The 56,905-nt window shown below is 55.4% G+C and carries 56 protein-coding genes and 1 other RNA gene (1 of these 57 cut by a window edge); 14 read left to right on the top strand and 43 right to left on the bottom strand.

The genetic code is table 11. The annotated features are described in order from the left end of the window. The 3 genes from rsfS to ENI00_RS00995 all read right to left on the bottom strand — a co-directional run. On the bottom strand, window positions 1–227 hold the 5' portion of the coding sequence (gene rsfS / locus ENI00_RS01005) for a ribosome silencing factor (RefSeq protein WP_304097531.1). Its footprint begins 130 nt before the window's first position; only the first 227 of its 357 coding nucleotides appear in the window; the start codon lies at window positions 225–227; the stop codon falls past the left edge of the window. A gap of 70 nt (window positions 228–297) precedes the next feature. Further along, the gene (nadD, locus tag ENI00_RS01000) at window positions 298–945 is read right to left on the bottom strand and encodes a nicotinate-nucleotide adenylyltransferase (RefSeq protein WP_304097499.1); all 648 of its coding nucleotides are present in this window, start codon (window positions 943–945) and stop codon (window positions 298–300) included. Window positions 946–950: 5 nt separating this feature from the next. Next, complete coding sequence (locus ENI00_RS00995) at window positions 951–2,207, bottom strand: glutamate-5-semialdehyde dehydrogenase (protein ID WP_304097496.1); 1,257 nt, start codon at window positions 2,205–2,207, stop codon at window positions 951–953. Window positions 2,208–2,339: 132 nt separating this feature from the next. Here ENI00_RS00995 and ENI00_RS00990 point away from each other — a divergent pair, with 132 nt between their 5' ends. From ENI00_RS00990 to ENI00_RS00980, 3 genes are read left to right on the top strand one after another with little or no spacing between them, the layout of a single operon-like run. Beyond that, entirely contained in the window at window positions 2,340–3,353 is a 1,014-nt protein-coding gene (locus tag ENI00_RS00990) for a GGDEF domain-containing protein (protein ID WP_304097493.1), read from the top strand. Beyond that, the gene (locus ENI00_RS00985; RefSeq protein WP_304097491.1) at window positions 3,350–4,348 is read left to right on the top strand and encodes a GGDEF domain-containing protein; all 999 of its coding nucleotides are present in this window, start codon (window positions 3,350–3,352) and stop codon (window positions 4,346–4,348) included. Before ENI00_RS00990 ends, ENI00_RS00985 begins: the two co-directional genes overlap by 4 nt. Further along, a complete protein-coding gene (locus ENI00_RS00980) occupies window positions 4,345–5,796 on the top strand; it encodes a bifunctional DedA family/phosphatase PAP2 family protein (RefSeq protein WP_304097490.1) in 1,452 nt (483 codons plus the stop codon). Before ENI00_RS00985 ends, ENI00_RS00980 begins: the two co-directional genes overlap by 4 nt. 5 nt (window positions 5,797–5,801) lie before the next feature. Here ENI00_RS00980 and ENI00_RS00975 read toward each other — a convergent pair whose 3' ends face one another. The 3 genes from ENI00_RS00975 to ENI00_RS00965 form a co-directional block, all read right to left on the bottom strand. Continuing rightward, a complete protein-coding gene (locus ENI00_RS00975; RefSeq protein WP_304097486.1) occupies window positions 5,802–6,380 on the bottom strand; it encodes an LON peptidase substrate-binding domain-containing protein in 579 nt (192 codons plus the stop codon). Continuing rightward, on the bottom strand, window positions 6,377–7,633 hold the full coding sequence (locus tag ENI00_RS00970; protein WP_304097483.1) for an HDOD domain-containing protein: 1,257 nt from the start codon (window positions 7,631–7,633) through the stop codon (window positions 6,377–6,379). Before ENI00_RS00970 ends, ENI00_RS00975 begins: the two co-directional genes overlap by 4 nt. Window positions 7,634–7,727: 94 nt before the next feature. Next, window positions 7,728–8,807, bottom strand: a complete 1,080-nt coding sequence (locus ENI00_RS00965) for an AI-2E family transporter (RefSeq protein ID WP_304097480.1) — start codon at window positions 8,805–8,807, stop codon at window positions 7,728–7,730. Window positions 8,808–8,921: 114 nt separating this feature from the next. Between ENI00_RS00965 and ENI00_RS00960 the strand changes: the two genes are divergently transcribed. Together ENI00_RS00960 and ENI00_RS00955 are read left to right on the top strand one after the other, a co-directional pair. Next, window positions 8,922–9,275, top strand: coding sequence for a hypothetical protein (locus tag ENI00_RS00960; protein WP_304097529.1), 354 nt, complete (start codon window positions 8,922–8,924; stop codon window positions 9,273–9,275). Window positions 9,276–9,420: 145 nt separating this feature from the next. Further along, a complete protein-coding gene (locus ENI00_RS00955) occupies window positions 9,421–10,320 on the top strand; it encodes a haloalkane dehalogenase (protein WP_304097477.1) in 900 nt (299 codons plus the stop codon). 35 nt (window positions 10,321–10,355) lie between these two features. Here the strand turns inward: ENI00_RS00955 and ENI00_RS00950 are convergent, their stop codons facing one another. Then, window positions 10,356–11,144, bottom strand: a complete 789-nt coding sequence (locus ENI00_RS00950) for an acyl-CoA thioesterase (protein ID WP_304097475.1) — start codon at window positions 11,142–11,144, stop codon at window positions 10,356–10,358. Between the two features lie 197 nt (window positions 11,145–11,341). Between ENI00_RS00950 and ENI00_RS00945 the strand changes: the two genes are divergently transcribed. Beyond that, a complete protein-coding gene (locus tag ENI00_RS00945) occupies window positions 11,342–12,871 on the top strand; it encodes a DEAD/DEAH box helicase (protein WP_304097470.1) in 1,530 nt (509 codons plus the stop codon). On the opposite strand, the gene ENI00_RS00940 is transcribed toward ENI00_RS00945, so the two are convergent. Genes ENI00_RS00940 through ENI00_RS00925 form a run of 4 tightly spaced genes read right to left on the bottom strand, consistent with a single transcriptional unit; the run spans window position 12,850 to window position 15,844 of the window. Further along, entirely contained in the window at window positions 12,850–13,365 is a 516-nt protein-coding gene (locus tag ENI00_RS00940) for a dihydrofolate reductase (RefSeq protein WP_304097467.1), read from the bottom strand. The genes ENI00_RS00945 and ENI00_RS00940 overlap by 22 nt on opposite strands. Before the next feature lie 46 nt (window positions 13,366–13,411). Then, window positions 13,412–14,251 carry a thymidylate synthase gene (locus tag ENI00_RS00935; RefSeq protein WP_304097465.1) on the bottom strand — a complete coding sequence of 280 codons (840 nt, stop codon included), beginning with the start codon at window positions 14,249–14,251 and terminating at the stop codon, window positions 13,412–13,414. Continuing rightward, window positions 14,248–15,036 (bottom strand): prolipoprotein diacylglyceryl transferase, encoded by a 789-nt coding sequence (gene lgt, locus ENI00_RS00930; protein WP_304097462.1) that lies wholly within the window; start codon window positions 15,034–15,036, stop codon window positions 14,248–14,250. The genes ENI00_RS00935 and lgt overlap by 4 nt, the downstream gene beginning before the upstream one ends. A 10-nt stretch (window positions 15,037–15,046) precedes the next feature. Then, a complete protein-coding gene (locus ENI00_RS00925) occupies window positions 15,047–15,844 on the bottom strand; it encodes a sulfite exporter TauE/SafE family protein (protein WP_304097458.1) in 798 nt (265 codons plus the stop codon). A 122-nt stretch (window positions 15,845–15,966) separates the two neighbouring features. On the opposite strand from ENI00_RS00925, the gene ENI00_RS00920 reads away from it, so the two are divergent. From ENI00_RS00920 to dxs, 4 genes are all read left to right on the top strand, one after another. Beyond that, window positions 15,967–16,740 (top strand): NRDE family protein, encoded by a 774-nt coding sequence (locus ENI00_RS00920; protein WP_304097526.1) that lies wholly within the window; start codon window positions 15,967–15,969, stop codon window positions 16,738–16,740. 55 nt (window positions 16,741–16,795) lie between these two features. Then, a complete protein-coding gene (locus ENI00_RS00915; RefSeq protein WP_304097455.1) occupies window positions 16,796–17,050 on the top strand; it encodes an exodeoxyribonuclease VII small subunit in 255 nt (84 codons plus the stop codon). Beyond that, the gene (locus ENI00_RS00910) at window positions 17,050–17,946 is read left to right on the top strand and encodes a polyprenyl synthetase family protein (RefSeq protein ID WP_304097452.1); all 897 of its coding nucleotides are present in this window, start codon (window positions 17,050–17,052) and stop codon (window positions 17,944–17,946) included. The genes ENI00_RS00915 and ENI00_RS00910 overlap by 1 nt, the downstream gene beginning before the upstream one ends. 92 nt (window positions 17,947–18,038) lie before the next feature. Further along, entirely contained in the window at window positions 18,039–19,970 is a 1,932-nt protein-coding gene (gene dxs / locus ENI00_RS00905) for a 1-deoxy-D-xylulose-5-phosphate synthase (RefSeq protein WP_304097446.1), read from the top strand. Between the two features lie 33 nt (window positions 19,971–20,003). On the opposite strand, the gene ribA is transcribed toward dxs, so the two are convergent. From ribA to ENI00_RS00875, 6 genes are all read right to left on the bottom strand, one after another. Beyond that, window positions 20,004–20,618 (bottom strand): GTP cyclohydrolase II, encoded by a 615-nt coding sequence (gene ribA, locus ENI00_RS00900; protein WP_304097443.1) that lies wholly within the window; start codon window positions 20,616–20,618, stop codon window positions 20,004–20,006. Window positions 20,619–20,739: 121 nt separating this feature from the next. Next, window positions 20,740–21,243: a cyclic pyranopterin monophosphate synthase MoaC gene (gene moaC, locus ENI00_RS00895; protein ID WP_304097439.1), complete on the bottom strand. Its 504-nt coding sequence runs from the start codon at window positions 21,241–21,243 to the stop codon at window positions 20,740–20,742. A 74-nt stretch (window positions 21,244–21,317) separates the two neighbouring features. Further along, a complete protein-coding gene (locus tag ENI00_RS00890; protein ID WP_304097437.1) occupies window positions 21,318–22,313 on the bottom strand; it encodes a Nudix family hydrolase in 996 nt (331 codons plus the stop codon). Window positions 22,314–22,315: 2 nt separating this feature from the next. Beyond that, complete coding sequence (gene argJ, locus ENI00_RS00885) at window positions 22,316–23,533, bottom strand: bifunctional glutamate N-acetyltransferase/amino-acid acetyltransferase ArgJ (RefSeq protein WP_304097434.1); 1,218 nt, start codon at window positions 23,531–23,533, stop codon at window positions 22,316–22,318. Between the two features lie 109 nt (window positions 23,534–23,642). Further along, on the bottom strand, window positions 23,643–26,393 hold the full coding sequence (gene secA, locus ENI00_RS00880) for a preprotein translocase subunit SecA (RefSeq protein ID WP_304097432.1): 2,751 nt from the start codon (window positions 26,391–26,393) through the stop codon (window positions 23,643–23,645). A gap of 215 nt (window positions 26,394–26,608) precedes the next feature. After that, window positions 26,609–27,562 (bottom strand): M23 family metallopeptidase, encoded by a 954-nt coding sequence (locus ENI00_RS00875; protein WP_304097429.1) that lies wholly within the window; start codon window positions 27,560–27,562, stop codon window positions 26,609–26,611. 211 nt (window positions 27,563–27,773) lie between these two features. Here ENI00_RS00875 and ENI00_RS00870 point away from each other — a divergent pair, with 211 nt between their 5' ends. Further along, window positions 27,774–28,220: a DciA family protein gene (locus ENI00_RS00870; RefSeq protein WP_304097427.1), complete on the top strand. Its 447-nt coding sequence runs from the start codon at window positions 27,774–27,776 to the stop codon at window positions 28,218–28,220. A gap of 11 nt (window positions 28,221–28,231) precedes the next feature. On the opposite strand, the gene lpxC is transcribed toward ENI00_RS00870, so the two are convergent. The 18 genes from lpxC to rsmI form a co-directional block, all read right to left on the bottom strand. Continuing rightward, on the bottom strand, window positions 28,232–29,149 hold the full coding sequence (gene lpxC / locus ENI00_RS00865) for a UDP-3-O-acyl-N-acetylglucosamine deacetylase (RefSeq protein ID WP_304097425.1): 918 nt from the start codon (window positions 29,147–29,149) through the stop codon (window positions 28,232–28,234). A 207-nt stretch (window positions 29,150–29,356) separates the two neighbouring features. Then, window positions 29,357–30,514, bottom strand: a complete 1,158-nt coding sequence (gene ftsZ, locus ENI00_RS00860; RefSeq protein ID WP_304097422.1) for a cell division protein FtsZ — start codon at window positions 30,512–30,514, stop codon at window positions 29,357–29,359. A gap of 95 nt (window positions 30,515–30,609) precedes the next feature. Continuing rightward, entirely contained in the window at window positions 30,610–31,845 is a 1,236-nt protein-coding gene (gene ftsA / locus ENI00_RS00855; protein ID WP_304097420.1) for a cell division protein FtsA, read from the bottom strand. Between the two features lie 36 nt (window positions 31,846–31,881). Continuing rightward, window positions 31,882–32,721 (bottom strand): cell division protein FtsQ/DivIB, encoded by an 840-nt coding sequence (locus ENI00_RS00850; RefSeq protein ID WP_304097417.1) that lies wholly within the window; start codon window positions 32,719–32,721, stop codon window positions 31,882–31,884. Continuing rightward, the gene (locus tag ENI00_RS00845; RefSeq protein WP_304097414.1) at window positions 32,714–33,688 is read right to left on the bottom strand and encodes a D-alanine--D-alanine ligase; all 975 of its coding nucleotides are present in this window, start codon (window positions 33,686–33,688) and stop codon (window positions 32,714–32,716) included. Before ENI00_RS00845 ends, ENI00_RS00850 begins: the two co-directional genes overlap by 8 nt. Then, window positions 33,681–35,126, bottom strand: a complete 1,446-nt coding sequence (gene murC / locus ENI00_RS00840; RefSeq protein ID WP_304097410.1) for a UDP-N-acetylmuramate--L-alanine ligase — start codon at window positions 35,124–35,126, stop codon at window positions 33,681–33,683. The genes ENI00_RS00845 and murC overlap by 8 nt, the downstream gene beginning before the upstream one ends. Beyond that, window positions 35,119–36,225: an undecaprenyldiphospho-muramoylpentapeptide beta-N-acetylglucosaminyltransferase gene (murG, locus tag ENI00_RS00835; protein WP_304097408.1), complete on the bottom strand. Its 1,107-nt coding sequence runs from the start codon at window positions 36,223–36,225 to the stop codon at window positions 35,119–35,121. The genes murC and murG overlap by 8 nt, the downstream gene beginning before the upstream one ends. Further along, window positions 36,218–37,417: a putative lipid II flippase FtsW gene (gene ftsW / locus ENI00_RS00830; RefSeq protein WP_304097406.1), complete on the bottom strand. Its 1,200-nt coding sequence runs from the start codon at window positions 37,415–37,417 to the stop codon at window positions 36,218–36,220. The genes murG and ftsW overlap by 8 nt, the downstream gene beginning before the upstream one ends. Continuing rightward, window positions 37,417–38,772, bottom strand: coding sequence for a UDP-N-acetylmuramoyl-L-alanine--D-glutamate ligase (gene murD, locus ENI00_RS00825; RefSeq protein WP_304097403.1), 1,356 nt, complete (start codon window positions 38,770–38,772; stop codon window positions 37,417–37,419). Before murD ends, ftsW begins: the two co-directional genes overlap by 1 nt. A gap of 15 nt (window positions 38,773–38,787) precedes the next feature. After that, the gene (gene mraY / locus ENI00_RS00820; protein WP_304097401.1) at window positions 38,788–39,873 is read right to left on the bottom strand and encodes a phospho-N-acetylmuramoyl-pentapeptide-transferase; all 1,086 of its coding nucleotides are present in this window, start codon (window positions 39,871–39,873) and stop codon (window positions 38,788–38,790) included. Then, window positions 39,858–41,261 carry a UDP-N-acetylmuramoyl-tripeptide--D-alanyl-D-alanine ligase gene (locus ENI00_RS00815; protein ID WP_304097399.1) on the bottom strand — a complete coding sequence of 468 codons (1,404 nt, stop codon included), beginning with the start codon at window positions 41,259–41,261 and terminating at the stop codon, window positions 39,858–39,860. The genes mraY and ENI00_RS00815 overlap by 16 nt, the downstream gene beginning before the upstream one ends. After that, entirely contained in the window at window positions 41,258–42,742 is a 1,485-nt protein-coding gene (locus tag ENI00_RS00810; RefSeq protein WP_304097394.1) for a UDP-N-acetylmuramoyl-L-alanyl-D-glutamate--2,6-diaminopimelate ligase, read from the bottom strand. The genes ENI00_RS00815 and ENI00_RS00810 overlap by 4 nt, the downstream gene beginning before the upstream one ends. A gap of 4 nt (window positions 42,743–42,746) precedes the next feature. Further along, complete coding sequence (locus tag ENI00_RS00805; RefSeq protein WP_304097391.1) at window positions 42,747–44,486, bottom strand: peptidoglycan D,D-transpeptidase FtsI family protein; 1,740 nt, start codon at window positions 44,484–44,486, stop codon at window positions 42,747–42,749. A gap of 32 nt (window positions 44,487–44,518) precedes the next feature. Continuing rightward, the gene (gene ftsL / locus ENI00_RS00800; protein WP_304097389.1) at window positions 44,519–44,923 is read right to left on the bottom strand and encodes a cell division protein FtsL; all 405 of its coding nucleotides are present in this window, start codon (window positions 44,921–44,923) and stop codon (window positions 44,519–44,521) included. A 2-nt stretch (window positions 44,924–44,925) separates the two neighbouring features. After that, window positions 44,926–45,909: a 16S rRNA (cytosine(1402)-N(4))-methyltransferase RsmH gene (gene rsmH, locus ENI00_RS00795; RefSeq protein ID WP_304097387.1), complete on the bottom strand. Its 984-nt coding sequence runs from the start codon at window positions 45,907–45,909 to the stop codon at window positions 44,926–44,928. After that, entirely contained in the window at window positions 45,906–46,358 is a 453-nt protein-coding gene (mraZ, locus tag ENI00_RS00790; protein ID WP_304097384.1) for a division/cell wall cluster transcriptional repressor MraZ, read from the bottom strand. The genes rsmH and mraZ overlap by 4 nt, the downstream gene beginning before the upstream one ends. A gap of 305 nt (window positions 46,359–46,663) precedes the next feature. Beyond that, an RNA gene (gene rnpB, locus ENI00_RS00785) (RNase P RNA component class A) lies at window positions 46,664–47,026 on the bottom strand. Window positions 47,027–47,083: 57 nt separating this feature from the next. Next, a complete protein-coding gene (gene rsmI / locus ENI00_RS00780; RefSeq protein WP_304097382.1) occupies window positions 47,084–47,953 on the bottom strand; it encodes a 16S rRNA (cytidine(1402)-2'-O)-methyltransferase in 870 nt (289 codons plus the stop codon). Window positions 47,954–48,014: 61 nt separating this feature from the next. Here rsmI and ENI00_RS00775 point away from each other — a divergent pair, with 61 nt between their 5' ends. The 3 genes from ENI00_RS00775 to ENI00_RS00765 are packed head-to-tail and all read left to right on the top strand — an operon-like array spanning window position 48,015 to window position 50,976. Then, window positions 48,015–49,979 (top strand): penicillin-binding protein activator, encoded by a 1,965-nt coding sequence (locus ENI00_RS00775; RefSeq protein ID WP_304097380.1) that lies wholly within the window; start codon window positions 48,015–48,017, stop codon window positions 49,977–49,979. Between the two features lie 31 nt (window positions 49,980–50,010). Beyond that, entirely contained in the window at window positions 50,011–50,379 is a 369-nt protein-coding gene (locus ENI00_RS00770; RefSeq protein WP_304097377.1) for a YraN family protein, read from the top strand. A gap of 6 nt (window positions 50,380–50,385) precedes the next feature. Next, window positions 50,386–50,976: an SIS domain-containing protein gene (locus tag ENI00_RS00765; protein WP_304097375.1), complete on the top strand. Its 591-nt coding sequence runs from the start codon at window positions 50,386–50,388 to the stop codon at window positions 50,974–50,976. 53 nt (window positions 50,977–51,029) lie between these two features. On the opposite strand, the gene ENI00_RS00760 is transcribed toward ENI00_RS00765, so the two are convergent. The 8 genes from ENI00_RS00760 to ENI00_RS00725 all read right to left on the bottom strand — a co-directional run. Then, window positions 51,030–51,443, bottom strand: coding sequence for a ClpXP protease specificity-enhancing factor (locus tag ENI00_RS00760; RefSeq protein WP_304097524.1), 414 nt, complete (start codon window positions 51,441–51,443; stop codon window positions 51,030–51,032). Between the two features lie 59 nt (window positions 51,444–51,502). Then, the gene (locus ENI00_RS00755) at window positions 51,503–52,132 is read right to left on the bottom strand and encodes a glutathione S-transferase N-terminal domain-containing protein (RefSeq protein WP_304097373.1); all 630 of its coding nucleotides are present in this window, start codon (window positions 52,130–52,132) and stop codon (window positions 51,503–51,505) included. Between the two features lie 109 nt (window positions 52,133–52,241). Then, window positions 52,242–52,997: a cytochrome c1 gene (locus tag ENI00_RS00750; protein WP_304097370.1), complete on the bottom strand. Its 756-nt coding sequence runs from the start codon at window positions 52,995–52,997 to the stop codon at window positions 52,242–52,244. Further along, window positions 52,997–54,229, bottom strand: a complete 1,233-nt coding sequence (locus ENI00_RS00745) for a cytochrome b (protein ID WP_304097367.1) — start codon at window positions 54,227–54,229, stop codon at window positions 52,997–52,999. Before ENI00_RS00745 ends, ENI00_RS00750 begins: the two co-directional genes overlap by 1 nt. Next, a complete protein-coding gene (petA, locus tag ENI00_RS00740) occupies window positions 54,229–54,822 on the bottom strand; it encodes a ubiquinol-cytochrome c reductase iron-sulfur subunit (protein ID WP_304097364.1) in 594 nt (197 codons plus the stop codon). The genes ENI00_RS00745 and petA overlap by 1 nt, the downstream gene beginning before the upstream one ends. A gap of 247 nt (window positions 54,823–55,069) precedes the next feature. Next, the gene (gene rpsI / locus ENI00_RS00735; RefSeq protein WP_304097361.1) at window positions 55,070–55,462 is read right to left on the bottom strand and encodes a 30S ribosomal protein S9; all 393 of its coding nucleotides are present in this window, start codon (window positions 55,460–55,462) and stop codon (window positions 55,070–55,072) included. A gap of 12 nt (window positions 55,463–55,474) precedes the next feature. Beyond that, a complete protein-coding gene (gene rplM / locus ENI00_RS00730; RefSeq protein ID WP_304097358.1) occupies window positions 55,475–55,903 on the bottom strand; it encodes a 50S ribosomal protein L13 in 429 nt (142 codons plus the stop codon). Between the two features lie 208 nt (window positions 55,904–56,111). Continuing rightward, window positions 56,112–56,905, bottom strand: a 794-nt coding sequence (locus ENI00_RS00725) for a TatD family hydrolase (RefSeq protein WP_349740296.1), incomplete at its 5' end; no start/stop codon positions are given.

Below are 56,905 nucleotides of genomic sequence, written 5' to 3'. Positions count from 1 at the left end.
TCGCTGCCGCCGCCACCTTCCACGCTGCCGATACTTACGCCCTGCTCTTTCGCGTCCACAACAACGGAATCCGCAAGGGATTTAATGTGGCGACTGGACGTTCCGGATGCCAGAACCATGAAATCGGTAACGCTGGTTCGATCCCGTACATCAACAACGCTGATGTCTTTTGCCTTTACATCTTCAAGTGCATTCACTATCAGATCTTTGAGTTGCTCTGCCTGCATAATCACCCTGTTGTCCGGGTGCCGGCCGGAATGGCCACCCGAAAAGTCATAATCGAGCGCGATTGTAACACTAAAAGTTCTTCACAGGGCATGCTCCATAGAGCCCCAAACGCCGAATTTCCTCCCAAACGTTATCAGGAACCAGATAACGGGGTGACCGGCCACGGCCGATACGCTCGCGAACGCCGGTGGCGGAAATATCCAACCAGGGCGGATCCAGCTCGATAACTCGCCCCGAGGCCCTGGCACTCGCGTCAACTGCTTCGCCGCCACGTTCTGTCAGTAACCGGGCGGGTTCGCCCTCTGGATCCAGAAGCGTGCCCGGGCGACGTACCACAACAATATGGGCCAGATCGGGGATCTGTTGCCACTCCTTCCAGAGATCAAAGCCGGCAAACGCATCGGTGCCCAGAACCATCACCAGTGGCACATCAGGTCCCAACTCGTTGCGCAGTTGGCGCAGCGTATCCGCCGTATAGGAAGCACCTTCCCTGCGCAGTTCGCGGTCATCAATACGCAGGCGAGGTTCACCGTCTATCGCCAGCTCCAGCAAACGAAGACGCTGCGCCGCCGTCGCTCCGGTCTCACCCCGATGAGGCGGGATATAACAGGGCACGAGATGAACAGGTACATTTCCAAACCGCTCGCTCACCTCAAGCGCAAGGCGCAGGTGGCCGTGGTGCACTGGGTCGAACGTACCGCCATATAGGATATGCATCGGCATCATGCCCGAATGTGGCCGTCGCCAAAAACCACATATTTCTGCGAGGTCAGCCCCTCAAGTCCAACCGGACCACGGGCGTGTATTTTATCCGTTGAGATACCGATCTCAGCGCCAAGCCCATACTCAAATCCATCCGCAAAGCGGGTGGATGCGTTAACCATCACAGAGCTTGAATCAACTTCGGTGATGAAGCGCCGGGCACGAGTATAGTTCTCTGTAATGATGCTGTCGGTGTGCTGGGAGCTGTAACGGTTGATGTGTGCAATGGCGCCGTCCAGCCCGTCCACTACGCGGACGGCCAGCACGGGCGCCAGGTATTCTTCCTCCCAATCTGCCTCCGTGGCAGCTTTTATGTCCGCAAGAATTTCCCGAGTCTGCTCGCACCCGCGCAGCTCAACACCTTTCTCGATAAAAGCCGGGCCCAACAGCGAAAGCATATCGGCGGCAATTTCCTTGTCGACTAACAAGGTCTCCATGGTGTTGCAGGTGCCATAGCGGTGGGTTTTGGAATTTATGGCAACGTTCAAGGCTTTTTCCGGATCGGCGTGGCTGTCGATATAAACATGACACACGCCATCCAGATGCTTGATAACGGGCACGCGGGCGTCGCGGCTGATCCGCTCGATCAGCCCCTTGCCGCCTCTGGGCACGATCACATCCACGTAGTCAGGCATGGTAATGAGTTCACCGACCGCAGCCCGGTCGATGGTTTTAATCACTTGCACGGCCGATTCCGGCAGGCCTGCCGCCGCAAGTCCGCGTGCGAGGCACAGCGCGATCGCCTGATTGGAATGAATGGATTCAGAACCACCGCGTAAAATGGTGGCGTTGCCAGATTTCAGGCACAGGCTCGCAGCTTCAACTGTCACATTAGGGCGGGATTCGTAAATAATGCCGATAACGCCCAAGGGCACGCGCATTTTGCCCACCTGTATGCCGGAGGGGCGATAGGTCATGTCGGTAATTGCACCAATAGGATCAGGTAAAGCGGCAACCTGGCGAAGCCCCTCAATCATGGCGTCGACTCGCGCGGGAGTCAGCTCCAGTCGATCCAGCATGGCAGCATCCAGACCGCTTTCCTTCCCGCCCGCAAGATCGCGGGCATTTGCGCTGGCCAGTTCGTCGCGGGCGGCATCCAGCGCTTCAGCAGTGGCCAAAAGCGCACGGTTTCGCACCTCGGTCGTAGAACGCGCAATGTGTGTTGCCGCTGCACGTGCCTTTTGCCCGACGTCGGCCATATAAACTGCAATATCCATCCCTTTACCTTAAGTATTTTTGCCAGAATTCACGATTAAGGCCCTAACTTTACCTTTCCCGTTTCAAGTACGCACCTCAAACAGATATTATACCGTTGCGCTACAACGGGAATCCCGAAAAAGGACGATTACATGGCCCAAACGGCCGACAAATTTTTGCTGAACCGACTATCACGCGCCAGTCTCGTGGTGTTTGTGGCCGTTTCAGTTTTGTGTGCATTTCTTGGCGAACCGCTCACCGCAGCCAGCGCCGCAGCGGTTGCAGGCATCATCATCAGCGGGCCCGGCTTTCATCCGGGACGCGAGATCAGCCCATGGCCGGCCATTCAACAGCTGTTTTTCGCAGCTTTGATATTACTGCTGATAACCAGTTTCTGGACCGGTCCTTGGGCGCTCAGTCACTGGCTGTACGGGCTGGTACTGGTTGCGTTTGCACTGGTCCCCCGTGGAATCGCAACGCTGATAACCATAGTGATGGCCGCTCTTGCAATGGCCGCCGCCCACTGGGCCGAGGGCATCGCTGATCGTCACCAAATGATCAGCGCGTTCTTGCTGACCATTCTGCTTTCTGCGGTGGTCGTCTTTCTGCGTAACTATAAAGCCCGCCAGTTGGCACCTCTGAGGCGCACCGACGAACTCACTCAGGCTGCCAGCCGAGAATACCTTTCTGCAGATTTGCATAAGGAAATACAGCGTAGCGAGCGCGAAGGAACAGACATGTCCATCATTGTGATCGGCCTGGACGCCCACGCCAGCGATAGCGATCCGGAGCAAGACATACGCTCAATTCTTCCCAGAATCGGCCGGTTCCTTCACTCGCAGATAAGGGATTTTGACACCTACTACCGGGCGGCAGACCTTCAGTTTCTCGTGATTTTACCGGGCATAGCGACCCACGAGGCCATTCTTCGGGCTGAAGCTATCCGCAAGGGCCTTGGCACCCTTCTCGAAACCCATGGCTTGAATCTTACCACCAGTACCGGTATCGCCGGGCTGAACATAGGCGATGATGCAGACAGCCTGCAACAGAGCGCAGCCAACGCACTGCGCCGCGCACAGCAACAGGGCGGCAACCGAACTCAGGCCTACAGCGCCTGGACACCCACCACCCCGGCCCAAAAACGGGCGGAAGGAACTGCGCCATGACTGAAACCCGGCTCAGAACCTGGACACACAGCGTTGGCTACAGCCTTGCTACCTTGTTTATTTTTACTCTGGCCCTGCAGAACCTGCGCTATGGCTTTTACGAGCTTTTCTACCTTGCTGCCGGTATGGCCGCCCTGACGCTTGCGGGCGTTGCCTATACGTTCCTGTGTAGAAGGCACCAGCTCTCCGCGCCCGGTCATCTTGCCATTCTCTCTGGCCTGAACAGCGGCCTTTTAGCGGCTATGTTAACCATGAACAGCACCGGCATTACCCATTGGGCCATGCCCCTACTGGTGCTCAATCTGCTGATTCTGCCCTTGCGTCAAGCGCTTACGTTGTCGCTGCTTCTGATCATCCCCATGGCGATTCTGCTCTTTACACAACAACCGCTCGCCGACGCCCTCACCGCGGTCAGTGGCCTGCTCATTGTGCTTACGGTCACAGCACTTTATATATGGCATTACGATCACATGGCACAGTCTGCGGAAGATCTTGCGATTACCGATCCCGTGACAGGCGCCCACAATGCTCGATTTCTTGACGAAACACTTCAGAAAGAAATCAGCCGGGCAATTTCCACCGGTCATAGCCTCTCAGTGATCAACCTGACCATAGATTACGCCGACGAAGCCGCAGACCTGCACGGCAAACCCGGCATGCAGGGGCTGTTTTGCAACATGACCCAACATCTGTTCGGAGTGATTCGCGCTGGTGACACTCTGTATACGTTGAACGACTCGGAGTTCTTTCTCATTTTGCCTTTCACTCCGGAAGAAGGCGTGCGGGTGATTTCTGAACGTATAAGACGTACGATCGCCGAAAGCCAATGGCCGATGATCGGAAAGGCTACGGTAAGTCTTGGCTGCACGACCCGGGGTAACAACGACACTCGCACTGACACGCTGCGCAAGCGCGCCCACCAAGCCATGCTTGAAGCCCGCCGACGCGGCGCAGACTCCGCCTGGTTCACCCCGGGAGAGACACTGCGCACATGAGCAGCGTCTGGCTTACGGACTTGATTGCGTGGCTGAGCGCCAACCCTGAATGGTTGTCCCTGGCGCTGTTCAGCACTGCTTTTATTGAGTCGCTGGCGATTGCAGGTATTGTTGTGCCGGGTGTGGCAATTCTGTTCGCCGTCGCGGCAATAGCGGCGCAGATAGGCATGCCCCTGCTGACCGCGTTTGTCTGGGCCGGATTAGGGGCAATCGCCGGAGACGTCGTAAGCTTTGCAATTGGCAGGCGCCTTCAAGGCCGATTGACCAGCGTGTGGCCATTGAGCCGCTATCCTGAACTGATTCAAAAAGGCGAACACTTCTTCCGCAATCACGGTGGTAAAAGTGTGATTATCGGCCGCTTCGTTGGCCCAGTAAGACCGGTAATTCCGTTGGTTGCCGGCGCTCTTCTGATGCCTTGGCGCCGCTTTCTGGCCTTTAATGTGGGCTCTGCCATTGGCTGGGCTCCGGTTTATATCCTGCCGGGATTTCTGGTAGGCAGCGCGCTGACCAGCAATGTTCAGCTCCCGGCGCATGTCTATCTGGTTACCAGCATTAGCCTCGGAACTCTTGCGATCATTTACGCGGTTATTTTTCGTTTCCAACTCGGGCTTGGCGAAGACAGCCGCCTTTATCTCTGGCTTCGGAGACACATGGCGCAGTACGAAAACACCCATCGCTTCTGGCGCCTTTACACCAATGAGCGACCTGCGCGCGAGGGCGAGTTCCCGCTGGCCTCAATAATGCTGGCCCTTGGCACCCTTGCGCTTTTTATACTCTGGAGCCAACTGGCAACCATGACGGATGTGATCAAGCCGTTCGATCAACTGGTGATGCAGTGGTTCCACGATTTGCGCCAGCCGTTGCTTGATGCGCCTGCCATTGCCGCTACGCTTATGGGTGACCCGCCCGTACTCACGGCCGCAGCGATACTGGCCTGCCTCGCGCTGGCATTTCGCGGTCACTACGCCGCAGCTGCTCACATCCTGCTGGCTGGCATCGTAACCGCTGTGCTGGTTTGGGGTCTGAAATCCACTTTTGGCATCGTGCGTCCGGATCAGGTTGCAAATCCGCCCTCATCCGGTTCTTTTCCCAGTGGCCATGCCACAGGTATAACCGTATTTTTTACGATGTTGGCCAGTTTTGTGGCAGCGGAAGTCCACAAACGCAAGCGCTGGCAGACATACATAATGCTCTCGTTGCCACTGGTTCCCGTTGCCCTCAGCCGGCTTTATCTGGGCGTACACTGGTTCAGCGATATTGTAGGGGGGCTCTTACTGGGGCTGGCGATTACCGGCACCACAAGGGCCAGCTTCAGCCGTTATGATCGGGTTCCTATTGCTGCCGATATATCGTTCATCCTGGCAACGTTAGCGTGGCTGGCGTTTTGCGGGGGCTATCTCTGGCTCATGTGGTCAGATGCCGTACAGAATTACACGCCAGCTTCATGATCTGCTCAGCTTTCTTCAAGGGCCTCAAGTAGGCCCTGGAGACGGCTCAGGCGCGCCAACGGGTCTTGCATCTCCATGAGATACTGCTTTTCCTGTTTATCCAGAGGCAGCAGCTCAGTCAGCCGCCAACCGACATCCCGGGCATCCTCATAGTTCACGCTCATACCCAGTTCCTGGATGACCGGGTGCCGGAAGAGCGCGCGCAGCACCGACGGCAGCTCATAAAAAGCGGAGGGAATGTTTCCCGAAGCCTCTTCCTGCAGAAGCGCCATCTCGCACAGATTTAAGCCATCCTCCTGCTGCCATGTGCGGGTAATGGACACCTTGGCCTCACCCTCCACGGTAATACCCAGCAATCCGTTCTCCAGTTGCTGAAAATCTATAATTCGAACGTGAGTCCCTGTCTCATAAAAAGACGCTGCGCGCCCGGCCTCCTCGCCGTCGCGCAACAGCGTTATCACAAAACCCTGATCGGTCTTGAGACAACGAGTCAGCATGTCAATATAACGAGGCTCAAACAGCTGTAACGGAATTCTGCCACCCGGCAAAACCACTGAGTTGAGAGGAAAAACAGGCACTTTCATCGGATGGACAGCAACTGTTGAACCTCGTCTACCCGAGCCCGCGCTTCTGTGAGGAGCTCCAGGCTGCGGGAGGCGTTCAGTTGAAGATCGCCGAGCCTGCGGTACGCTGGCACCTGATCGAATGAAGGCAAACCTTCATTCTGGGCGGAACCAATCATCGCGTGAAGCTGCGCCACAATGACAACATCCACCAGCTGTGGATCCGCTTGTCGGCTCTCATAACTCCAGTCTTCTGCGTGCCGCACGGCATCAACGAAAGCCGGCGGGAACGACCAGCTTTCCAGAACGGCGGTGCCAACGTCTGCCCGCAGCTCACTTATGGCATTTTGCAGATTGGCGTCGTCGGCAAACAGCTTTACATGGTGTTCCGCTTGCACCAGAACCGGAACAACGCCTATGTCGTGAAGCAACCCCGCCAACAAGGCTTCTTCCGGGTTCAGTCGGGTAGCATGGTCCGCCAGCACCCAGCACAGTGCGGCTACTTCGCGGGAATGTCGCCACAGCTTTTCCATCTCTTTTTGTAACGATGGCTGACGGCTTTTAAACACCTCACGCATGGAGAACACCGTGACAAGCTGGCGCGTGGTTCTCATGCCCAGCCGAATAACCGACTCCCGCACATTGCGCACATCGCTGAACCCCCGGTAAAGCGGGCTGTTGCATGCCCGCACCAGCTTGGCCGCCATCGCCGGATCCGCAGACACAGCGCTTGCCACCTGATCGGCGGTTGTATCGTCCCGGTCGACCATGCGTCGCACTTTCCAGGCCACATCAGGAACACTGGGCAATTTGAGCTGATTGGAGCGGAGCTCGGCGTAAAACTCCATCAGCAGGTGATGCTCCTCGCTCTCTCCGCCATCATGGCCTTCACCCGAGTCCATCTCGACCTGAGCAACCGGGGCCGACCGAAGAAGTTGGTTGAGCACATCCTGCTCTACCACAAGAAACTCGCATGGTTTTACCGCAGTCACTTCGTACATTCGGGGCTGAAGTCTGGCAATGGGATTCAGGGCTTTCTCGGTTTCGGCTTCAATAACCGATTTACGGCCATCAACCGATTCCAGCTCGACTTTTCCGGTTACCAGAAAATAATCCAGACCATCGCGCACACCACGCTCCAGTACCCGTTGGCCCGGGCTGTGAGATCTGCGTTCCGCACGATGGGCTAGCAATACCAATTGATCATCAGTCAGCCGGTTCAGCGGCTGAAACGCTTTAAGGCGGCGTAGCGGCAGGTTTTCCTGGCTAGCCATAGGCAACCTCCTTAGTGAGATCAACGCAGGGAGTTAATAGGTTATATCTGTAAATCATTGTAACCATGGCGCCGCAAAACAGCCACGCGCTTCTTTAGGGTCGCGTGGCGTCATGATCTTCCGCTCTTTGGGACTCTTCACTGAACTCTCGAATGAAGATTCCCCAGAACGCCATGAATAACGCAGCAACCAGCGGGCCCATCACAAAACCGTTAATGCCGAACATTGCCAGGCCGCCCAGCGTGGAAAGTAACACAATGTAGTCAGGGAGCTTGGTGTCCCTCCCAACAAAAATGGGGCGTAAAACGTTGTCAGCAAGCCCTATCACTACCACGCCGAATACCGTGAGCACCACCGCAGAAACAGTATCACCCACTGCGGCCAGATAAATCGCGGCGGGCACCCAAACCAATGCCGCTCCGACCGCAGGCATGAGTGAAAAGATAGCCATAACGACGCCCCACAACAAAGCGCCGCTGATACCCAGAATCCAGAAAATAATGCTGCCAAGCGCGCCCTGAATAATGGCGATCAACAGGTTGCCTTTGACCGTTGCCCGCGTTACCTCGGCAAATTTGGCAAATAGCAGACGCTCACGCTCATCACCCAAAGGAAGCGCACGGATCAGCAAGTCCACAAGTTTGTTGCCGTCACGCAGCAAAAAGAACGCCAAATACACCATCAGCGCCAGCCCAAGCAGGAACTGAAACGTATTCTGACCAACGCTCAGAGCCTGCTTGGCAAGAAACTGACTGCCGCCCAGAAACAGGCTGACAACCCGATCACGGATTTCACTGAAACTGACATCAAACTGGGCCAGAAGTGACTGGAAAGCCGGGAAGGACTCGTTCACCTGATCAATGTACTCGCCCGGCCTTATCTGACCGTCCTGAATCTGTTGATAAAGCCCCAGCCCCTCTGCCACCAGAGACGTCACCAGAACGAGAACTGGAATAACCACGATTAACATACACACGGTTAACGTAATCAGCGCATTCACGTTTGGCCGCTCACCCAGCCGGCGCGTAAGGAAATTCTGGAAGGGATGAAAAATCAATGCGATGGCGACCGCCCAAAATATAGGCCCAAAAAAAGGCTTCATGAGAAATACGAAGGCAAGAGATACTCCGACCAGCAAGGCAAGAAAAGTTCGTGTCTCTAGTTTTGCGTACATAATTCCGTTTATCCCAGTCAGGTTCAGGCACGCATTAGCCTAACATGACCGCATGGTCACTGGCGCACGCTTCAGGTTATAGTGAGACGTTGTTGATCCGCTATTAAACAGGTCATAGCGTTGGAACTGGAAACTTTTACCACGGAAACTGCGCTGGATGCTGCGGCGGAACTGCGCCGGGTGCTGGCTGCCCGAACCCATCGCCGGAAGGTTCTGGGCCAGGAAGTTCTGGTGCCGGGGCAACTGGGCGAAGCCCTCCATCTGCCGCGAATTATTAACCGTCTGCAAAGCAAGCAACAGCGTTTTCGCGACCAGGGGCTGGACGATTTCCAGGAGCTCTGGCCAACGCTGTCAGTCGCAACGCGCGCGAAAGTACTCAGCGCGATCGGCTGGTACAACCCGAAACAGCTGAACTGGGAAGACAAACGCTCAAACCGGCGTCCGAAAGCGGATCCGGACAGCGCCTGATTCAAAGCCGCAACGCACTGTTACGCAACTCAAACACATGAAATCGCTAACTGACTTATCCTTACCGGCAAAGATTGCTATGGCGGCTCCGGCAACGGGCTGCCCGTAACAATCACGCAACCAATCAGTCAGGACAGTCGATGGCATGCGTATTCTGAGAACCGATGAAAAGCGTTTTGTAACTCTTCCGGATTACCCTTTTCTCCCCCATTACCTGAACGTTGAACCCGGCCTCAGGATGCATTATGTCGATGAAGGCCCAGCCGGTGCATCGCCCGTTCTCATGCTTCACGGTGAACCTTCCTGGTCGTACCTTTACCGCCACATGATTCCAATAGTAGCGGATGCCGGCCATCGAGTGCTGGCACCAGATCTTGTCGGTTTCGGCAAGTCTGACAAGCCGGCCTCGATAGCCGATTACAGCTACGACCGCCACATTGCATGGCTTACCCGATGGCTTGAAGAATTGGATCTCAGGAACATAACGCTGGTTTGTCAGAACTGGGGTTCGCTCCTGGGCTTGCGACTTGCGGCAGAACTACCCGACAGGTTCCAACGGATCATTGTTGGCAATGGCATGCTGCCAACCGGCGAAACTCGCGCGCCTGCGGCGTTCGTCGCATGGAAAGCGTTTGCGGCTCACAGCCCATGGTTTCCGATCAGCAGGATAGTGCAACTCGGCACCGAGCGGACACTGAGCAAACAGGAACTGGCAGCCTATGAGGCGCCCTTCCCGACCACAGAATACAAAGCGGGTGCGCGAGCCTTCCCAAAACTGGTACCCGTGTCGCCAGACGATCCGGCAAGCAACGCCAACAAGGCGGCGTGGAAAGTGCTGGAAAGCTGGCGCAAGCCTTTTATCACCTGCTTCAGCAGCGGTGACCCTATCACTCGCGGCGGCGATCGCCACATGCAGAGGCGCATTCCGGGCGCACTCGGACAACCCCACATCACCCTGCGCGGCGGGCACTTCCTGCAGGAAGACTCCCCCGAAGACTTTGCACGGATCATCATTGACGCGCTGAAATCCGAAATGGCGGCCTGAGCCGCCAGGCATCCAGGCACCCAGGCACCCAGGCGTTAACCGAAAACGGTCGCGGTCTGGCGGCTGATTGCCAACAACTCCCCTCTCGGTGTCCAGACTCGGGCACTGAAATGACAGTAGCCATCACCCGCCTGATCAATCGTGGCCTTGTACAAAAGCCAGTCATCAGCCTCCAAAGCAGGCCTTGGATGAATGATATCGAACGCCCAGGACAGCGAACTGGCTGGCACACGGGATTTGAAATGCTGAAGGATCGGAGCGGGCCATGCATCAATCAACGCGACAATGTGGGCATCCGTCAGAACCTCTGGCACGTTCCGAAATCGCATCCAGCCACCCATTTCGCGCCCACTTCCTCCGGTAAACGGCATGCTGCCGTAGGCCCAGCGCATCTCAATATAATTGATAAATCCGGGCATCATCCCTTCGATATAGGGCAGCTCCTGGCATTGGCCTACCGGTTTTGCCTCTGGAGCTGGCACCCCGTCAATCCGCACAGAAGATTCCCGGTCGCCCGCAAAAGCCGCCAGGCACACAACCCGGGGCTCCCCATTCTGTATAATCCTGCCCTCAACCTGAGTTACCGATCGGCCCTCACGTAATATTTGCGCATCAAAAACGGCCGGCACACCGGCCTCTACCGGTCCCACAAAAGACACATGCACCGAGCGCACCGGCCGGCTTTCAGCAATTGATCGCTCCATGCGATCAAACAGCAGGCTGGTAACCAAACCACCAAATGTTGCTCGCCCCTGAGACCAGGTGACAGGCACTACCAATTCGTTACTGGCGCGGCCAGCGGCAATAAGTTCGTCAAAGGTCATAATGCTTTCCTGTTAGCAACCTATCGGTGAACACAGGAGATTGCCCAAATAACGGGCGCGGCGCAATCACGACTTCACGGCAACTACCTACAGACCGCCAAAGATTTTTCGTATTAAAGCCTGTAAAAAGCGTTTATAATGCGATCACATAATGCATTGTCCAGCAATGCTCTACCTCCCGAATTCCGAGTAAATCAATGTCTGAATTGTCCTTTGCCGAACTGGGGCTTGATCCAGCCGTACTTGAAGCTGTATCCGCTATTGGCTATGAAACCCCAACGCCCATCCAGGCCCAGTGCATACCTGCGCTGCTCGCTGGCAAACATCTACTGGGCGTTGCCCAGACCGGCACGGGTAAAACCGCCGCCTTCGCATTGCCGCTACTAAGCCGCATTGACGCAACCGTTATGGAACCTCAGATTCTGGTTCTGGCACCCACGCGGGAGCTGGCTATTCAGGTCGCTGAGGCCTTCACGTCTTATGCCGCGAAATTTCGCAATTTCCACGTGTTGCCCATTTACGGCGGTCAGGATTTTTATCCTCAGATCAAAGGCCTCAAGCGCGGTGCCCAGGTAATTGTTGGCACCCCCGGCCGTATGCTCGATCATCTTCGCAAAGGCACGCTGAGACTAGGCAGCCTTAAGGCCCTGGTACTGGACGAAGCCGACGAAATGCTTCGCATGGGCTTTATTGACGACGTGGAAGCGATTCTATCCAAGACACCGGAAAACTGTCAGCGTGCGTTGTTCTCTGCCACCATGCCGCCGCAGATCAAGAAGGTAGCTCAAACCTATCTGAGCGACGCGATCGAAGTTAAAATCGAAAGCGAAACCCGCACGGTTGAGCGTATCTCCCAGTTTGTTCTGCCGGTTTATGCCGAGCGCAAGCTGGACGCGCTAACCCGCATTCTGGAAGTCGAGCCGATCGAAGCTGCGATCATTTTTGTGCGCACCAAAGCCGAAACCACGTTGCTTGCCGAGAAACTGGGCGCTCGCGGACACGCTGTCGCACCCCTGAACGGGGATTTGAATCAGCGCCAGCGCGAACAGACCGTTGAAGACCTCAAACGGGGCAAGAAAGACATTATCGTTGCGACCGACGTAGCCGCCCGCGGCCTGGATGTGCCGAGAGTGACTCACGTTATCAATTACGATGTGCCCTACGACACCGAAGCCTACATCCATCGGGTGGGGCGCACCGGACGCGCGGGGCGCACCGGCAAAGCTATCTTGCTGGTAACCCCTCGCGAGCGAAGCTGGCTGCGCACGCTTGAGCGAGCAACCAACTCGCCAATGGAAGCTTACGAACTGCCGTCGCCGGTTGAACTGAAGAAAATGCGCGAAGAGCAGTTTGAAACTCAGCTTCTGGGCTTTGCCGAAGATAAAAAGCTCGCAAAAGCCATGGCGTTATTGGACGACATCGCAGAACGCAACGAAATGGACATTGCCATGGTGGCCGGTGCTCTCGCTTGCTGGATGGAGGCCATGCAGCCGGGCTCACTGCCTCTGGAGCAACCGGAAGCTCTGCCGGTGGTGTCTTCAACTCCGCCTCCGCGCCGTGACCGTAAAGGCGGGCGCCCGGGTGAGTTTCGCAAGGGGCCACCGAAAGGTGGCTTCAACAAGGGTCGCAGCGGACCTGGCGGCGCCGGTGCACGTGGCAAACCACCGGGCAAAGGTGGCAAGCCTGCGGGCAAACGCCCTCCTCGTCAGTCAGACGCCAAGCGCTGATAGACGACGAAGCTGTAGTCGTAAGGATTGTTATCGGACGCGGAGAAATCCTCCCGTCCGATTTCTTCCCACTCATCCCAGTTCACTTCCGGAAAATAGGCATCGCCATCCACTTCGGCGTGCACCTGAGTGATGTAAATGCGATCTACCATGGGTAGCGCTTCCGTATAGATTTGCCCTCCCCCGATAATCATTACTTCGTCACCACCATCCAGTTCGGCTTGTGCTTCAGCTTTTATCAGGGCGTCTTCCAGCGATTTTGCGGTGGTAGTTCCTGCGGGGGCTTCTCTATCTGCGTTGCGGGAAATGACGACGTTCATCCTGCCCGGCAGTGGTCTGCCAATGGAGTCCCAGGTTTTCCGGCCCATGATGATGGGTTTGCCCATGGTGGCTTGCTTGAAATACTTCAAATCACCCGGCAGGTACCAGGGCAGGCTATTGTTCTTGCCGATTACCCGGTTGCGGGACATGGCAACGATTAAAGCTTTACGCATGCGTTTTCCTCTGACTCTGGGGCTTCGGGCTAAGGGGCTGCTTACGCTAGATAGCAATGGGTGCTTTGATGGCGGGATAAGGATCGTAGCCCTCGAATTCGAAGTCTTCTAGCTCGTAATCGAAAATTGAGTCGGGCTTGTGCTTAACTAACAATTTCGGCAGCGCTTTTGGCTCACGCTTGAGCTGTTCAAAAACAATGTCGTCTGTCAGGTGATTCTGGTACAGGTGGCAATCGCCAAAAGTATGTACAAACTCACCAACGTCCAGATCACACTGCTGGGCGATCATGTGGGTTAGCAGCGCATAGGATGCGATGTTGAACGGCACGCCCAGCATCAGGTCTGCGCTGCGCTGATACAGCTGACAGGAGAGTTTGCCGTCGAGCACATAGAACTGGAACAGGCAGTGGCAGGGAGCCAGCGCCATGCGCCCTTCGCGGGCATTTTCCTGGGGACCAACGGACTCATCCGGGAGTTCTGCCGGGTTCCAGGCAGAGACGATCAGGCGGCGGGAGTTTGGCTTGTTGCGAATCTGGTCGATCACTTCACTGATCTGGTCCACCACGCGGCCATCCGGGCACTGCCAGCTTCGCCATTGCTTGCCGTATATCGGCCCGAGATCGCCGTTTTCCAGCGCCCACGCATTCCAGATGGAAACTTTGCGCTCTTTCAGCCAATTGTTATCAGTAGAGCCTTTCAGAAACCATAGCAGTTCATAAATGATGCTGCGCAGGTGAACTTTCTTGGTGGTGACCACAGGAAAGCCATGCTGGAGATTAAAGCGGATCTGACGCCCGAACACGGAACGAGTACCTACGCCGGTTCGATCACCCTTATCAAACCCGTTATCCACCACGTCCCGCATCAATTCGAGATAGGCTTTCATGCCACGTTTCTCCGGTAAGCAATAAACATCAGGATCGCCCCCGCAAGAATCATCGGGAAGGAAAGCACCTGCCCCATGGTGAGCCAGTCAAAAGCCAGGTAGCCCAGTTGTGCATCGGGTTCGCGTACAAACTCCACCAAAAAGCGAAACACACCGTAGCAAATGAGGAACAGGCCGGACACCGCCATTCGTGGGCGCGACTTGGCAGAGAACCACCAAAGAATAATAAAAAACAACACGCCCTCAAGGGCAAACTGATAGAGCTGGGATGGGTGGCGCGCCAGCGCATCCGGCGCTTGCGGGAAAACCATAGCCCAGGGCAGATCAGTAGGCTTGCCCCAAAGTTCACCGTTGATAAAATTACCAATCCGCCCGGCTCCGAGGCCTACGGGCACCAAAGGTGCGACAAAATCCGCAAGACGCCAGAATCCGGTTCCGATTTTGCGGCCATACCACCACATGGCGAACATGACGCCCAATAACCCGCCATGGAAAGACATGCCGCCTTCCCAAACCCGCAGAAGCCACAAGGGATCCGCCAGAAACGCATCAAAGTTGTAAAAGATAACGTAACCAAAACGCCCACCCAGAATAACGCCGAGCGCCAGATAGAACAGGAGGTCGCCCATCTGCTCTTCTGTAACCGGCGACCAGGGTTTACGTGTGCGCAGGCGACCCAACCACCAACCGGCGGCAAAGCCAACAAGGTACGTCAGTCCATACCAGTGAATCTTGAGTGGTCCAATGGCGAGGGCCACCGGGTCTATCTTTGGATACGGAAGCATCAAAAACCTCTCAGCTCAGAAGAAAACGAAGGCCAACCAGCAGAAGCATGATGGCAAACACGCGTTTCAGCACTCTGGCATTAAGCCGGTGCGCCAGATTTGCCCCCACGCGAGCAAACAACACGCTGGTAAGAATGATACCGATCAGGGCCGGTAAATAGATAAAACCGAGGCTGTACTCCGGCAAACCAGGCTCTTGCCATCCGGTCCAGGCGTTGCCAAGTGCACCTGCGATGGCAATGGGCAACCCGGTCGCGGCCGAGGTCCCAACGGCCTGCTGCATCCGAACGTTGCACCAGCTCAGATACGGCACCGTGAGTGAGCCGCCGCCAATCCCGAAAATAGCGGAAGCCCAGCCAATGCCTGCACCGACAGCACCCAGTCTGAAATTACCTGGAACGTTGCTGCCCGGCGTCGGATTGACGTCAAACAGCATCTTGATGCCCACAAGAATGACAAATATCCCGATAATCAGTTCCAGCGTTGCCCCACTCAACAAAGCAGCCGTCCAGGCACCTATAAGAGCACCCGCTACAATGCCGAAGGCCATCGGCCGAAAAATATCCCAGCGCACAGCGCCGTGACCGTGATGAGAGCGGATAGAGCTAATGGAGGTAAAAAGGATGGTCGCCAGCGAGGTGCCTACGGCCATGTGAGCGGCGACCTCCGGATCAAAACCCTGAAGGCCGAAACTGAATATCAACACCGGAACGATGACCAGGCCGCCGCCGATACCGAACAGGCCTGCCAGGATTCCGGCAAAGGCCCCGAGCGCCAGGTAAATGAAAAATACAGTCAACAGGGTCATAGTCGTTCACGCCTACGGCAAAACAAGGCTGGTATGATACACATCGGCCGCAGCAACTTCACCATTCAAACGTGCAGCCAGGAATGCGGGCAACACTGGCCGCCACAGGAGAACAACGTAATATGTGCCTGATCGCATTTTCCCTCGGCCAAAGCGCCCGTTTTCCACTGGTTGTCGCCGCCAACCGGGATGAGTTTTTCCGCAGGCCCACAGCGCCGCTTGATTGGTGGACCACAGAATCCGGCAACAGGGTACTGTCTGGCAGGGATCTGCAATCCGGGGGTACATGGCTGGCAATTTCTTCCGAGGGCCGGGTAGCCGCCGTAACCAACGTTCGCGAGGGTACACAAGAAGCTGGCCCGGCAAGCCGTGGCGAGCTCCCCTTGCGGGCACTCATTGAGCCCAGGTCACAATTTCAGGAAAGCCTGAAAAACACGTCTGCCCGATACGCGGGGTTCAACCTTGTCAGCCTCGAAGATACTGCAGGCTGGTACTTCAGCAACCGCGATGCACACCCGGGTCGTGCTCTTCATCGTGGAATATACGGCCTGAGCAATCATCTGCTTCAGACCCCCTGGCCAAAACTGTTACGTCTCCGGGAAGCCGTAGACCGAACCGTGAAATCGACGAGCGGCAGCGTCGAGGATCTGCACCGAGATCTCCTCGAGCTACTGCAGGATAGAACGCCTGCGCCGGATCATCTGCTACCGGACACGGGCGCAAATCGTGATACTGAACGCTTTCTTTCATCACCGTTCATAACCGGCGCCGAATACGGTACCCGCGCTACCACCGTGGTGAGTCTGTCCCACGACGGGGAGATTCACGTAACCGAACAGAGTTGGGCGCCTGAAGGCCGCCCGGAAGGATTGCGAACGTTCAACTGGCAGCGATAGCGCTCATCCTCTGATATAATCCGCGAAATTCTTCCACCCGATCGGAGGGCCGCCGATGGCCGGTCAACAAGACGCGACATCCATTGCCGACTTTGAGAAATCTCTTGATGAGCTGGAAACACTGGTACGCAACCTGGAGCAGGGAGAGCTGTCTCTCGAGCAATCGCTGACCGCCTTCGAGCGCGGCGTAAAGCTGACCCGTGCCTGCCAGCAGGCTCTCAAGAGCGCCGAACAGCGGGTTGAACAACTGGTGCAAAACGACGATGGCACCCTCAAAACCCGTCCTTTTTTGTCGGATGACGCCGGCTGATGCGTAACGGGAACCCCTCTGTTGTGGATTTTCTGGAAACGTGCCGTAACCGCGTAGACGCGGAACTGGACCGACGCATTGAATCCAGCTCTGCCTCACAGCGGCTCCAGGAGGCGATGCGTTACAGTGTGCTGGGCGGCGGCAAACGTATCCGCCCGGCGTTGAGCCTTGCAGCGGCGAGTGCCCTGGGGCAGGATTCTGACGCTGCACTGGTTCCCGCCTGCGCTATAGAGTTAATCCACGCCTACTCGCTTGTTCACGACGACCTTCCCGCGATGGATAACGACGAACTGCGGCGCGGCCGACCAACCGCACACATTGCTTTTGATGAAGCGACGGCCATTCTGGCGGGCGATGCCTTGCAGGCACTGGCGTTTGAATGGCTCGCCGTCGCGCCCGGCGTTGAGACATCCGCACGGCTCACGATGATACGGGAGCTGGCGCGTGCAAGCGGACACAGGGGCATGGTGGGCGGCCAGGCGATTGATCTGGAATCCGTGGGCAAGAGCCTGACCCTGGCGCAGCTTGAAACCATGCACCGGCACAAAACCGGCGCCCTGATCGAAGCCAGCGTGCGCATCGGGGCGCTGACCGCTCCCAACATTAGCGAGCGCTCGCTGAACGCTCTCACACGTTACGCAAAAGCTCTGGGCCTGGCTTTTCAGGTTCAGGATGACCTCCTCGATATTGAGGGAAATACAGATATTATCGGCAAACCCCAGGGTTCCGATGTTGCCCGGGCAAAACCAACCTATCCCGCTCTGCTGGGACTTGACGGAGCGCGAGGGCATCTCTCATCTCTGCTAAGCGACGCGCTTGAGAGCCTGCAGGATTTTGGGCCAGAGGCCGATCCTCTGAGAGCCATGGCAGATTACGTGGTCGCAAGAACCTATTGAGCCTTCACTAAGTACGTCATTGAATCCGGGTGCGGCAGAAGCGCACACTAAGGTAATACGAATTCATAACATTGCGGAAAAGACCCTAGCAGATGCAGGACACTTATATTTTCAAGGAAATCCCTTCACAGCGACCAAATACGCCGTTGCTGGATCGGATTGACATACCCGCTCAGTTACGGGAACTGCCGTCTGACCAGCTTGTTCAGTTTGCCAGAGAGTTAAGAGCGTTCTTACTGTGGTCTGTCGGGCAGACCGGTGGCCATTTTGGTGCCGGTCTGGGCGTGCTCGAACTCACGGTAGCGCTGCATTATGTCTTCAATACACCCGAAGACCGCCTGATATGGGATGTGGGGCACCAGGCCTACCCTCACAAGATTCTTACCGGTCGTCGTGAACAAATGGGCAGCATTCGTCGCAAGGACGGCCTGGCCGCTTTTCCGAAGCGCGCCGAAAGCCCATACGACACCTTCGGCGTTGGTCATTCCAGCACCTCCATCAGTGCAGCGCTGGGCATGGCCGTTGCCGCCCGCCAGCAAAACACCGGCCGCAAAAGTATTGCGGTCATAGGCGATGGCGCAATGACGGCAGGCATGGCATTTGAGGCACTGAACCACGCAGGCCACCTGCACGCCGATATGCTGGTGATCCTGAACGATAACGATATGTCGATCTCTCGCAATGTCGGAGGTCTGTCCAACTATTTCGCCAAGTTGCTTTCAAGCCGCACCTACAATCAGGTTCGTGACAGCAGCAAGAAAGTGCTTCAAGGCGCACCCCAACTGATGGCTCTGGCGAAGAAAACCGAAGAACACTTCAAAGGCATGATTGCGCCCGGCACTTTGTTTGAAGAATTGGGCTTCAATTATATCGGGCCCATTGATGGGCACGATCTACCCTTGCTGATTGAGACCCTGGAAAATATCCGCGAGCTGGAAGGTCCGCAGTTTCTTCATATAGTGACCACCAAAGGCAAAGGGTTCGCGCCGGCCGAAGCAGATCCCATCGGCTACCACGCCATCAACAAAATTGAACCCGTGCCTGCCGACAAGCCAGAGCCAATAAAATCTGCGCCGGCCAGGCAGAAATACGCCAATGTATTCGGACAGTGGCTGTGTGACGCCGCTGAGTTGGATGAGCGCGTAAACGGCATAACCCCCGCCATGTGCGAAGGCTCGGACCTGCTCGCGTTCTCCGAACGCTTTCCGGATCGTTATTTCGATGTTGCGATTGCCGAGCAACATGCCGTAACGCTTGCAGCCGGCATGGCGTGCGACGGCGCAAAGCCCGTGGTTGCGATTTACTCCACGTTCTTGCAACGGGCATACGATCAGCTGATACACGACATTGCCATTCAAAATCTGGATGTGTTGTTCGCTATCGATCGGGCGGGGCTGGTGGGCGAAGATGGCCCTACCCACGCAGGTGCGTTTGATATCAGTTATCTGCGCTGTATTCCGAACATGATTCTGATGACGCCGTCCGATGAAAACGAAACGCGTCAGTTGCTGCATACCGGCCTACTGTATGAGGGCCCGGCAGCCGTGCGCTATCCCAGAGGAACCGGCCCCGGCGCACGAATCTGTGAAGAGCTCACTGTCTGCCCTGTTGGCAAGGGCCGCAAGGTTCGTGAGGGCAGCCGAATAGCCATTCTCAATTTTGGCACGCTCCTCACTCCGGCACTTGAGGCCGCAGAAAAGCTGGGGGCAACGGTGGCTGACATGCGTTTCGTGAAGCCGCTGGACGAAGCACTGATTTTCGAGCTTGCACAGCAGCATGAACTGCTGGTTACGTTAGAAGAGAACGCCATTGCCGGCGGTGCCGGAAGCGCTGTAACGGAATGTCTGAACAGGCAAGAGATTCTCATGCCCGTGCTGCAACTTGGATTACCAGACACCTTCATTGATCACGGCAAACGTGAGGAGTTGCTTAAAGACTGCGGGCTGGACGCCCATGGCATATTCTCTGCCATCGACACGCGCATGAAGCGCCTTCAACACCAAAGGCTTGAGGCGGTTAAATAAAGGCTAACAACACAGCGGGGTTTGATTAAAGGATTAAAACTGGGGATCTTCGTCCTGATGGGTCTCCAGCAAATGTCCGAGCTTACTCTGCTTGGTATTGAGGTAATGCTCGTTGTGGGGATTACGGCCAACGTGCAGGGGAACGCGCTCTGTGATTTCAATACCGTAAGACGTCAGTGCACTCACTTTGCGCGGGTTATTGGTCATCAGGCGCAGCTTTTTGATACCAAGGTGCTCCAGCATGTCTTTACACATGCTGTAATCACGAAGGTCTGCCGCAAACCCGAGGCGCTCATTAGCCTCCACGGTGTCTGCACCTTCGTCCTGTAGGCGGTAAGCCCGAATTTTATTAAGCAAACCAATGCCCCGGCCCTCTTGGCGCAAATACATCAGAATGCCACGCCCTTCACGGGCGATACTGCCCAGCGCCTCTTCAAGTTGATAGCCGCAATCGCAGCGCATGCTGTATAACGCATCGCCGGTCAAACACTCGGAATGCGTGCGGGCCAACATGGGTTCATCACTGTCCAGCGACCCCAGAGTCAGGGCAATGTGCTCCTTCCCGGTGTCCGGCTCTTCAAAGCCATGCATGTCGAATACCCCGAATGGGGTCGGCAATTGGCAAGTCTGGATGTAACGAACAGCCACAGTCTTTCCTCGTGGTTCAATAAACAGGGGGTACATTCTACCATGAGCCGGCCACCACGGGCTGCCAATCAGCCGCAATGTTGGCGAGATTTACGAACCGGAACGTCCGGCAGATAATGCATCACTGAGTCCCGGCAACCCAGTGTCCACTGCGCCCGCCTTTTTTCTCTAACAACCGCACCCCACTGATTTCCATGGCCTTGTCCACCGCCTTGCACATATCGTATACCGTCAGTGCCGCGATGCTGGCCGCGGTCAGCGCTTCCATCTCAACCCCGGTCTGGCCGGAAAGTTTGCAGCGGGTCAGTATGTGAACCGATGTGCCATCGTGCCCCGGAACAAGCTCCACCTTCACCGAGGTCAGATTCAGGGCGTGGCACAAAGGAATCAGATCGTGCGTTCTTTTCGCCGCCATGATTCCAGCGATACGGGCAACTGCCAGCACATCACCTTTGGGGTGCTCCCCTTCCGTAATCATTTTGAGGGTTTCTGCTGCCATGTGGATCGTTGCTTCAGCGCGGGCTTCCCGCTCCGTCACGGACTTATCCGTCACATCCACCATGCGGGCTTCGCCCTTGTCATCAAGATGGGTCAGTTTACTCACGACGCCTCCCGGGGTTTCCATTTGAATAGGTTTTGATTTGAATAATTTGAATCATTGAAATAAGACAATTTGAATCATTGAAATAGATAACCACCTCAGCTTTGTGGCCACCAGTAACGAATTCCGGCCACGCCCTGACCACCCGCCTGCTGCACCTCATCGAGATCGGTCAGCGTGAGGCCACCCAGCGCGAAGACCGGTATCGGCGCGCGGGACACCAATTCCCGGAAATGAGCCCAGCCCAGAACGGTCGATCCGGGATGAGTCGCCGTCGGCTTGACAGGACCCAACACGACATAGTCGGCACCGATGGCAACCGCGTGATCCATTTGACGGGCGTCGTGGCACGAAACGCCTAGCCAGACTCCGTCACGAACAGGTCTTGCTTGAAGGCTCCGGGCTTCGCGCCAGGGCAAATGCAGTCCCGCCGCACCGGGGTTGTCATCAAACACTGCTGGAGGCCCGTGAAGTATCAGGCCGGCACCCGCCGGCTCACACACGCCCAAAGCAGACTCGGTCAAGGCGCGGTAATCCTCTGCAGACATACTCGGTGCGCGCAACAGCACCAATCTGGCATGATCGCGTTCTGACAACCCAGCCGGAAGCGCGGCAAGCGCCCGGTGCAGTTGCTGGCCCCCCTCGCCACCGGCGTGAATGTGTCCGGTTATCGCGAGCAAGAAAGGCAGCTGCAGTGCCCGGATAATTCCGCGGTTAGCCACCGGAAAGTCCTCATCCCGAAGATCGTTCGGACTCACCCAATGGATAGACTGCCCTTCACGGCCATGTGCTTCGCCCCGTGCCTTATCTGTTCTCCACACATCCAGACGCACCCGTTTGTCACCGTAATCATGCCGGATACAGATCACAGGCTGCAGAGATTTCAACGGTATCTGCAGGCTTGTCTCCTCGGCAATCTCACGAACCAAGGCAGCCTGAACGGTTTCTTCGGGCTCAACCTTACCGCCAGGGAACTCCAGCAAACCGCCCTGATGAACGTGGTCCGGCCGCCGGGCGATAAGCACTCGCCCCTCCCGGACGATCACTCCGACCGCGACATGAACCTCCCGCACGTCAATTTGTGTGTTGGCCATACTTAACTGCGGTAGTCCGCGTTGATGGTGACATAATCGTGGGAGAAGTCGCAGGTCCAGACCGTTTCGCAGACATCACCCCGTTTCAGGTCAATGGCGATGGTGATCTCTTCCTGATCCATGACCGCCTGGCCTCGCGCCTCGGAATAATCCTCAGCACGACCACCGTCCCGAACGAGACAAACGTCACCAAGATGGATTTCCAGTAAACTAACATCCAGATCGGCAACGCCCGCCCGCCCGACTGCCGCAAGAATTCGCCCCCAGTTGGGATCAGACGCAAACAGCGCCGTCTTCACCAAAGGCGAATGCGCAACCGTATACGCCACGTCCAGGGCCTCCTGGCGGGCCGCCGCTCCACTGACCTGAATAGTGACAAACTTGGTGGCACCTTCGCCGTCGCGCACGATGGCGTGAGCAAGATGCAGATAGACGTCCTTCAGCGCGTCCCGCAGCGCCGGCAGGTGCGGGCTATCGAGCGTAATTTCCGGGCCGCCATACTGGCCGCTGGCGATCAGCATGCAGGCGTCGTTGGTGGACGTGTCGCCGTCAATGGTAATACGGTTGAAAGACGCCTCGCCAAGCTCAGATGCCAGTGCTTGCAGCGCCTCTGGCGCAATACAGGCGTCTGTAGCGATAAAGCCCAGCATGGTGGCCATATTCGGGCGAATCATGCCGGCGCCTTTGCTGATGCCCGAAATGGTCACTGTGTGCCCGCCCAGATCAATCCGTACGGACTCACCTTTAGGGCGTGTATCGGTGGTCATTATGCCGCTGGCAGCTTCAGCCCAGCGGTTATCGCCAGCGCTGACCAAGGCCTCTGGCAGTGCGCTCACAATCTTTTGAACCTGCAACGGCTCTCCGATCACACCCGTGGAAAACGGCAGCACCTCGGCGGCGCTCACGCCAGCGTGTTGAGCCAGCGCCTCGCAGCACGCCAGCGCATCTTTCATACCGCGCTCACCCGTACCCGCATTGGCGTTTCCCGTATTGATCAGCAAATAGCGCGGCGCTTTTTCGGTCAGATGTTTACGGCTAAGAGTCACTGGGGCCGCACAGAACTGGTTGGTGGTAAACAGCCCTGCAACACGGCTTCCCGGCGCCAGCTCAAACACCACCACATCTTTGCGACCAGGCTTCTTGATACCGGCGCTGGCAATACCGAGCCTGACGCCTTTTACCGGGAAAAATTCGGGCAGGGTTCCTGGTCCAACCGCCATCGTGTCACTCCTTTTGATTCAGATACGCCTGAAAACGAAAAACCCGCAGTTTGCCAGTAAGCTGGGCGATTGCGGGCTCCGTACTTTATTTTCTGTCTGTTCGGTGTGGTCAGTCCACTTTGCCACAACACTGCTTGTACTTTTTGCCAGAGCCACATGGGCAGGGCTCATTACGACCTACCTTGCGTTCCTGTCGCACGAACGTTTCAGGGGTCGTCTGCTGCGAGCCGCCGGTGTCGCGATCATCGCCTTGTTCGGCCTCGCTCTGCGCTGTCGCACTGGTCTCATCGTGACGCAGGCGTGCTTTGGAAAGCTCTTGTTCAAGCTCCTCCTTACGGTGACGTTCAACCTCGTCCATTTCTTCGCGGCTCTGAACCCGCACGTGGCAAAGCACACGAGTTACATCACGCTTCATGGTCTCAAGCATAGCCTCAAACATGTTGAACGCTTCGCGCTTATATTCCTGCTTGGGATTTTTTTGAGCGTAGCCACGTAAGTGGATGCCGCGGCGCAGGTGATCCATATTGGAAAGATGCTCTTTCCAGAGTGTATCCAGAACCTGCAGGAACACCTGCTTTTCGAATTTGCGCATGGAGCCAGCGCCGACCACTTCTTCCTTGGCCCGGTAAGCCGCTACAATTTCGTCCAGAATTTTCTGGCGAAGATTGTCTTCGAATAGCTGTTTGTCTTCTTCCAGCCAGCTCTGGACGGGCAAGTCGATCGACATTTCCGACTGCAACTGCGCTTCAAGGCCGACCACATCCCACTGCTCGGGCATACTCTGGGGTGGAATGTGCTCGCTGATAAGCACGTCAACAACGTCTTCACGGATGGTATCAACCATCTCGGAGACATCTTCGGATGACATAACCTCATTGCGCTGGTCATAGATAACCGTACGTTGGTCATTGGCAACGTCATCGTACTCAAGCAGCGTTTTACGCATGTCAAAGTTGCGGCCCTCAACTTTACGCTGGGACTTTTCGATGGCGTTGGTCACCATGCGATGCTCTATGGCCTCGCCTTTCTTCATGCCCATTGCCTGCATGAGGCTCTTAACCCGGTCCGGGGCAAAGATACGCATCAGGTTATCTTCCAAGGACAAGAAAAAGCGGGAAGAACCCGGGTCGCCTTGGCGACCGGCCCGGCCGCGCAGCTGGTTATCTATACGGCGGGATTCGTGACGTTCGGTGCCAACAATGTGCAAACCACCGGCTTCCAGCACCTGGTTGTGACGCTCTGTCCACTCTGCCTTAAGGCGAGCAACTTCTTCCTCGGAGGCGTTATCCAGAATTGCTGCCTCGTGCTCCCAGTTACCCCCAAGCACAATGTCTGTGCCTCGGCCAGCCATGTTGGTGGCGATGGTAACAGCACCCGGGCTGCCTGCCTGGGCGATGATCTGTGCTTCTGACTCGTGCTGCTTGGCGTTAAGAATCTTGTGCTCGATACGCGCTTTCTTGAGCAACATGGAGAGCAGTTCAGACGCCTCGATTGACGCCGTGCCCACAAGAATGGGCCGACCCTCGCCTGTCACATCCTTGATTTCATCGATGATGGCGTGAAACTTCTCATCCTGAGTCAAGTAAACAAGGTCGTTATAATCGGTTCGCTGGATCGGTCTATTGGGCGGGATAACCACCACGTCCAGGCCGTAAATCTGCCGAAACTCGAAGGCTTCGGTATCTGCCGTGCCGGTCATGCCAGCAAGCTTGTCGTAAAGCCGAAAATAGTTCTGGAAGGTCGTTGAGGCGAGAGTCTGGCTCTCCGCCTGAATGTTCATGCCTTCTTTGGCTTCCATCGCCTGATGCAGACCTTCACTCCAGCGCCTGCCCGGCATGGTGCGCCCGGTATGCTCGTCCACAATGACGACCTGGCCGCCCTGAACAATGTAATCAACGTCTTTCTGGAACAGATGATGGGCACGCAACGCAGAGTGCACGTGGTGCAGGAGGCTGAGGTTTGCCGCAGAGTACAGGCTCTCGCCTTCTTTCAGGAGCTCGCGATTCAGCAAAAGCTCTTCCACCCGTTCATGGCCTGCTTCGGTCAATTCAACCTGGCGTGTTTTTTCATCGATAGTGAAGTCGCCAGAGGGCTCGCCCTCCTCATTCACTTCACCTTTTTCGAGATTGGGAATCAATTCGTTGATCGCCAGATAGGCTTTGGAGCTGTCTTCCGCAGCACCCGAAATAATCAGCGGTGTGCGCGCCTCGTCGATCAGAATGGAGTCGACCTCGTCTACAATCGCGTAATGGAGACCACGTTGCACCTTGTCATCGGTGCTGAATGCCATATTGTCACGCAAATAATCGAAACCAAATTCGTTGTTGGTACCGTAGGTAATATCGGCCTGATAAGCAGCGCGCTTTTCCTCCGGCGCCTGCCCGGCAACCACTACGCCAACCTGTAAACCGAGAAAGCGGTACAGCTTGCCCATCCACTCGGCATCACGACTGGCCAGATAATCGTTAACGGTTACAACGTGCACGCCTTTACTGGGCAAGGCGTTGAGATAGACAGCAGCCGTCGCGACCAGCGTTTTACCCTCACCGGTCTTCATCTCCGCAATCCGACCCTCATGCAGGGTAATACCACCAACCAATTGCACATCGTAGTGGCGCATACCCATAACACGCCGCCCCGCCTCGCGAACGGTCGCAAACGCTTCGGGCTGCAGCGCGTCCAGGCTTTCTCCCTCATCCAATCGGCGGCGAAATTCCGCCGTTTTGCCCTGCAACTCGGAGTCCGCCAGATTGCCAAACTGCTCTTCAAGCTCATTAACGCGCAATGCAAGCTTACGCATTCTCTTGATTTCTCGGGCATTTTTACTGCCGAACATCTTGGTTGCAAACTTTGAGAACATAGACTACTACTTCTCTAGATTAAACGGAGGAAGCCGGCATTCTAACCTTATTTTGCGACAGTACAAAACGCTGAGATCACATAGCCGGGTTCCATGACGATCCTGTGACAAATACTGGGCGCTAACAAGCGTGAAGAGAGGGCTGGAAGGATAGGGCGATCGACGGATTGAGACGCGGGTTGAGAGCGGCCTGACGTCAGCTAAAATCTGCAACTCTAGCGACTGGCTCTTTTGATATAGGTTTCCGGGTTCTCGGTCTTTCCATTACGTATGACTTCAAAGTGCACGTGAGGTCCGGTAGATCGGCCCGTGCTCCCCATCAATGCCAGCACCTGCCCTTTCTGCACCACATCACCCACTTTAACTTTGATCGTTTTGCAGTGTGCGTAGCGCGTAACCAGGCCGTCACCGTGGTCAACCTCCACCAGGTTGCCATAACCATGACGCTCGCTTGCGTAAGACACAACGCCACCCGCAACAGAGATAATATCGTTCCCTGTCTTACCTGCCAGATCAACACCGGCATGCCAGGTACGCTTTCCAGTGAACGGATCAGAGCGGTAACCGTATCGTGACGACAACCAACCCCACGTAATGGGGCGACCTTCGAGATACAGTTCATCTTCCAGTTTTTGGCGAGAGGACACCTGATCCAACAGCCGCAGCTGTTGTTCACGATCCTCCATCCTGCGCTCCAGCTCGTCAATCATCCGCGTTAATTCGGGTGCAGAAAAGGAATCGGTCGGAAGCGAACCCTCAGGACCACCAACAGCTGCCGGCTGGTTAAAATCAAATTCATCGCTGGCGACCAGACCGGATTCCACGAAACGCTGACCCAACGCATCCAGGCGCAATAATCTGCCCTGAAGTTCTCCAAGGCGAAGTGTCAGTGCGTCTACCTGGTCCTGAACGTTCAGTTGCAACCCTGTCAGTTCGGCTTGCTGTTCGCTGAGTTCTTGTTGCCACACGCCTACGAGCTCGGAATCAGAAGGTTTCCTGGCCTCTGCCTGGCTTGTCGCAAAGCGGTATCCGCCCCACCCTGTTACCATAAGCAAGGCAACAGCCAAAAACGCCAACGCAAAGGCAACGCCTCCGTTCAGGGCAAATACCCGCGACTCGTTGTGGCGCTTGCCAACTAGAATGATGTTCATAGTGTCTTCAGGTTTCATCGGGGAGCTGCAACCGTGTCCTGTAGTGTTGCAGCCCGAAAAGTTCCGAGTGGGTCTGCCATCCTTGGCAACAACTACGTACTGATAAATCGCAGCGCCCGGTAGACATACTCAATTACAACAAGGTAAAACAAGAGCAGACTTGGCACTACGCAAAAAACGTGCAGAAGTGTAACCAATCGTTATCGTGGACGTCGAGAAAATACGCCTTATGAAGCGGAAAAATGAGCAAAAAATAACCTTCGAAAATCTGGGCAAAACACCGGTTTTGCGAGAACTGTTCGCAAAAGCCCATACTCACCGCGATGCCGAAGATCATGTGCTGACTTCGCTACCGCCAGCGCTGGTGCCAGGGACGCGATTTGTCTGTTGTGTGGAAGGCGCGCTGACACTCTCCGCAAGCAACGCGGGAACGGCCAGCCAAATTCGTTTCCGTCAGCACGAAATAATGGAAAAATTGCGGGAAAATGAACTGTTCAGGTTCGTATGGAAGCTCAAGGTAAAAGTAGCGCCTCCACGGTTTCATGAAAAACCGCCAGCGAAAAAAATGCCTTTGAGCAAAGAAAATGCCCAGCTCCTCAAAGAGGAAGCCGGGCACACGAAGGACAAAAAACTACGCGAGGTTCTCGAAAAACTCGCAAGCCACGTCCGGGATTAAAGCATCCAGCCTTAAACCGGAACAGCCAGCACGGGCTTCATGTAGGAAATAGGCGCGGTTTCTTCGTTATCAAACGTAACCACCTCCCATGCATCCTCTTCCGCCCTGAGCTTACGCAACAGCTTGTTATTCAGGTCGTGACCAGATTTAATGCCGCGGAATTCACCGATCAGGCTGTTGCCCAACAGATATAGATCCCCGATTGCGTCCAACACTTTGTGCTTGACGAACTCGTCTTCATAACGAAGACCGTCTTCGTTCAGAATCTTGTAGTCGTCTACCACAATGGCATTGTCCACACTGCCACCCAGAGCCAGATTCATTGCTCGCAACTTCTCAATGTCACGCATGAACCCGAACGTTCGGGCGCGACTGACTTCCTTCACGAAAGACGTACTTGAGAAATCAACGGTCGCGGTCTGGGCCCGGCCTTTGAACACAGGATGATCAAAGTCGATACCAAAACTGACTTTGAAGCCCTCAAACGGCAAGAAGGTTGCCTTCTTGTCGCCCTCTTCAATGGAGACTTCCCGCTTGATGCGAATGAACCGCTTCGCAGCGTCTTGTTCCGCAATGCCTGCAGATTGGAGCAGAAAGACGAACGGGCCGGCAGAACCGTCCATGATCGGCACTTCCGCAGCGCTTAGCTCAACGAAACAGTTGTCGATACCGAGACCCGCCATGGCTGACAGCAAATGCTCAATCGTAGCTACACGGACACCGTTTTTCACCAGCGTCGTGGACAGCATGGTCTCACCCACATTTTCAGCGCATGCCAAGATCTCAACCGCCGGGGCAAGATCGGTGCGCCGGAAAATGATTCCCGAATCCACTGGAGCGGGCTTCAGGGTGAGGTAAACCTTTTCCCCTGAATGCAGCCCGATGCCTGTAGCACGGATCGTGTTTTTTAGTGTCCGTTGTCTGATCATCGGTTCGTTATTCCGTAAAAAATGGCGATATTCTAAACAAATTCTGGGCGCAGAATATCAAAGAATGAGACTGAGTACCATTTGCCCAGCCCAACATTGCCTGAAATTCATGCAATATTGGCCATTGGCCGTCAGTGCTTCATTATCCGGCTCTGTGGCTTAATTAAAAAACACCAACATACACCGGACATTTATAACAACATTTTATCAGTCTGCCTGCCTACGAAGGAATGCGGGAATATCGAGATAGTCCACGCCCTGCTCTTCGCTCTCTTTGCTCTGATCAATTGCCACGTTACCGTTTGACACGGCACGACGACGCAAGATAGCCGGGCGATCCAACTGATTGTAATCCGTTTTGCCATCGAGAGTGCGCGTGTTATCCACGACTTTGGTTGGCTTTTCACGATCGCCACCAAGGCCTGTGGCAACAACGGTTACCTTGATCTCGTCGACCATGTCCGGATCAATAACGGTACCCACGACAACGGTTGCGGCGTCCGAAGCAAACTCACGCACAATATCGCCAACCTCGGAGAATTCGCCCAGGTTCAGGTCCATACCGGCGGTGATGTTGACCAGAATGCCTTTGGCGCCCTGTAGATTCACATCTTCCAGCAACGGGCTGCGGATAGCAGCTTCTGCAGCTTCCCGCGCGCGATTCTCACCGGTTGCGCGTGCCGTGCCCATCATCGCCATGCCCATCTCGGACATAACCGTTTTAACGTCGGCAAAGTCGACGTTAATCATGCCGTTGCGGGTAATCAGATCTGCGATGCCTTGAACGGCGCCCAACAGTACATCATTAGCGGCTGCAAAAGCGTCCAGCAAACTGGTCTTTTTACCCAGCACGGCAAGCAGCTTTTCGTTGGGAATGGTAATCAGCGAATCAACGCTTTCTTCCAGCTCCCGCAATCCCGACTCGGCGAGACTCATCCGCTTGCCGCCTTCAAAGTTGAACGGCTTGGTAACCACCGCAACGGTCAATATGCCCATTTCCCGGGCAACTTCGGCGACCACCGGTGCAGCGCCGGTGCCGGTGCCGCCGCCCATGCCAGCGGTAATGAACACCATGTCAGCACCTTTGATCGCTTCGGCGATACGATCGCGATCTTCCAGAGCAGCCTGACGACCGATCTCAGGGTTTGCGCCCGCACCCAGTCCTTTGGTGATGTTACCACCCAACTGAATGATCTGACGGGCATCCAGATCCGCCAGGGCCTGGGCATCTGTGTTGGCGCAGATGAAATCTACACCTTCAATGTCGCTGTTAAGCATATGACGCACAGCGTTACCGCCGCCGCCGCCCACACCAATTACTTTTATGACCGCGTTTTGTTGGACATTATCGACAAGTTCAAACATTCCCCTTCTCCTTCGTGCTGTTTCAGCCTTGTTCCAGGCTGTTTATTCGAGTTTGTATTTTCGAGATACCTTCGTTTACTGCTTGCCCGACACCGTCAGAAATGACCGGTAAACCAGGCTTTCATGCGCTCAAACAGCGAGGGTGCATCTTCACCCTTGAGCACTGGGGTCCGACCAAGATCCATTTGCCGGAAACCATGAATCAATAACCCGACGCCCGTGGCGTAGATGGGGTTATTAACAACTTCTGTCATGCCGGAGACGGCATGCGGACACGCAAGCCGCACCGGCATATGGAAGATTTCTTCGGCCAGCTCCACCACACCTTCCATGGTGGAGCAGCCGCCCGTAATGACGATGCCCGCAGGAACCAGATCTTCAAAACCTGAGCGGCGCAGCTCTGACTGAACGAGCGTAAACAGCTCTTCGTAGCGCGGCTCAACAACCTCCGCTAGCGCCTGCCGTGAAAGGTTCCGCGGCGGGCGATCGCCAACGCTGGGCACCTTGATGGTTTCATCAGCGCCCGCCAATTGCGTCAAAGCGCATGCGTATTTGATTTTGATCTCTTCGGCGTTCTGCGTCGGTGTGCGCAAAGCCATAGCGATGTCGTTGGTAACCTGATCGCCGGCAATGGGGATAACCGCCGTGTGGCGAATCGCCCCGCCGGTAAACACGGCAATATCCGTGGTACCGCCGCCCATATCCACAACGCAAACACCCAACTCTTTCTCGTCTTCGGTGAGAATCGCGTGACTGGAAGCCAACTGTTCCAGAATGATGTCGTCGGCCTCGAGACCACAGCGGCGGATACACTTTTCAATGTTCTGCGCAGCGTTGACGGCGCAGGTCACCAGGTGCACCTTCGCTTCCAAGCGCACGCCGGACATGCCCATGGGCTCTTTAATCCCCTCCTGGTTATCAATCACAAATTCCTGGGGCAGAATGTGCAAAATTTTCTGATCCGCCGGTATGGCAACGGCCTGCGCCGCATCAATAACCCGATCAATGTCTGCCTGGGTTACTTCGCGATCGCGGATGGCGACGATGCCGTGGGAGTTAAGGCTTTTAATATGGCTGCCCGCTATCCCCGCATACACCGAATGGATGCGGCACCCTGCCATCAGCTCGGCTTCCTCCACCGCGCGCTGGATCGCCTGCACCGTGGTTTCGATATTGACCACCACGCCCCGCTTCAGCCCTCGGGACGGATGGGAACCAATACCCACCACCTCAATGGTTCCGTCCATCTTGCGTTTGCCGACGATCGCAACCACCTTTGAGGTACCGATATCGAGACCGACAATCATGTTTTCCGTTTCAACCGATGACATGTGTTCCACCAAACCGTAGGTCTGAATTTACTGTTTCTATGTTTTCGGGCCGGAAGCAACCTGGGCTGACTTCCATTGAACCGCCACACCGTTCGTGTAGCGGGCATCTACCCGGCTAACTTCGTCCGACCGTGATACAAGCCGGTTTTCATACACCGTAATAAAACGCTCAAAACGCTTCGTTACCTGATCCCGGCCAAGTACCACTTCGATTCCGTTCGAGAGACGAAGGGTCCAGGCCCCCCGCCGCTCCAGTGACAAGCCTGAAAAGCCCAGGCCGTGCCCCACCAGTTTGTCGCTCATGGTCCGGGCCATTTTGATCACGTCACGCACGCGTTCATCCGGCCCCGAAAGCTGCGGTAACCGCCCGGCCACTTCCGGATTGGCGGGCATGAACAGCTCGCCGGTGCGGCTGACCAGACGACCATCGTTCCAGTAAGCCAACGGCTTCTTTTCCCGAATGTTAATTTCCAGCCGATCTGGCCACACCCGGCGCACGGCGACTGTCTCGACCCAGGGGCGTTTCTCGAGGTCAACTTTTATGTCTGAAAGGTCGGTCGAGAAATAACTCTTACCGATCCAGTTTCCCGCTTGGCGCTCAATGGCAACTCGGCTATCGCCGATAAAATCGCCGTTCACATCAATGGCCAGAATTTGCTGGTCCATGGCGCCCAGCACCTTTCCGGCTCCCCAGGGCAAAAGGCCCGCCGCCAGCAGGATCGCCACGCCCGTGCCAACCTGCAGCCAGGGCACTGCGCCCAGTACAGCCCTCAACACACCAAACCGTTCCGTCTCCGGCCCGAGGGACGTTGCGCCCCGGCGTCGGGGAGGGTCGGATGGTACTGCTCCGCTCCGGATCAGCAGTGTGTCAAGCATCTGCGCCCTCCAGCGTGTCGCGAAGAATCCGCACAACCAGCTCTTCAAAACTGATACCCGCCGCCCTTGCAGACATGGGTACCAGGCTATGGTCGGTCATTCCCGGCACCGTGTTGACCTCCAGCAGCCAAAACCCGCCGTCTCTATCCTGCATGATATCTACCCGGCCCCAGGTGCGGCAGCCTACTACCCGAAATGCCTCCAGCGCGAGATTCTGCAACGTGACTTCATCCTGGGGCGCAAGGCCGCACGGGATTCTGTAGCGGGTGTCATCCGCAAGGTATTTGGCGTCATAGTCATAAAACACGTGATCCGTGCTCAGCCCGATAGCGGGAAGTGCGCTATCCTGCAGAAGGCTGACCGTAAATTCCGGCCCCTCTATCCACTCCTCTACCAGAACCAGGCTATCTAACGCGGCGGCGCCATCGTAGGCTTCAGCCAGCTCCGCAGCGGTATTCACCTTGCGAATGCCGATGCTGGACCCCTCTCGAGACGGCTTGACGCTCAATGGCGGGCGCAACTCCTGAACGATTTGTTCGGCCTCTTCAACCGCCGACATAGTCCTGAATTTCGGTGTCGGCAGACCGCAGCCCGCAAACACGTATTTTGTGCGCAGCTTGTCCATTGCCAGTGCAGACGCCATAACTTCGCTGCCGGTATAGGGAATGCCCGCCTGGGACAGGATTGCCTGCAGCGTGCCGTCTTCTCCACCGCGTCCGTGTAACGCTATAAACACCCGATCAAATTCGGGGTTTTCTACCGTCTTCAACAAGCACCCTTGAACATCCATGGCAAACGCATCGACACCGGCCGATATCAGGGCTGCGAGAACTGCCTTGCCGCTTTTGAGAGAAACTTCGCGCTCAGCAGAATCTCCTCCCATAAACACAGCCACACGCCCCAGCGCCCGAACCAACTCTGGCTCAGCCTGATACGCCGGAATCCCGGAATGCTGCACGTCACTCACCCGCAAACCCTCCTGCCGCCATCAAACGATTTGCCACGCCACCAATGTCGCCGGCGCCTTGGGTAATCAAAAGGTCACCGTCTTGAAGCACGCTTTCCAGCAGGCTCTCGATTTTGCGATTATCGTCTACAAACACCGGCTCCACTTTGCCCCGTTGCCGTATGCTGCGGCACAACGCACGACCGTCTGCGCCCGGAATAGCGGCCTCACCGGCGGAGTAAACATCCATCAATAACAACCCGTCGACTTCTGACAAAACCCGCACAAAATCTTCATAGAGATCCCGGGTGCGCGTGAACCTGTGAGGCTGATACAACATCACCAATCGCCGGCCTGGCCAGGCATCATGAGCCGCGCGGATCACCGCCTCGACTTCGGTTGGATGATGGCCATAGTCGTCCACCAGCGTGACGGTACCTTTCGGAATTTTATAATCGCCATTGACCTGAAAACGCCGGCCGACGCCTGCGAAAACCGCCAGTCCCTTGCAAATGGCTTCGTCTGCAACACCCTCATCGGTGGCGACGGCGATCACTGCAAGTGCGTTCAGCACGTTGTGACGCCCGGGCATTTTCAGTTCCACTGTCAGATCACTGCGACCACCCGGCCGCTTCACCGCGAAATGGGTTCTGAGACCGTCTGTTACGATATTCTCTGCGCGATAATCTGCGTCCGGATTGCTGATGCCATAGGTAATAATGGCGCGGGCAATCCGCGGAATGATCTCTTGCACATAGTCGTCATCCACACACATGACCGCGACGCCGTAAAACGGCAGATTGTGCAGAAAATCCACAAACGTCTGCTTGAGCTTCTCAATGTCGCCGTCATAGGTGTCCATATGATCGGCTTCGATGTTAGTGACCACCGAAATCACCGGCGTAAGGTGTAGGAACGAAGCATCGCTCTCGTCCGCTTCTGCCACCAGATAGCGGGAACCACCCAGCTTGGCGTTGGTGCCAGCGCTGTTCAGCTTGCCGCCAATCACAAAAGTAGGATCCAGACCGGCTTCGCCAAAAACCGAGGCAATCAAACTGGTGGTGGTGGTCTTCCCATGGGTTCCGGCGACGGCAATACCGTGGCGATAACGCATGATTTCTGCCAACATTTCGGCTCTTGGCACCACGGGGATCCGCCGACGGCGAGCCGAAGCTACCTCGGGATTTTCCGAACCTACTGCCGACGACACCACAACCACATCAGCATTCGCGCTGTTTTCTTCACGATGACCGATCTGAATCTCGATCCCCATGGCTTTGAGGCGATCGGTTACGGCACCTTCTTTCAGATCCGAGCCGGAGATGTCATAGCCCTGATTTTTCAGCACCTCCGCGATACCACTCATGCCGGCGCCGCCGATACCCACGAAATGGATGTGGCGAATCCTGCGCATTTCCGGTACCTGAAAAACAAGCGGCGGATTGGTTGCATCAGCCATTAGCGGCCTCCAGACAATAATTCACGACTCTCTCCGTTGCGTCGGTGCGAGCCAAAGTGCGCGCGGCGTTCGCCATGTTCATGACCCGCGCCCGATCTTTTGCAAGATCGCCCAAGGTTTCCGCGAGCACGGCCGGTGTCAGTTGTGACTGTGGTATCAGTACGGCAGCCTTGGCGTTTACCATTTGCTGGCCATTTTTCGTTTGATGGTCATCTACCGCGTAAGGGAAAGGCACTAATACTGCGCCAATGCCAGCCGCACAAAGTTCGGAAATCGTCAGTGCGCCCGCCCGGCATAGCACCACATCGGCCCAACAATAGGCGTTCGCCATATCGTCAATAAACGGCTCCAGTTCTGCTTCAACGCCGTGCTGCTCATAAGAGGCACGTGCGGCGTCGATATGCTTTTCACCGCACTGATGGCGAATCTGCGGCCGCTCGCCTTCGGGTAGCATTGCCATGGCTTCAGGTAGCTGCTGGTTAAACACCTGAGCGCCGAGGCTGCCACCGACCACCAGAATACGCAGGCGGTTTTCTGGTTCACCCGGTTCAATCAAACGCTCGGCCAGTCTTTGTTCAGGCGCCGGCAGGGTTGCCAAGTCTTCCCTGACCGGGTTACCGGTGCACCGGGTAATCACGTCCGAACCAAAGCTTCCCGGAAAACCTTCCAATACCGTTTTCGCAAACCGCACCAGAATACGGTTGGTCATTCCGGCGATGGCATTCTGTTCATGGATCACCAAAGGTGTTCGTGTAAGCCATGACGCCAAACCGCCGGGACCGGTTACAAACCCACCCATACCCACCACGCAGTCCGGCCGGATACGGCGCATGAGAGTGAAGGCTTCGCCCAGTGCTCGCATCAGACGAAATGGCGCCATCATCTGCGCCAACTTGCCTTTACCCCTGAGCCCGGAGATATGGATAAGTGACAGCGGAATACCCGTATCACCTACTAACCGCTCCTCCATGCCTCCCACGGCACCCAACCAATGCACGTCGTGCCCTTTCTCCTGAAGGGCCCGAGCAGTGGCAAGTGCCGGAAATACATGCCCACCGGTACCCCCGGCCATTATCAAAAATCGGCGCGATTCAGTCATAACGCGCGCCTCCCTGCTTTCGAGGGCTGATCTTTCCGGTGGCCTGCTTTGCCTTATCAAGCCTCTCCATCTCAATCCTGGCGAGAATCCCGATACAGACACAGTTGATCATCAGGCTGGAGCCGCCGTAGCTCACCAACGGCAACGTTAGCCCTTTGGTGGGCAGCAATCCGGTGCTGACGCCCATGTTGATGCCTGCCTGCAAGCCAATCAGCAGCGTAATGCCGTACGCAAAGCAGGCACCAAACGGCATGCCAGCCTTCTCGGCGCGGCGGGCAATCACAAAACCGGTTACAACCAGGGCCGTAAACAACCCGAGCACGAGCAATGAGCCCAACAACCCGAACTCTTCGGCGATAATGGCAAAAATAAAATCCGTATGGGCTTCTGGCAGAAAAAACAGCTTCTGTATTGAGTTGCCCAGACCCACGCCTGCCCACTCCCCACGCCCGAACGCAATCAGTGACTGTGTTAACTGATAGCCGGTATCAAACTGATCTTTCCAGGGGTCGAGATAGCTCACCACTCGCTTGAGTCGGTAGGGCTGGGTCAGGATCAATACGGCGCCAATTACCACCAGAGTGGCGATCAGCGGCACGAAGCGGCTGAGACGCACACCGCTCAGGAAGATCATGCCCGCTGCTGCCGTAACCAGAACAACGGTTGCCCCGAAGTCGGGCTGAATAACCAGAAGTGCCGATGCCATGCCCAACACCACCAAGGGCTTGAGGAAACCAGCCCAGGTGTTCAGCAGTTCATCACGCCGACGCACAACGTATCCGGCCAGGTACGCAATCAGGCATAGCTTTGCGACTTCTGACACCTGCACGTTGAACAGACCAAACGGGATCCACCGCGTTGAGCCGTTTACCGTGCGACCCAAGGGCGTGAGAACCAGCATCAGCACCAACAACCCTATCCCCAGCAACAACCAGCCGCTGCGTTCCCACCAGGCCATAGGCACGTTGACCGCGATCAGAGCGAGCATGCAGCCCATAACCGCGAATATAAGTTGGCGAATCACATAGTGATAACCGTTGCCCGTGACCGCGACGGCCATGTCCATCGAGGCAGAAGAAATCATCACAATACCGATGATCAGCAGCGCAATGGACGTAATGACCAGAACGGCCAACGGCTGAATATTGCCGAACCATCGAGTCTGCGCGGGCAGGGTCAGCGTTGACTGCATCACGACACCTCTCCCAAGGACCGAACCAGGTCCCTGAACTGATCACCTCGATCGATATAATCACGGAACATATCGAAGCTTGCGCAGGCCGGGGAGAAAAGAACGCGGTCGCCTTCCAAAGCAAGTTTTCCAGACGTCTTTACGGCCTCAGCCAGAGTGGTCGCGAAATGAACCTGAACGTCAGAGCCCAGGGCGCTGGCAATCTGGTGTGCATCCGCCCCGATCAGTATCACGGCCCGGCAACAGGTTCTGACCGGCACCGCCAGGGCCGAAAATTCTGCACCTTTGCTTTCGCCCCCCGCAATCAACACAAGTTTCCCCTCATTTTCGGGGACCAGGCTTTCGATAGCGGCCACGGAGGCGCCAACGTTCGTGCCCTTGGAGTCGTTGATGTAATCAACGCCTTTGAGCCGGCGAATGAACTCGCATCGGTGCGGCAGGCCGTTGAATTTTCGTGCAGCGCTCAGCATCGCGTCCATTGGCAGCCCGGCCGCATGGCCTAACGCCAGAGCCGCCATCACGTTACTGAGGTTGTGCTGCCCCAACAGCTTTAGCTCGCCGGCATTCAGAATGCTGTCGAAGCCGAACGTCAGCCAGGTGCCCTGATCGTCTTCCCTGGTGCTGAACGTGTTCGGATTGACTCGATGAAATCCGAAACAGAAAAATCGCAGGTTGTCCCGCTCCATGGGCGTGCTCAGCGCATCGTCCAGATTCACTATGGCGTTTTGGCAGCCACGGAAAATTCTTTGCTTGGCCTGAAAATACGCCATTTTGTTCGGATATCGATCCAGATGATCATCACTGACGTTTAGTACGGTCGCCGCCAATGCGTTCAGTTCCGCGGTGGTTTCCAGCTGGAAGCTGGAAAGTTCAAGCGCATACAACTCGGCACCGCGGCCCAGAAGATCCAGCGCCGGAGTTCCGATGTTTCCACCAATTTCAACCTTGCGGCCGGCGGCGCGAGCCATCTCGCCCAGCAGTGTCGTGACAGTGGTCTTGCCATTGGAGCCTGTTATGGCGACAACAGGCGCATCGGCAGCCTCCGCAAACAAATCGATATCGCCCCGGATTCGCGCGCCCTGCCTCGCGGCATCGGCAATAGCCGGCTCGGCTATGCTGATGCCGGGGCTCACAATCAGTTCGTTGAAGCTCGCGAACAGCGCCTTGTCAAACGGGCCCAGGTGAACAGGGATGTCGGGCCAGCCGGCACGCAGGTCATCAAGACCGGGAGGCGCTTCACGGCTATCAGCCACCGCGACGTCCCGGCCCTGGGCAGACAGATAGCGCACGCAGGAGAGCCCGGTTTTACCGAGCCCCACGACCAATGTGCGACGATCTGACGTGATGACACTCATGATCAATCCAGTTCCCTATCGAATCTTCAGACTGGCGAGGCCAATCAGAACAAGAACCACGGTAATAACCCAGAAACGCACGATGACGCGCGGCTCAGGCCAGCCTTTGAGTTCAAAATGGTGGTGCAACGGTGCCATGCGGAATATCCGGCGACCCGTCAATCGAAACGAAGCCACTTGAAGGATCACAGACACAGTTTCCATCACAAACACCCCGCCCATGATGAAAAGAACGATTTCCTGGCGCACGATCACGGCAACCACGCCCAAAGCAGCGCCCAAAGCCAGCGCGCCGACATCCCCCATGAAAACCTGGGCGGGATACGTGTTAAACCAGAGAAAGCCAAGACCGGCCCCAACGAGAGCACCGCAGAAAACAATGAGTTCGCCCGTTCCTGGCAAATGGGGAATCAACAGATAATTTGCGAACTGAGCGTTCCCCGATACGTACGCGAAGATGCCCAGGGCGCCGGCAACCATAACCGTAGGCATGATGGCGAGGCCATCCAGACCATCCGTCAGATTCACAGCATTGCTACTGCCAACAATGACAAAATACGTCAGGAGTATGAAAAGCACCGGCCCCAGAGTCAGCGACACACTTTTTACAAACGGAAGGTACAGCAACGTTTCCTGAGGCAAGGTTGAACTGAAGTACAACACGATAGCCGCAGCAGCGCCGATCAAAGACTGCCAGAAGTATTTCCATCGGCCAGGCAACCCTCGAGGATTGCGCTCAACCACTTTGCGGTAATCATCTACCCACCCGATCGCACCAAACAACAGGGTCACCAACAAAGTCACCCAAACATACCGGTTGGCCAGATCCGCCCACAACAGCGTGCTAATTCCGATCGCGACCAGAATCAACGCGCCGCCCATGGTCGGCGTACCTGCTTTGCTGAGATGCGTCTGGGGGCCGTCGTCGCGAATCGCCTGGCCAATCTGATACTGGCTCAGCTTGCGTATCATCAACGGCCCGATAAGCAAGGAAATCAGCAGCGCCGTCAGTGTTCCCAATATCGCGCGCAGGGTCAGGTACTGAAACACCGTCAGCGCCGAAAAGTATTGTGATAGGACCCCTGTCAGCCAGAGCAGCATGCGTTACTCACCTTGTTTTTAATCCCCTCTACCACGAGATCCATAGTGGAACTTCTGGACCCTTTCACCAACACGGTCATCGGCGACCCATTATTTCGAACGATGGCTTCAACAGCCTGCTCGTGTGTTTGAACCATCTCTGTCGCTTCTCCAAACCCGTCGGCATAGCCATTGCAGCCATCACCCACCGTCACCAATCGGTCAATTCCCAGCTCCAAGGCAAAGGCTCCGACTTCGCTGTGCAATGCCCGGGCGGTGGACCCGAGTTCGCCCATGGCACCAAAAATCGCAATCCGCTCACCCTCACGATTTGCGAGAACCGTCAGGGCGGCTTTCATGGAAGCTGGGTTAGCGTTGTAGCTGTCATCAATAACCGACAGGTTTGCCGACAGATTAATGGCCTGCAGGCGTCCGCGAACAGGTTGCATTGCGCCCAGCCCCGCCACAATGGCGTCGTCCGTTGCCCCTATTTCACGGGTGGCCGCGATCGCTAGCAGCGCATTGGTTACGTTGTGCTCTCCTTCCAGCGGCAGCGTAAACGTGCAAGACCAACCATCCGGTCCGGTTACCGAGACCTCTGGCTTTTGAGCTTGCGGCTGCTTAATAAATGCGCTGTAGTCTGCGCCGGGCTGGCCATGGCGGGTAACACTGACAACCCGTCGGTTATGAGCACGGGTGCGCCACTGGTCAAACGCAGGATCGTCATGATTAAGTACCACCAACCCGCCTGTGGCCACGCCTTCGATAATTTCACCCTTGGCCTGCACGATATTTTCGTAACTGCCAAAGCCTTCGAGATGCGCCTGGCCTGCGTTCGTAAGGATCACAACCTGTGGACGAGTAATCGCGACGGTGTGGGCAATTTCCCCTAGTCCACTGGCTCCCAACTCGATAACGCCATACTGGTGTGCCGGTTCCAGGCCGAACAGGGTTAGCGGAACACCAATGTGGTTATTCAGGTTGCCGCGCGTGGCAAGCGTACTTCCCATGCGCACCATGATGGCGGAGGCCAGCTCTTTAACGGTGGTTTTACCGCTACTGCCCGTAATCGCGATCAGTTTCGCAGCACTTTCATCTCGGTTACCGGCGGCCAGGCCAGCCAGTGCCTCAACCGTGTCGGTCACGACTAGCTGAGGCAGGTGAAAATCGGCACCGAGCGACGTGTTTAACGTATCTACCACCACAGCACAGGCGCCTAGCGACTGGGCTGTCTGCAAAAATTTATGGCCATCAAAGTTTTCGCCACGAAGCGCAACAAACAGATCGCCTTTAACCAGCGCACGGGTATCTGTAGAAACACCGTTAACCTGAAGACCTTCGAGCCCGGTGGATTCGCAGGCAGCGCCCGTTAATTGCACAGCCTCCAACAATGAAAATGCGCGCATCATGCAGCACCTCCTTCAAGCTTCAGCCATTGGCGAACCTGATCGGCATCGCTGAACGGGAGCTTCTGACCCTCAATTTCCTGCCAGGACTCATGGCCTTTTCCGGCAATAAGAACCAGGTCTTCAGGCGTGGCCATGTCAAGAGCGAAACGAATAGCCTTTGCCCTGTCATGAATAACCGTCGCAACGTCTGAACTGGAAAAACCAGACAGAATATCCTGCACAATAATGTCCGGGCTTTCTGTCCGCGGATTGTCATCCGTTACAACAACGACGTTTGCGCTTTTTTCCGCCTCTCCCGCCATTTCAGGGCGCTTACCGCGATCACGATCACCCCCGCAACCGAACACACAAATCAGCCTGCCCGCCACGTGCGGCCGCAACGCTGCCAATGCATTCGTCAACGCGTCAGGCGTGTGGGCGTAGTCCACAACAGCACGAATACCTTCCGCACTGCAGAAACGTTCAAGTCGGCCCGGAGGCGGCACTAAATTTTTCACGGCCTGTTGAATCTCTTCTACCGGCGCACCCAACGTCATCACAGTTGCAATCGCCGCGAGAACATTGCTGGCGTTAAAGCTACCCATCAGGGGTACTGTGAGTTCGAAACGGCCCCACTCGCCGTCGACCAACGCATCAAAGCCGTAATCCGTAGGACGAAACTCTTTCAACCACAGTTCTGTTTCGGATTCATGAAGGCTGTAGCGCACGCGATCGCATTTGTCCGCAAGTTTTTCGTAGAGCTGGCGACCGAACGGGTCGTCAAAGTTGATTACCGAGAAATGCACATCCTCACGCTCAAACAGCCGGGCTTTAGCAGCGCCATAGGCTTCCATTGAACCGTGATAATCCAGATGATCCCGGGTCAGATTGGTAAAGACAGCGGCGGTTATGGTCAAACCATCAACACGGCCCTGGTCGAGGCCGTGGGATGACACCTCCATCGCCGCCGCGCGCCCGCCCTTGGCGAGAATGCCCGACAACGCCCGGTTAATCTGGACAACGTCTGGCGTGGTATGAGTAGCTTGTCGCAAGTCTCCCGGCATACCGTAACCCAAGGTTCCCAGAACGCCGCAAGGTGTGCCTGTCTGGCCAAGTAACTGAGCCACGTAATGACTGACCGATGTTTTACCGTTGGTGCCGGTCACGCCAATCAACCGGAGCCTTCGGGAAGGATGTTCGTAGAAACGAGCTGCAATTCTGCCCGTCAACTGCCGAAGTCGTGCAATTGGCACGATCAGCGCGCCATGGCGTTCGGAGCACTGCTGCTCTTCGTCAGACTCCAGAAGAACAACCGTCGCACCCGCTGCTATGGCGCTATCCACGTAATGATCAGACGACGTAGCTGTGCCTGCCAACGCGATAAAGGCATCGCCAGAACTGACCTCACGACTGTCGGTTTGCAGTCCGTGAATCGTGACGTCGAAGACCGACGGCACAGAAACAATGCCCTGCAATAGGGTACTTAGAGATGTTATGCACATAGGCTTACCCCCTTTCCCCTGTTTTTCCTGCTTGCAGGCCGGCGTTGCCAACCTCCAACTCCGGCTTTACGTTCAGGAGGCGCAGCGCATCACCCATAACCCTCGAAAACACCGGCGCAGCAATCTCACCACCGTAGTATTCGCCGGACTGCGGCGCATCCACCGTTACAACCGTCACGATTCTCGGATTATCAATGGGCGCCATTCCGGCAAAAATCCCTTTGTACTGGCTATCCTCGTATCCGTTTGCGCCCACCAGGTGAACCGTTCCGGTTTTCCCTCCGGCTTTGTAAAGGCCGGGCTGAGCTCGCCTGCCCGTGCCACGCGCAACCGCCTCGCCCAGCATGACTCGCACATCATTGGCTACGCGCTCGGACAGCACTCGCTGGCCAACAGGCTTTTCATTCAGCTTCATTAAACTAAGGGGGTATTTCACTCCACCGTTAGCAAGCACCATGTAGGCTTGAGCCAACTGCAGCGCATTCACACTCATCCCGTAGCCGTATGAGAGCGTGGCCTCTTCGACAGGGCGCCATTTCGGCGGTGCCGGCAAGACACCCACAGCCTCACCGGGAAATCCCACACCGGTTGGCTGTCCAAGGCCGAGTCGCGCATAAAGGTTGCGAATAGTGTCACCACCCAAATCGTTGGCAATTTTGCTGATACCCACGTTGCTGGATTTGACGATGATATCGGTAAGACTTATGACTCCGTAATTCCGGTGATCACGAATCGTAAAACGGCCAAATCGCCGATGGCCAGGCGATGTATCGATCATTGTGTTGGTGGGGTACCTGCCGGACTCAAGCGCCGCGGCCATGGTGAGCGGTTTCATGGTGGAACCAGGCTCGAACAGATCGGTGATAGCCTTGTTGCGCACATTCTCGGGCTCAAGTTGGCTGCGGTCGTTCGGGTTGTAAGACCCCTGATTAACCATAGCAAGCACTTCACCGGTGTTAACGTCCAACATGACGAGAGTTCCACCTCGCGCGCTTTGGGCACTGACCATCGATTGCAATTCACGATAGGCTAGATACTGAAGGCGCAGATCAATACTCAGCTCAAGGTTATGACCGGGGCTGGCGTCCCGGATGAGCGTAAGATCCTTGATGATGCGCCCACGATTATCCTTAAGCACTCGCTTGCGACCAGACTCGCCTGATAGCCAATCGTTGTACGCCAGTTCAAGGCCCTCTTGGCCCTGCTCATCAATATTGGTGAAACCGACAACGTGGGCGGTAACCTCTGCGGCCGGGTAATACCGACGATATTCCTGGCGCGTGTATATTCCCGGAATGTCCAGATCCATGGCTTTTGCAGCCAGCCCGGGTTGTATCTTTCGACGAAGGTAAATGAATTCGCGGCCCGAGTAGGTTGCCAGGCGCTCACGCAGCCTTGCCTCGCTGATGTCCAGAACCCGGGCCAGATTGGCCAGGCGAGGTTCGTCGGGATCGCTCTCAGACGGGTTAGCCCAAAGCGTTTGCACCGGAGTGCTCACTGCGAGGGGCTCGCCATAGCGATCCGTGATCACGCCACGGTGTGCATCAATCGTTTCTACGCGAATCGTGCGGACGTCACCTTGCTTGCGCAGGAAATCGTTATCCACAACTTGCAGATCAACCAGGCGCCAACCGAGCGCAAACACAACCAGCAGAAACACGCCCAGCACCGTACCGAAGCGCCAGGCCTTCAACCCTGCAGCTATCTTCTGGCTCAATGTTCCTGCTGACTCCTGATTGGACAATCAGATCACCTTGGGATTGTTGTTATCGTGAATTACCGGGATGCTAACGGCGACATCAGCGGCACCAGAACAATGTCCTCACGCCCTGGAACCACCATGCCAAATCGCTCCGCCGCGAGTTTTTCCACGCGACCGTACCCTCCCAGAGCACTCTGTTCGAGAAGCAACTGGCTCCACTCCGCCTGAAAACGATCGCGCTCGGTTTGCAGCTGAGACAGCGAGTTAAAAAGCTCGCGATTCTCATGGGCGCTTACAACCACGCCAATCGATGACGCTACCAGCAGCACCGCAAGACCCAGCGACACCAAAACTGTTTTTTGACGCAGGGCGCCAAATACGCGCCGCGAAATTCGCACGGCAGCAACAACGCCCTCGCGAACCTTTTCTTTATTCAGCTTGACCGGCTTTACTGCCGTCTCTATGGCGACTGCGCCCATAGTTACGTGCTCCCCTGCGATTTCTGTTTATTGTCTATGCGCTCCAAAACCCTCATAACAGCGCTACGGGCACGTACATTCTCATTAACTTCACCGGCACCAGCCTTGTTCGCTTTGCCGATCAACCGGAAATCCGATTCTTCTTGCTCGGCCGTCACCGGTATTCCTTTCGGCAGCCTGGGGCCACGGGCGAGATCTCGCATGAAGCGTTTTACCAATCGATCTTCCAGCGAATGAAAACTGATAACGACAAGTCGCCCGCCCGGCGCCAGACGATCAACGGCAACCCGCAACCCAGCCTCGAGATCTTCGAGTTCACGATTAATAAAAATGCGAACCGCCTGAAACGTGCGGGTTGCGGGATGCTTGTGCTTCTCTTTTTTCGGTACCGCTTCGCTCACCAGGCTTGCCAGTTGAAGCGTGGTTTCAATCGGCACTTCTTTGCGGCGTTCAACAACCAATCGGGCAATACGACGGGAAAAACGCTCTTCACCGTAGCGAAAAATGACGTCAGCGATTTCACGCTCTTCGGCACTGGCAAGCCATTCGGCCGCGCTCGGCGCCTGCAATGGATTCATCCGCATGTCGAGCGGCCCATCACGCATAAAGCTGAAGCCTCTTGATGCGTCATCTAACTGCGGCGAAGACACGCCGAGATCCATCAGCACTCCATTGACCTTTTCCCGGCCTGCTTCCGATATCGCACGGCCGAGCTCGGCAAATGAGCCATGAAAATACCCAAAGCGTGGATCATCCGCCGCGAGCTCTTCCGCTACACGGATAGCCTCAGGATCTTTATCGATACCCAGCAACTGCCCGGACACACTCAATTGCCCGAGAATGAGCTGGCTGTGACCGCCCCGACCAAACGTGGCGTCCACATAAAGGCCATCGGGGTTGCTGATCAGGTAGTCAACCGCCGAATCCAGTAGAACCGAGCGATGCGAGAACCCTGCTCCGCTTTCTTCCCTGCGATCAGAGGTCATAAGGAAAGCGCCTCCATCTCGGGCGGCATATCCTCATCACCGGACGACTCATCAAGCCACGTGAACCAGCGCTCTTCGCTCCACAACTCCAGCTTTTTGCCTTGCCCGATGAGCATCAGTTTTTTCTCGAGATGGGCATAGCTGCGCAACGTGGGTGGCACCAGAATGCGACCTGCCGAATCCATCTCCATGGGTGCGGCATTACCAAGCAGCAGCCTCTGAAGACGTCGTGCGGCTTTATTCATGTTAGGGAGCGCCTCTATTTTAGGGCGTAGCATCTCCCACTCGGGCTCCGGGTAAACCAGCAAACACCGCTCTTCATCGGCATTTGCTGTCAATACAATGCGGCCACCGCAAGCCTGCGCGAGGCCTTCGCGCACCTTGGTGGGGATCGCAAGGCGACCCTTTGCATCCATATTGATGGCATGACTGCCGAGAAAATTACTCATTTACACCGTCTCTGAAGACCTGAAAACCACAAATAACCACTAGAAACCACTTTTTCCCACTTGTGCACACTATAGAAACACGCAATTCACAATGCAAGCGCCGCTAACAGCGGCCCTCTTGGGAAAGTTCCTTTTATGACAATAGGTTACGAGCATTGACGTGAGGAAAAGATAACATTACGGAAAAGAAAAGAAGAAAAATCAAACACCTGCAAAAGTGTTTGAAGAAGACGTGCGAGGTTTAAGATTTTTTGGCTATAAGAACCGCGCCATCAGAATGATCACGCGTTACAAACTAAGAAAAAAAGGCGAGCTCGCCGATAAGCCGGGTTCTGTCTTGGACAGTCATTCATCTAGGGCCTGCGTCACCACAGGCCTCAAGCAACCTACCCGAGTCCAGCGCGGGCCACGCCATAGGACTCCTATTTGGTCTTGCTCCAGGTGGGGTTTACCTTCGCCGTGAACTGTTGCCAGCCACGCGGTGCGCTCTTACCGCACCGTTTCACCCTTACCGGTCCTCGCGAACGTGTCACGAGCACTTAGGCGGTTTGCTCTCTGTTGCACTTTCCGTCGGCTCGCGCCGCCCAGGCGTTACCTGGCACCTTGCCCTGCGGAGCCCGGACTTTCCTCCCCCGAATATAACCGGCGGCGACTGTCTGGCGAGCTCGGCCGAGACAATACTACTGCACCAACCACCATGCAAGGAAAAGCACCTAACGCGATACTCAGCTGTCTTTGAGTTCCAGAGCACGCTGGTACAGTTCGTTTTTGCCCATCCCGGTCAGCTCGGAAGCAATTCTTGCAGCTTTCTTAAGAGGCAACTCCGCCACCAGAAGATTCAACAACCGGTCTACGTCAAGCGCACCCGCCATTAAGCCGGCCTCGGATTTATCGGCGCCCCGCACCATAACAACGAATTCGCCACGGTTTCCATGAGGATCTTCTGTCAGTGCGGCAAGCACCTGAGCCGCCTCGCCTGAATAAAAGGTTTCGAAGGTTTTCGTAATCTCACGGCCCAGCACAATGTCGCGGCGTGGGCCCATAACTTCCGCTATGTCCGCCACCGTATCCAGAATTCTGTGAGGTGATTCATAGAAAACCAGCGTTGCCATCTCCTTTCGAAGCTCATCCAGAGCGGTCCGCCGGCCAGAGCGCTTTGCAGGCAAAAAACCCATGAACAAAAAGCGATCCGTCGGCAGGCCTGCCGCACTTAATGCAGCAACCAGTGCACAAGGCCCGGGAATCGGGCTAACCCGAACGCCTTCTGCCCTTGCGTCACGAACCAACACGTAACCCGGATCAGAGATCAACGGCGTACCGGCGTCTGAAATCAACGCAACATCTGCGCCCCCCAACAATTTCTCCAGTATGCTCTGAACCCGACCCCGCTCATTGTGATCATGTAATGCAATCAAGGGTTTTTGAACACCTATATGTTGAAGCAGGCGCCCGCTATGGCGGGTGTCTTCTGCCGCAATAACCGCCACCTCCGAGAGCACTTTGACTGCGCGCGGGGAAAGATCCTCCAAATTACCAATAGGGGTAGCAACGATATAAAGCGTTCCACGGTTATCGCCCGGTTTTTTCGTCTGCATAGCTGAGTGATTCAATTCAGATGTCAAAATGTGTGCCTCGCGCGCAGGAACCAGCGGTACCATGACACCTGCGTCATGTGAATTGGCTCGGGAGCTGTTAAACTTGCCACCATCAGATCGTCGCCACAAGCCCAAACCTCCGGAATCCATAGAGCTCGCCATGACCAAAAACAGTATTAACCATCGCGCCCTGGCCGGTATATTTACCCTGACCTTACTATTGGTCGGCTGCGCCGGTATCGACCTGGACTCACAAGTGGCCAGGTCTCCAGCCCAAGCGCTTGAGCTTGCCGCCAAAGAAAGCAACACCGAAACGGCACAGCGATACCTGCTGAAAGTCGCGAGCCGTTTTCAAGATCGCGGAGAACATCAAGCGGCCCGCACATTACTGCAGAGCGATCAGTTGGCGCAACCTGCACCGCCACTGCAAGCGCAAAAGCTGCTGCTTTCCATGGCGAGCATCGTCGCTCTGGATGATCGGGAATGGGCCGACGCTGTTGTCAACGCACTCTCATCGGACAACTTCAGAAACTACAGTGCAGACCTTGTTAACCGCGCAGCGAGCCTTCAAGCCGCCACATACGCTCTTGCGGGCGATCGCCTTTCAGCTGCCATGACCCTGATGCTTCTTTCACAGACAGACAGCAGCATTAATCCGCAACAGATTCACGATCAGATCTGGGCATTTCTGAAAGCCGTTCCGGATCAAAAACTCGCCGCCGCAGACGAAAGCACCATTGGTTTTGAGACTCAAGGATGGCTTGCGCTCGCAAAAAAGGTGCGCGCCCCCGGTTTGAGCATTGATGACCAGGGCAGGATTATCCGCCGCTGGCAAAATGACTGGCCCGGGCACCCCGCGGCGCAGGTATTGCCGTCCGAACTGCAGCTCATAGCCGGTCTGGCAGAAAACCAGCCTGAAAAAATCGTTTTGGCGCTACCGCTTAAAGGGCCTTTGGCCAGCGCAGGCAAAGCCATCCGGGACGGCTTTCTTGCAGCCTACTATCAGGACGATTCAGCGGATCGCAGCAAAACCGACATCCGCATTGTGGACACCTCGGATCAACCCTTTGATCAGTTATATAAGGAACTCGCGGCAAAAGACATTGACCTTATTATAGGACCGCTTGAGAAGGATGCACTGGCAAGCCTTACCAGCATGAGGACGCTGCCCGTTCCTGCGCTCGGGCTCAACTATCTGGCGGCTGACAAAACGGCGCCAGACGGTCTCTATCAGTTTGGCCTCTCCGCTGAAGACGAAGCACGTCAGATTGCAGACCGACTCTCTGAGCAGAATATCAACCAGGCTCTGGCGCTTATTCCCCAGGGCGAATGGGGCGATCGTATTGAGGCGGCACTGTTGGAGCGCATGCAGCACAATGGCTCTGTGGCGCTGGATATCGAACGTTTCTCCCGTGAAGACAACCTGCGGGCAATTACGGCCGACTTGTTAGGCATTACCGTATCCCGGGACCGGGCGATTCAGGTAGAACGAACCATTGGCCTCAATGTGGAGTTCGAACCACGGCGGCGCCAGGATGTTGATGCAATTGTTATGGTGGCTCAGCCTGCAATTGCGCGCCAGTTCAAGCCCCTGTTTGCATTTTACTTTGGCGGCGACCTACCGGTGTACTCTCCATCCATCGTTTACGAAGGCACGCCGGACCCGGCTCGAGATCGCGACCTCAATGAGGTTATATTCACCGATATTCCCTGGGTGCTCGACGAGAAAAACCCTTTGCGCGAAGAGGCCACCAAGGCATTGCCAGATACCCGGGGCCAGCTTGGCAGGCTGTTTGCCATGGGGGCAGACGCCTGGAAACTGAGCAAACGTCTGCCCCTGCTGCGCCAGGTTCGAACTGCCAGAGTCGATGGCCAGACCGGCGAATTAACAATGACCTCCGAAGGCCGCGTTCATCGAGATCAACTGTGGGCGCAATTTCGCAGCGGAACGCCTGACTTGCTGCCTCAGCCAGTCGCTCCCGCTGAGGAAGAGAATGACAAGCCCCCACAGGCATCGTTTAACTGAGATCTTACCTCGCCCAAGGACGAACAACGCCATGGAAGGCCGCAAAGCTATCGGAACACATTTTGAAGGCGTCGCAGAGAGGTACCTCAAGGCGCAAGGCGTGGATATTCGCGAGCGCAACGTCTATAACCGCGGTGGTGAAATCGATCTGATAGGGCTGGATAGCGATGTTCTCGTCTTCTTTGAAGTGCGCTATCGGGGAAGCGGTAGCCTTGTTGATCCCGCAGGTTCTATTTCTTACCCAAAACGACAACGACTGCTGAAGGCGGCTTCATTTTACCTGCATCGACACAATCTGTGGGACGCACTCAGCCGAATAGACGTCGTGGCCATCAGCCCGGGAACCGTTAAAAAATACCGGGTACAATGGATAAAAAATGCAATCCTGGCGGACGTATAGATTCTGATGAGCGACACAGAAAACCTGATCAATCAACTGTTTGCGAGCCACATGGAGCACACTGCCCAAGCAGCCAGCGCCGTGGGGCCCGCTATCGAGCAGGCGGCAGACGCATTTGTAAACGCCCTCCTTAACGATGGAAAAATTGTGACGTGTGCCAACGGCAACGCCAACGTCATCGGTCAGTATTTCTGCACGGCATTCCTGAACCGCTTCGAACAGGACCGGCCAGCACTGCCAGCAATCAACTTGGGAGCAGACGCCACTACTTACTCTGCGATCTGCCGCGACAATCGCTTCAACGACACGTTCTCACGCCAGGTCAAAGCTATCGGAAAACCCGGCGACCTACTCTTCGTGATCGTTGATGACGGTCACAAGGCGAACCTCATTCAGGCCATTCAGGCGGCCCATGACCGGGAAATGAACGTGGTGGTGCTGAGCGCGAGGGAGAAGTCTGACATTACGTCGCTGATGCACGCGGAAGACCATGAGATCGCACTCAACGACCTGTCACCAACAGAAGCCACGCCCGTGATGATGCTGGTGATTAACGCGCTGTGCTCTCTGGTCGACGGAAAGCTGTTTGGGGGCTGATAAAAAAACCGGCATCTGCCGGTTTTTTTATCAAATCAATAACTGACGACCGCCTACTTGACGACCTTGAGCGTTGGCCGGCCTGAAGGACGCTCTTCCTGGCCTTCAGTTTTCCCAGCCCCTTCCCGATCGTTGGTACCATCCGGATCAGGAGAGCCTGGTTCACTGCCAAACACCATACCTTCGCCATTTTCTTTAGCGTAGATAGCCAACACTGCCTGAAGCGGAATAAATACCTGCATTGGCACACCGCCAAATCGAGCGCTAAACTCCAGCGCCCCGTTACCCACCACAAGGTCGCGCACGGCACCCGGACTGACATTCAGAACGATCTGTCCGTTCGCCACATGTTCAGTAGGTACCTGAACACCCTGAATGCCGGCATCCACCACTAAATACGGAGTGCAGTCGTTATCCAGTATCCACTCGTTGAATGCCCGTACCAGATACGGGCGACTGGATGTCATGGTCACTTTGTTATCAGCCACTGCTTGCCTCCTCTTCCGTATAGCGAAACTCCGCCAAATCAGCTACGAATATCTTCTTCAAGATCAGAGAGGCTTGCCTTAAAACCTTCACGGTCAAAAATACTCTCCATATACTTATGCAGAGGCTTGGCCTGCTTATCGTTAAGCTCTATACCCAACGACGGTAACCGCCAAAGGATAGGTGCAATGCAGCAATCAACGATTGTAAATTCCTCAGAGAGGAAAAATGGCATCTCACCGAACAAAGGCGCGGTGGCAAGAAAGCTTTCACGAAGTTCTTTTCGGGCAGTTTCCGAAGCCTTGGCGTTTGGCTGGTGCAGAATCTGATCAACCAAACCACACCAGTCTTTCTGAATCCGATGGATCATCAGCCGACTGTTGGCTCGGGCAACAGGATAGACCGGCAGCAGCGGCGGATGTGGAAAGCGCTCATCAAGATACTCCATCATGATGTTAGGCTCATACAGAACCAGATCGCGATCTACCAGAGTCGGCAGGGCGTTATACGGATTCAGATCAGCCAACTCGGCTGGCGGATTGTCCGGGTCAACATCAACGACATCAACGGTAACGCCCTTCTCTGCCAACACAATGCGCACTCTGTGGCTATAGTGGCTGACTGGATCTGAGAAAAACGTCATCGATGACCGCTTGGTCACAACGCCCATAGAACTACCTCACGAATAAACAAACCGAAATGATCCTGAAAAACGCAAAAATTCCAGCGGGCCAGTTAACGCCCGCCAGAAATCAGGGATCAAGATTATACCTTATTTCTCAGTGTACGTCCTTCCAGTACTCACGATTGAGCAGATAGGCGAAGACAAAGAAAATAGCGACAAAGATCAAAACGAAAATTCCAAGGCGCTCGCGCTCAACTTTGATCGGATCCGCCATGTAAGACATGAAATTCGTCAGGTCGTACATGGCGCTGTCAAACTCGTCGCTGGACATGCTGCCTTCAATGGCGTAATCCGGGCAGGTACTTGCGTTGTTGATATTGCCGCTCAATGGCTCAACGCTGGCTTTTTTGCCAATGTTTGGCTCAACGGCACACAACCCCTGGAGGCTCACCAAAACGTGGGGCATACCCACATTGCCGTACACCACGTTATTTACACCCAGAGGGCGGGAGTCATCTTTGTAAAAACCGCGCAAATAGGAATAAACCCAGGACTCACCACGCAGACGTGTTTCCAGAGTAAGATCCGGCGGTGGAGCACCAAACCAGCCCGCAGCCATATCCTTGTTCATCGAGTTTTTCATCAACTCGCCGATGTTGGCGCCCGTAAATATAAGATTTTCCTTGTACAGAGCGACCGGAATATCAAGGTCATCCGCCACCCGCTTGTAGCGAGCGTACTCCATGGAATGACACCCCATGCAGTAGTTGGTGAAGGTAGCAACACCACGCTGCAAGGATACCTTGTCTGTATGATCCGTCTTGATGTGATCAAGCGAAACGCCCGCGCCCTCTGCCAGCCCGAGAACCGGCAGGAGCGCGATGAAAAGACCAAAAATCAGCTTTCTCATTATCCTGTCACCCTCTCTGGTACTGGCTTGGTTTTCTCCATGCGCGTATAAAACGGCATCAGAATGAAGTAGAGGAAGTACACGACTGTCAAAATCTGCGCGACGGTGGTTCGACCCTCAGTGGTAGGTACCAGGCCGAGATAACCGAGAATGACGAAACTCACTGCAAACAGTGCAAGCGCTATTTTGCTTAACCAACCCTTATAACGCATGGAACGCACCGGGCTTCTGTCCAACCAAGGCAAAACAAACAGAATCGCAATGGCACCGCCCATAACGACGACACCCCAGAATTTCGCCGGCAAGCCGAAAATATCAATCGTAACCGAGCGCAACATGGCATAAAAGGGTGTGAAGTACCAAACGGGTGCGATGTGCGCAGGCGTTTTCAGCGGGTTCGCCGGCTCAAAGTTTGGTTGTTCAAGGAATAGCCCACCCATCTCGGGAAAGAAGAACACCACCACAAAGAAGATGAAAAAGAATACCGCCACGCCCACAAGATCATGCACCGAGTAGTAAGGGTGGAACGGGATACCGTCTTTAGGAATACCGTTTTCATCTTTATTCTTTTTGATATCGATGCCATCGGGATTGTTGGAACCCACTTCATGCAAAGCAAGAATGTGGAGAACCACAAGTCCAAGCAAGACAATTGGCAACGCAACCACGTGCAATGCAAAAAAGCGATTCAGGGTAATACCGGAAATGAGGTAATCACCGCGAATCCACAGAGACAAGTCATCACCGATAACCGGAATGGCGCCAAACAGGTTTACGATAACCTGAGCACCCCAATAGGACATCTGGCCCCAGGGCAACAGATAGCCCATGAAAGCCTCTGCCATTAACGCCAGGTAAATCAGCATGCCAAACAGCCAGATTAGCTCGCGAGGCTTCTGATAAGAACCGTACATAAGACCACGAAACATGTGGAGATAAACCACAATGAAGAAGGCCGACGCGCCCGTAGAGTGCAAATAGCGCAACAACCAACCCCATTGCACGTCACGCATGATGTATTCAACAGACGCGAAAGCACCCTCACCGGTCGGGTTGTAACTCATGGTGAGCCATATACCGGTTACCAGTTGATTGACCAGCACAAGCATTGCCAAAGAGCCGAAAAAATACCAGATATTGAAATTTTTGGGCGCGTAATATTTCGCCAGGTGCTTATTCCAGGCGTCGACAACTGGCAGACGCTCGTCTACCCAATTAAGAAGCTTTTGCATTACGCTGCCTCCGGATCAAGACCAATCGTGAGAATCGCGTCATCGTCGTAGCGATAAGGCGGCACTTCGAGATTCAGCGGAGCAGGCTGCGCTTTGTAAACCCGGCCTGCCAAATCATAGCGAGATCCGTGGCACGGACAGAAAAAACCGCCCAACCAGTCTGCGCCAAGATCTGCAGGAGCAATTTCCGGACGATAGGTAGGCACACAGCCCAAGTGGGTACAAATGCCGACCAACACCGCTAATTCTGGTTTCAACGACCGCAATATACCCTCAACGTAGGGCGGCTGTTGCGGAGCTTCAGATTGGGGATCTTTAACCGTGTCGTTAAGCTTTTTTATATCATTTATCATTTCTTCTGTGCGGCGGACAAGCCAAACCGGCTTTCCACGCCATGCAACGGTAACCTGCTGGCCTGGCTCTATCTTGCTGACATTGACAGTTACCGGTGCACCAGCCGCCTCCGCTTTGGCACTGGGATTCCAGGATGCCACAAAAGGAACCGCCGCACCGACGACGCCGACACCACCTACCGCAGCCGTAGCACCTACCAGAAACCGCCGTCGACCTTGGCTCACGTCGCCATTATTCATTATGGTTTTCTCCGATCAGGCGATGTCACAGCCCGCAAGACAGCCGACAGTGTGCATCGAAAAGGACTTCACAACCCAAAATCATAAGCGTTCAGATGGTAATAAAATTACCATTCCCTTACAAGTCACAAAGGTCGCGGCCAGACAGGTCTTCTCTGTCTCAGATCAATTTGATCAACATTGGCACCTCTGACACAAAAAAACCCGACCAAATAGCCGGGCTTTTCTGAGATCTGCTCCAACGAACTTAACGCTTGGAGTATTGAGGACGCTTACGCGCCTTACGCAGACCCACTTTCTTACGCTCAACTTCGCGAGCATCACGGGTTACATAACCCGCTTTGCGCATCGCCGGACGCAGAGTCTCGTCGTAATCCATCAGAGCGCGGGTGAGGCCGTGGCGAATAGCGCCTGCCTGACCACTGATACCACCACCTTTAACAGTGATGTTGATATCAAATCGATCTGAAGATTCTGCAACAACCAGAGGTTGACGCACGATCATACGAAGAGTCTCACGACCGAAGAATTCTTCGATGGTGCGACCGTTGATAGAGATATTACCGCTTCCCGGCTTGATAAACACCCGAGCCGTGGACGTTTTGCGGCGACCGGTACCGTAATTTTGTGCTACAGACATATCCGCCTTCCGTTAAATGTCGAGTTCTTTGGGCTGCTGGGCTGTGTGAGGATGCTCAGCGCTGGCATAGATTTTCAGCTTTTTGAACATGGCACGACCAAGCGGGCCTTTCGGAAGCATGCCTTTTACAGACTTCTGAATAACCTGCTCAGGTGCTTTATCAACCAGCTTCTCAAAGCTGATAGATTTAATCCCACCCGGAAAGCCGGTATGACTGTAGTACATCTTGTCAGATGACTTGTTGCCGGTAACCCGCACTTGGCCTGCATTGATCACAACAATGTAATCGCCGGTGTCTACATGAGGGGTATACTCAGGCTTATGCTTGCCCCGCAGACGACGGGCGATTTCGGTTGAAAGACGACCCAGCGTCTTGCCGGCTGCATCTACAACGTACCAGTCACGTTTTACGGATTCTGGTTTCGCACTCAGAGTCTTCATTAATTCCGCCTTGAACGCTATAAAAAGAAACGTTAAAAACCACCAACGAAAAGTGTAATACACCCGGTGGAGGTTCTGTACCTGTAAATTGATCGGCAGCGACACTATTCGGGGCTGAGATAGTGACATCACCTTGAAAAGCCAGGGCGCGAAGTATACTCGAACGATTATTGAAAACCAACCCTGCCACGACTGTTTTATGATTCCTTTATCGCCATAACGACGGCCCAAACAGCGATCGGGTATTGGCAAACAACACGGAAGCCAGATATTCCGGCTGCTCACCCCGAATTTCTGCAAGACATTCCAGGATATTTCGCAGATATACGGGGGAGTTGTCGCCCGCTGCAACGCCTGCCGGCGCCATATCTGGCGCGTCTGTTTCAAGCACCAAGGCCTCAAGAGGCAGGCGCGCAAGGGTGTCCCGGGTTTTGCGAGCCCGGGGGTGCGTAATAACCCCTCCCACGCCAACAAAACACCCCAGATCAATCAGCTTTGTTGCCTGCTGATAACTGCCAGAAAAACCATGAAGCAACGCCTTGCCGCTCCAATTCCTGCGCCTCAGGGTCGCGTGAATTTCATCGTGGGTCTTTACAGAGTGCAAAACCAGAGGAAAGCCCAGCTTGGATGCCAGTTCAACCTGTGCTTCAAACCAGGGGAACTGCTCACTCACATCACCGTGCAATCGATCCAGCCCACACTCGCCAACAGCGATACAACGCTCGGGCTGTGCTAACAGAACCTGCTCCAAGGCCTCAAGGTCCTCGGCTGAATGTTCCCCCACAAACCATGGGTGAACACCAAGACAATAGAACAAGCCGGAGTGCGCCAAAGCCGTAACCCGGACACGTTCCCAGTCGTGACGACGCACGCCGGGAATGACCAGCCCGACCACACCTTTGTGTGAAGCAGTCTGAAGTTCGTCGGCTCTTCGCCCATCAAATTTGGGAAAATCAAAATGGCAATGAGCATCAACCAGTTTCAAAACCGCCTCCACCCGCT

The organism is Marinobacter antarcticus, assembly GCF_011049865.1.
GTDB classification, from domain to species: Bacteria; Pseudomonadota; Gammaproteobacteria; order Pseudomonadales; family Oleiphilaceae; genus Marinobacter; species Marinobacter antarcticus_A.
This window is presented reverse-complemented; position numbering and strand designations above follow the sequence as displayed.

Coding starts and splice junctions, on each gene's coding strand:
- ENI00_RS00950 (WP_304097475.1), bottom strand. CDS start 11,144: ATGACCTTTGACGAACTTATTGCCGCTGGCCGCGCCAGTAACGAATTG.
- ENI00_RS00990 (WP_304097493.1), top strand. CDS start 2,340: ATGGCCCAAACGGCCGACAAATTTTTGCTGAACCGACTATCACGCGCC.
- ENI00_RS00755 (WP_304097373.1), bottom strand. CDS start 52,132: ATGGGCGTTGTGACCAAGCGGTCATCGATGACGTTTTTCTCAGATCCA.
- ENI00_RS00810 (WP_304097394.1), bottom strand. CDS start 42,742: ATGTGCATAACATCTCTAAGTACCCTATTGCAGGGCATTGTTTCTGTG.
- ENI00_RS00965 (WP_304097480.1), bottom strand. CDS start 8,807: ATGTACGCAAAACTAGAGACACGAACTTTTCTTGCCTTGCTGGTCGGA.
- ftsW (WP_304097406.1), bottom strand. CDS start 37,417: ATGCAGTCAACGCTGACCCTGCCCGCGCAGACTCGATGGTTCGGCAAT.
- moaC (WP_304097439.1), bottom strand. CDS start 21,243: ATGGAAACCCCGGGAGGCGTCGTGAGTAAACTGACCCATCTTGATGAC.
- nadD (WP_304097499.1), bottom strand. CDS start 945: ATGCATATCCTATATGGCGGTACGTTCGACCCAGTGCACCACGGCCAC.
- rpsI (WP_304097361.1), bottom strand. CDS start 55,462: ATGTCTGTAGCACAAAATTACGGTACCGGTCGCCGCAAAACGTCCACG.
- petA (WP_304097364.1), bottom strand. CDS start 54,822: ATGAATAATGGCGACGTGAGCCAAGGTCGACGGCGGTTTCTGGTAGGT.
- ENI00_RS00925 (WP_304097458.1), bottom strand. CDS start 15,844: ATGACCCTGTTGACTGTATTTTTCATTTACCTGGCGCTCGGGGCCTTT.
- ftsA (WP_304097420.1), bottom strand. CDS start 31,845: ATGTCATCGGTTGAAACGGAAAACATGATTGTCGGTCTCGATATCGGT.
- secA (WP_304097432.1), bottom strand. CDS start 26,393: ATGTTCTCAAAGTTTGCAACCAAGATGTTCGGCAGTAAAAATGCCCGA.
- lgt (WP_304097462.1), bottom strand. CDS start 15,036: ATGCTTCCGTATCCAAAGATAGACCCGGTGGCCCTCGCCATTGGACCA.
- ftsL (WP_304097389.1), bottom strand. CDS start 44,923: ATGGGCGCAGTCGCCATAGAGACGGCAGTAAAGCCGGTCAAGCTGAAT.
- ENI00_RS00980 (WP_304097490.1), top strand. CDS start 4,345: ATGAGCAGCGTCTGGCTTACGGACTTGATTGCGTGGCTGAGCGCCAAC.
- mraY (WP_304097401.1), bottom strand. CDS start 39,873: ATGCTGCTCTGGCTGACAGGGGTCCTATCACAATACTTTTCGGCGCTG.
- ENI00_RS00955 (WP_304097477.1), top strand. CDS start 9,421: ATGCGTATTCTGAGAACCGATGAAAAGCGTTTTGTAACTCTTCCGGAT.
- ftsZ (WP_304097422.1), bottom strand. CDS start 30,514: ATGTTTGAACTTGTCGATAATGTCCAACAAAACGCGGTCATAAAAGTA.
- ENI00_RS00760 (WP_304097524.1), bottom strand. CDS start 51,443: ATGACATCCAGTCGCCCGTATCTGGTACGGGCATTCAACGAGTGGATA.
- ENI00_RS00975 (WP_304097486.1), bottom strand. CDS start 6,380: ATGAAAGTGCCTGTTTTTCCTCTCAACTCAGTGGTTTTGCCGGGTGGC.
- ENI00_RS00890 (WP_304097437.1), bottom strand. CDS start 22,313: ATGGCCAACACACAAATTGACGTGCGGGAGGTTCATGTCGCGGTCGGA.
- ENI00_RS00985 (WP_304097491.1), top strand. CDS start 3,350: ATGACTGAAACCCGGCTCAGAACCTGGACACACAGCGTTGGCTACAGC.
- rplM (WP_304097358.1), bottom strand. CDS start 55,903: ATGAAGACTCTGAGTGCGAAACCAGAATCCGTAAAACGTGACTGGTAC.
- ENI00_RS00970 (WP_304097483.1), bottom strand. CDS start 7,633: ATGGCTAGCCAGGAAAACCTGCCGCTACGCCGCCTTAAAGCGTTTCAG.
- murG (WP_304097408.1), bottom strand. CDS start 36,225: ATGACTGAATCGCGCCGATTTTTGATAATGGCCGGGGGTACCGGTGGG.
- ENI00_RS00940 (WP_304097467.1), bottom strand. CDS start 13,365: ATGCGTAAAGCTTTAATCGTTGCCATGTCCCGCAACCGGGTAATCGGC.
- ENI00_RS00995 (WP_304097496.1), bottom strand. CDS start 2,207: ATGGATATTGCAGTTTATATGGCCGACGTCGGGCAAAAGGCACGTGCA.
- ENI00_RS00935 (WP_304097465.1), bottom strand. CDS start 14,251: ATGAAAGCCTATCTCGAATTGATGCGGGACGTGGTGGATAACGGGTTT.
- rsmH (WP_304097387.1), bottom strand. CDS start 45,909: ATGACCTCTGATCGCAGGGAAGAAAGCGGAGCAGGGTTCTCGCATCGC.
- ENI00_RS00875 (WP_304097429.1), bottom strand. CDS start 27,562: ATGAAACCTGAAGACACTATGAACATCATTCTAGTTGGCAAGCGCCAC.
- murC (WP_304097410.1), bottom strand. CDS start 35,126: ATGGCTGATGCAACCAATCCGCCGCTTGTTTTTCAGGTACCGGAAATG.
- ENI00_RS00945 (WP_304097470.1), top strand. CDS start 11,342: ATGTCTGAATTGTCCTTTGCCGAACTGGGGCTTGATCCAGCCGTACTT.
- dxs (WP_304097446.1), top strand. CDS start 18,039: ATGCAGGACACTTATATTTTCAAGGAAATCCCTTCACAGCGACCAAAT.
- mraZ (WP_304097384.1), bottom strand. CDS start 46,358: ATGAGTAATTTTCTCGGCAGTCATGCCATCAATATGGATGCAAAGGGT.
- ENI00_RS00745 (WP_304097367.1), bottom strand. CDS start 54,229: ATGCAAAAGCTTCTTAATTGGGTAGACGAGCGTCTGCCAGTTGTCGAC.
- ENI00_RS00775 (WP_304097380.1), top strand. CDS start 48,015: ATGACACCTGCGTCATGTGAATTGGCTCGGGAGCTGTTAAACTTGCCA.
- ENI00_RS00750 (WP_304097370.1), bottom strand. CDS start 52,997: ATGAGAAAGCTGATTTTTGGTCTTTTCATCGCGCTCCTGCCGGTTCTC.
- ENI00_RS00765 (WP_304097375.1), top strand. CDS start 50,386: ATGAGCGACACAGAAAACCTGATCAATCAACTGTTTGCGAGCCACATG.
- ENI00_RS00850 (WP_304097417.1), bottom strand. CDS start 32,721: ATGCTTGACACACTGCTGATCCGGAGCGGAGCAGTACCATCCGACCCT.
- ENI00_RS00870 (WP_304097427.1), top strand. CDS start 27,774: ATGAAGCGGAAAAATGAGCAAAAAATAACCTTCGAAAATCTGGGCAAA.
- ENI00_RS00910 (WP_304097452.1), top strand. CDS start 17,050: ATGCGTAACGGGAACCCCTCTGTTGTGGATTTTCTGGAAACGTGCCGT.
- ENI00_RS00815 (WP_304097399.1), bottom strand. CDS start 41,261: ATGATGCGCGCATTTTCATTGTTGGAGGCTGTGCAATTAACGGGCGCT.
- ENI00_RS00770 (WP_304097377.1), top strand. CDS start 50,011: ATGGAAGGCCGCAAAGCTATCGGAACACATTTTGAAGGCGTCGCAGAG.
- lpxC (WP_304097425.1), bottom strand. CDS start 29,149: ATGATCAGACAACGGACACTAAAAAACACGATCCGTGCTACAGGCATC.
- ENI00_RS00915 (WP_304097455.1), top strand. CDS start 16,796: ATGGCCGGTCAACAAGACGCGACATCCATTGCCGACTTTGAGAAATCT.
- rsmI (WP_304097382.1), bottom strand. CDS start 47,953: ATGCAGACGAAAAAACCGGGCGATAACCGTGGAACGCTTTATATCGTT.
- murD (WP_304097403.1), bottom strand. CDS start 38,772: ATGAGTGTCATCACGTCAGATCGTCGCACATTGGTCGTGGGGCTCGGT.
- ENI00_RS00920 (WP_304097526.1), top strand. CDS start 15,967: ATGTGCCTGATCGCATTTTCCCTCGGCCAAAGCGCCCGTTTTCCACTG.
- argJ (WP_304097434.1), bottom strand. CDS start 23,533: ATGGCGGTTGGACCAGGAACCCTGCCCGAATTTTTCCCGGTAAAAGGC.